The organism is Endozoicomonas sp. ALB091 (genome assembly GCF_049310265.1).
Taxonomy (GTDB): domain Bacteria; phylum Pseudomonadota; class Gammaproteobacteria; order Pseudomonadales; family Endozoicomonadaceae; genus Endozoicomonas.
Genome location: NZ_JBLYNQ010000003.1, coordinates 691,865 through 749,535, shown reverse-complemented (window position 1 = coordinate 749,535; position 57,671 = coordinate 691,865). Strand labels below are relative to the sequence as shown.

Genomic DNA, 57,671 nt, shown 5'->3' with positions numbered 1-57,671 from the left:
CTCCTCAAACACATTGAGTGCTTTTTGCAGGTCATCCTGCTGGAGTGGATACTTCTCCGTGCTGATAAAGACCAGAGAGGTGTTATCAGGGGCCTTTTCCAGAAAGAGCTGCCAGGCACAGAGGAAGTTCAGACCAGTGCCAAAGCCGGTTTCGCCAATGGTGAACGTGGTACCGGGTACCAGTTGACGAAACCGCCCGGGGAGATGATTATGTTCCAGGAACACATGGCGTGTTTCGGCAATACCCGAGGCCCGGGAAAAGTAGACATCATTAAACCGGGTGGAGATTGGCAGGCCATTTTCCCACTGGATATCAGCAGTGATGGTGTGATTCGGATGGTTTGGTGGATGATTGGACACGGCTTTCTGTTTCAATATTCAATATCAGGCGAAAAGCTGCAAGCATAGTCAGTGCCGACTATCGGGTAAAGAACCATGAGCAAGGAGACTGCCCGAGAACAGTCTCCTGGTAGTGGCAGTGGTGCTCAAGGTTCTTTCTGACCATGTACCAGATCCGGGATAATATAATGGCGTCACGTTTTATTAAAAAAACTTTCTAGCCTTTGTTTTACCCTCGTATTATTAGTACAGCAGAGTTCCAGGAATCTTCTGAGCTCGTCTTTCATGGTCCTACTGCCCTGACCGATGCCAGCGGATGATTCCTGAAGGGCTTGATGAACAACATTATATTTTTCACCCATTTCTGGGGCTTCACGGGTTGGCCCATTGCGGTGCTTCCAGGCAAACCGGTTTCGAAAGTATTCTATTAATTCCAGCAGAGTTCGTGCATTCCGATCTCTGAAGGGCTCCAGCCTGTTCTTGAAGAAATTTATCGGTTCAAGTTTTGGTTTGTATGTTTCGTAGGCAACTCTGTGTATGGCACAATGCAGAGGGTCATGGGTAACAGGGGGCCAGCTTCGGCTCTGCGTTTGACCTAATGCTTCTATTAAACCGTACAGATCGATAGAGAAATTACGTGAATGGTCACTAAGTTCAGAATGATATAATTTCGCAACAGTAGCGCCGGGAATATCGTCGTAACGCAGTCCGGAAAACTTCAGATGGCCAGTGGCAGGCTGCTGAAGGCGCATATCCTTCTTTAAACCTGGCTGGTTATCTTTTATAAATTTTTTAACTCTTATCCCAGCGTCTGCCCTGCCGGATTTATCAATACCAGATAATAACTTTTCGAAAAAGGTCTTTATGACCCGGGCAGGCAGTAAATGTTGACAGTCTGTTGAAGCTTCATCCGACCTGGTGACATCGACAGAGCTTTGCTGGATTGGCTCCGGATGTTCGAGGATGAACTTTTGCTCGAGGAAGTGCAAGCACAGCACGATGGTGAGTTCACTGATTCTGGAATATGCATTTTTAGTAGCGAGAACATCGTGTTCATCAATGTATAGCTGGTGTATTTTTTGGCCTGTTTCCCGGATTTTTTGACTACTGTTGCTTTCCAGTGACGGCAGGTCGATAACTTCATGGAATATGTTCCAGAATGGGGCCTTTGCTGACGACATTGGTACGCAATAGCTTAATGTATCAGCCAGTTCTGAAAAGTTGGTATCGTAGGCCTCATTCAGCCTGAGTAAGCAACGCTTAAAGGTTGCAGGGAGGTTATCGCCTGAAACCAAATCTGTCCCCGGGTTATTGGCAATTGAAGTACAAGCGGAAGGAAGGCATGAGTAATCGGGGCCTGGTAGGTCGAGCAACGAATGAGTAGGCGGCAGTGAGGGTATATTTGAGGAACCGGCACCGATGTAGACAGTCCACCCTGAAAATTCTGTGGCGACAGGAGGTTCCTGAGGCCCTGACTGTTGTGGGCGTTGCGCAACGGCTGGTAGATTTCTGATAGACGTATCCATAACTAACTCTGATTTGTATTTATTTAATGCTGCTGGCATAGGGTAAGCAGCAGCGCTTGTGCGAATCATTGCGACTTATGTGACCACAGCAAAATATATTGGTTCCCACCGTGCCTGACTCCGGCATACACCATAAATATTCGATTCCTTATGGTTAGCCATATAGGTGAAGTCAGCGTTATCTGTGAGTGCTCCTTATTTTATTATCAGGCCTGCTGACGGTAGAATTGGCGCTTTTTCACTCAAGAGGCATGCCATGCGGTTGATACTGGCGCCGATGGAAGGCGTTATGGATCACGATATGCGGGATCTGCTCACCGGCATCAATACCTTCGATCTCTGTGTTACCGAGTTTGTCCGGGTAACAGATACGCTGTTGCCGAACCGGGTCTTTTATCGTACCTGTCCGGAGTTGTTGCAGGGGGCAAAAACTTCGAATGGTACACCTGTTCGTTTACAGCTGCTGGGCAGTCACCCGGAATATATGGCACTGAATGCCCAGCGTGCAGTGAAACTTGGCTCGCCCGGAGTGGACATTAACTTCGGCTGTCCGTCAAAAACGGTCAATAAAAACCGGGGCGGGGCAATTTTGCTGCGGGAGCCGGATCAGCTGTTCAGTATTGTCCGGGCGGTTCGGGAGGCTGTTCCGGCAGAGCTGCCGGTGACGGCTAAAATTCGCCTGGGTTATGAAGACAAGTCGTTATTCCTGGAAAACGCCCGTGCTATTGAACAGGCAGGCGCCTCGGAACTGGCGGTGCATGCCCGGACAAAGGCGGAGGGCTATCGGCCTCCGGCTCACTGGGAATACATTGGCAAAATTCGGGAAAACCTGGGGATTCCGGTGATCGCCAACGGCGAGATCTGGAATCATGAAGATGCCAGGCGCTGTATGGACGCTTCCGGCTGCACTGACCTGATGGTCGGGCGGCCTTCGCTGGTAACGCCGAATATCACTACCATGATTCGGGAATCCGTCAAGCCCATGAGCTGGTCTTCAGTGTTGCAGCTGATTCTGCAATTAAGCGACAGAGATCGTCAAAATGGCAAATGGCAATACCATCCTTCCCGTCTGAAGCAGTGGCTCAATTATCTGCGTAAAGCGTATCCGCAAGCCCAGAATCTGTTTGAGCGCATCCGCTCCCTCCGTGACGCTGATGGCATTGTGGAAATCCTCTGCTCTGACCTGGCAAGAGCGGCCTAGGACAGTCTTAAGTCCGACAGGCCCTAATAACGGATGGCCAATTTTATCGGTTGGCCAACTTTTATTGATTTACGTCGGTGAATTTTTTTCCGGACTGAGGCAACCTTCCTTTTGCGAGATGCTGTCGAAGGTAGTCCTGGGCTTCTTTTATAGACAACATAGTCCGGATGACTGATTGCTTATTACACAATGTTCAGTAGTATACTGACGCAGCCAGGAGGCGTAAGACAGCCAAGAGCCATGAACCTGTTCATGGAAATAATAATCAGCAATGGTTCCGGCAGGGCAGAACTGCCTGAGGGGATTGACCGGACCTGCAAGCCTGAAAAAAACAAAGGACTTACTTGATGAATCCATCGGACCTTATTTCAGAAGGTTCCAGCCTGATGCTCTTTGGAATGGGTTTTGTGTTCCTGTTTCTGACGCTATTGGTGCTGGCAACCAGCCTGATGTCAACAATCATCGATCGGTATTTTCAGGAACCGTTACCATCTGTAGCCAATCCCATTCCAGTGAATAGCCAGCCATCGTCATCCGATGATCAGGGTGAACTGATTGCTGTTATCAGTGCAGCCATTCAAATGCACAGAACAAAAAAAGCTCAAGCAGAAAAACGCCAATAACCGGGGGATAAAGAAGGGTTATGTCTGACGTACAAAAGCCATTAGCCAATAAAAAGCCGCTGGGTATTACCGATGTGGTGTTGAGGGATGCCCATCAGTCACTGTTTGCTACCCGTCTTCGCATTGAAGATATGTTGCCGATCGCAGAACAGCTGGATCAGATCGGCTACTGGTCTCTCGAAACCTGGGGTGGTGCCACCTTTGATGCCTGTATCCGCTTCCTGGGAGAAGACCCCTGGGAGCGGTTGCGCGAGCTGAAAAAAGCCATGCCCAGGACCCCTCAGCAGATGCTGTTAAGGGGACAGAATCTGCTGGGATACCGTCACTATGCTGACGATGTCGTGGATAAATTTGTTGAGCGTGCCGTTGCCAATGGTATGGATGTGTTCCGGGTATTTGATGCCATGAACGATCCCCGTAACCTGATGCAGGCAATGAAAGCGGTGAAGAAGCAGGGTGCTCATGCCCAGGGGACGATCTCTTACACCACCAGTCCGGTTCATACCATGGATAGCTGGGTCTCTCTGGCCAAAGAGATCGAGGATCTGGGTGCGGATTCTCTGTGCATTAAGGACATGTCCGGCATTATTACGCCGACTGACGTGTATGAGCTGGTTTCCCGATTAAAGCGAGAAACGGACCTGGAAATTCAGCTGCACTGCCATGCCACCTCCGGCCTTTCTTCCATGTCACTGCTCAAGGCCGTTGAAGCCGGTGTTGATCGTGTTGATACGGCCATCTCTTCCATGTCGATGACCTATGGACATTCGCCAACTGAGGCTATCGTTGCTGCATTGCAGGGGACTGAGCGTGATACCGGGCTTGATCTGCACAAGCTGGAAGAAGTGGCTGCTTACTTCCGGGTGGTCCGAAAAAAATACGCGAAGTTTGAAGGTCAACTCCGTGGCGTTGACTCCAGAATCCTTATTGCTCAGGTACCCGGTGGCATGCTGACCAATATGGAAAGTCAGCTGAAAGAGCAGGGGGCCAGTGATAAGTTTGATGAAGTGCTGCAGGAGATTCCAAGAGTTCGTGAAGACCTGGGGATGATTCCACTGGTCACGCCCACTTCCCAGATTGTTGGCACCCAGGCGGTTCTCAATGTACTGACCGGTGAGCGCTATAAAACCATCTCCAAAGAGACCCGGGGGATTTTAACAGGTGAGTACGGTGCTACACCGGCACCGTTTAACCAAAGTCTTCAGGACAGAGTGCTGGAGGGTAAGATAGCGATTACCTGTCGTCCGGCAGATCTGCTTGAAGCTGAATTTGAAGAACTGACTGCTGAACTCCATGGCCTGGCCAAAGAGAAGGGCATCAATCTGGCGGATCAGACCGTGGATGATGTTCTGACCTACGCCCTGTTCCCGCAGGTTGGTCTGAAGTTCCTGCAGAATCGCGGTAACCCTGATGCTTTCGAACCTGCTCCCGGGACCGAACCGGAAGTGAAGCCTGCTGCCCAGGCAACTTCCGTGGCTCCTCCAACGGAGGATTCTGTTTATACCGTTCGCGTTAATGGCAATGCCTATACCGTTCAGGTTTCAGAAGGTGGTGATGTTTCTTCCATGCTGGCTCCGGTTTCAGCGCCGACAGCCCAACCTGAAGCGACAACCACATCAGCCTCTGAAGGTGAGCCAATGCCCGCACCACTGGCCGGTAATATCTGGAAGGTGAATGTCATACCGGGGCAGCATATTCAAGAAGGTGATGTGTTGCTTATTCTTGAAGCCATGAAAATGGAAACGGAAGTTCGTGCCCCGCGTTCCGGACAGGTGACGTCGGTTGATGTGCGTGAAGGTGACAGTGTAGCGGTGGGTGATACCCTGCTTGCCCTGGCTTAATAAAAAGCGTTAGGGAGACCTCTTACAGAGGTCTCTCAAAGAGAAAAGTCTGGTCGAGAAATATGCCATGGAAAAGCTATTAACGCTCTGGGAGGGCTCCGGGTTATACAACCTTACCGCCGGAGAGTTCGTTATGATTCTGGTGGGCTTTGGGTTGCTGTATCTGGCCATCCGCAAGCAATTTGAGCCTCTACTGCTGGTACCTATTGGTTTTGGTGGAATTCTGGCCAATATTCCCCAGGCCGGTCTGGCGTTTTCCGCCATTGAGCAGGCGCTTCATATAGCTAACCCTGCACTGATGCAGGCGGTTGCCGAAGCGCTGGGCAGTGCTTCGGCTGCCCCGGATCAACTTTATGCTTTATACCATGAAGCGAATGCGGCAACCCGGACTGTAGTGAGTCACATTATTGCTGATGCAGGGTACACGAACGGTGTCCTTTATCAGTTTTACAGTGTGGCTATTGGCAGCGGTGTTGCTCCTTTGGTGATCTTTATGGGGGTGGGTGCCATGACGGATTTTGGTCCGTTGCTCGCTAACCCGAAAACCCTGTTTCTGGGGGCTGCCGCTCAGTTTGGTATTTTTGCCACAGTGTTTGGCGCTATTGTATTGAGCTCTATGGGGCTGATGAATTTCAGCCTGGCGGATGCCGCTGCTATCGGTATTATTGGTGGTGCGGATGGTCCTACTGCGATCTATGTATCCAGCGTGCTTGCTCCCCACCTGCTGGGTGCCATTGCGGTGGCTGCTTACTCTTATATGGCTCTGGTTCCGCTGATTCAGCCGCCGATTATGAAAGCGCTGACCACGGCAGAGGAACGCAGGATTGTCATGACACAGCTGCGATCAGTGAGCAAGACGGAAAAAATCGTTTTCCCGATCTTACTGCTGGTGCTGGTGGCCCTGTTATTACCCGATGCGGCTCCGCTGCTGGGGATGTTCTGTTTTGGTAACCTGATGAAAGAGTGTGGTGTGGTTGAGCGCCTGTCGGATACAGCGCAAAATGCGCTGATCAACATCACCACCATTTTCCTCGGGCTGTCGGTTGGTTCAAAACTGAGTGCTGACAAGTTTCTGCAAATGGAAACTCTGGGGATTCTGGCGTTGGGGATTGTGGCATTCTGTATCGGTACCGCCAGTGGTGTCCTGATGGCAAAACTGATGAATCGGGTGTCGTCTACCAAAGTGAATCCGTTGATTGGTTCAGCCGGGGTGTCAGCGGTACCCATGGCGGCCAGGGTCTCTAACAAAATGGGGCTTGAGGCCAATCCGCAGAACTTCCTGCTGATGCATGCCATGGGTCCCAATGTAGCGGGTGTTATTGGCTCAGCGGTAGCAGCGGGGGTGATGATTAAGTACCTGTCATGAATTTTTTCTGAAGATTATTACATGGTTTCAATGAGTTTGACGGGTTGTCGTGCCTCCGTACTACGTTCGTCCTAAGCCTGTCGAAGGACCCATAGGGCCTAAAGGCGGAAACTCCGGACTCTGATAGATCGTGCCAAGCACCCTTCGACTCCGCTCAGGGTGAACGGAGATTGTACACGTCAAACTCATTGAAACCATGTACTAGAACAATGCGATGATTTCGAGAGAAGTCATCGCATTTTTTTTTATTCAGTGAGAATATAGCGCTTTCCATTTTTATATTTTTTCGCAGAAAAAATAGAGAAGTACTTTATGATTTATAAAGAATACAGTGTCTCATCCAAGAAGCGCATTGCCCTGGTCGCTCATGATAATAAGAAAGGGGAATTGGTGCAGTGGAGTCTGCGCCATAAGGAAAAGCTGCAGGGTCATGATCTTTTTGCCACGGGTACCACAGGAAGTCTGCTGGAAAAAGAGCTGTCGATGCCGGTCACAAAGTTTATCAGTGGTCCGCTGGGTGGAGACCAGCAGATTGGTGCATTGATTTCTGAATGCAAACTGGATCTGCTGGTATTTTTCTGGGACCCGTTTGAGCCAATGCCTCATGATCCGGATGTTAAGGCATTGTTACGGATCGCAGCGGTGTGGAATATCCCGGTTGCCTGTAACCAGAGCTCGGCGGATTACATATTCTCGTCAGACTTGCTTGGACAATCTCATAACCGGCATATTCCGGATTATGACAGCTATCTACAGCAAAGAACGCTTTGATTTTATGGGTTCAAAAAGAGCACAAAGGCCTTGAAATAAGGGCCTTTGGCGAAAATAATCCGGGAAAGTAATGAATGGGTTCCGCTAGACAAGCTCCGCTGAATAAGCCTGGCTGGTAGTGTCAGTATTCAAAAACAATCAATATAAAACGGGTATTCAATAATCAGAGTTGTCGTTGCCGTCTCTGCTCATTGAGCCAATACCGAAGCCTGAAGGCCCGTACTGGCGGCGCTTTTTGTAGGTTACCTTGGGCTCGGCGCTGCTATGGCGGTCTTCAGGCGCAGCAGGCCTGCAGTTCATAGTGCCGCTGATGGCGCTGTTGTTACCAACGCTGTTACCACTGCGATAGCTTTGACCACCGGATGAAAACCTGCGGACAGGCTGCTTGGTAACCGATGGCTGAAAAACGGAAACAGGCGTCTGTTCATACAGGTCTCTTTCTGAGTCCCGGTCAGACAGCAGTTCACTGTTCTGGACAGAACCTTCCTGCATATTCAGGCGCATACGATAAGGGTGACCGTAGCCTCTACGGCGACGTGGCTTGTGGTCTTTTGGCTCAGGTGGCTTCAGGCCGGTGAACTGCTCATAAATGGTTGTGTAAATATATTTGCTCATAACTACCTCCTGTTCATCCTCTCCCAGAAACGGATAAAATGTCTTTATTTGGTTGACGATGTTAGACAAACCCATTTTCGGTATGAATAGGTAACACTACTTAAAACTCTCTGAATAAACGGCAACAAACGTTAACAGTATAATGTTAGTGTCGTTAATTGTTTTGAAAAACGAAACGAAATAGAATTAACAGAAACAAAGACTAGCATTCATAAAAATAGATCGTTGCTTGATTTCATAATTTTTTTGAATTTTGGACTATTGGTAATAACTAATTTTTGCTAATCAAGGGATAGTTAATAAAATATAAGAGGATATCTTTTTTTGTTAATTCCTGTGGAAATGTGTTTATGTTTTTTTATAGCCGGTAGGTATTAACACTGATGGCAGAATTGTCGTATATACGTTAATTTGACTGAAATTATTTCTTATTCACCGGGTTGGCCAGTTTTACACCTGCGGTATGACCACATAGATGTGATGATTTTTGTGATGATGTGTTATCGCAATGTCTGCGTCCCCGCAAGATAGGCAAACGATAAGCCGACAATGATTTACTTTCATTGATGCAGATCAAGTTGGTGTCGCCGCCAATCAATGCAGTCTGACTGACCCGGAGCAGCATCCCCAAAGAATTCTCCAACCTATCAGGAGCCTCTTAGTATGACTGTAACCACCAGCGAACTGCCAGCAGCATGGGAAGGATTCACTTCCGGCGACTGGTCTGAAAGCATCAACGTTCGTGACTTTATCCAGAAAAACTACACCCCTTACGAGGGTGACAGTTCCTTCCTGGCCGGTTCCACTGAAGCGACAGACAAACTGTGGGCTGATGTTATGGAAGGCATCAGAGAAGAGAACCGCACTCACGCCCCCCTGGATTTCGATACCGATCTGCCATCCACTATTACTTCTCACGACGCTGGCTACATCAATAAAGATCTGGAAACCATTGTTGGTCTGCAGACCGATAAGCCGCTGAAGCGTGGCATCATCGCCAACGGTGGCATTCGTATGGTTGAAACTTCCTGTGAAGTTTATGGCCGTAAACTGGATGACATGGTTAGCAAAATCTTCACTGAATATCGCAAGACGCACAACTCCGGTGTTTTCGATGTTTACACTGCGGACATTCGCAACTGTCGTAAGTCTGGCATAATTACCGGTTTGCCAGATGCTTATGGCCGTGGACGTATTATTGGTGACTACCGCCGAATCGCTCTGTACGGTATTGATCGTCTGATTGTTGACAAGAAAGCCCAGCACAAGTCTCTGGATGCGGCGCTGACTTCCGGCGAGGATCTTGAGCGTACCATCCAGCTGCGTGAAGAGGTCATGGAGCAGATCAAGGCGCTGATGCAGATCAAGGAGATGGGGGCCAAATACGGTTGCGATCTCGGTAACCCTGCTGCCTCTGCCCGTGAAGCTGTTCAGTGGACGTACTTTGGTTACCTGGCTGCGGTTAAGTCCCAGAATGGTGCGGCCATGTCTCTGGGACGTACGGCTACCTTCCTGGATATCTATATCCAGCGTGACCTGGAAGCAGGCAGAATCACTGAAACGGATGCCCAGGAACTGATCGATCACTACGTAATGAAGTTGCGTATGGTTCGCTTCCTGCGTACTCCTGAATACGATCAGCTGTTCTCTGGCGACCCGATCTGGGCTACTGAGGCTATCGGTGGTATGGGCCTTGATGGTCGTACACTGGTTACCAAAAACTCTTTCCGCCTCCTGAACACCATGTACACCATGGGACCATCACCAGAGCCAAATATCACGGTGTTGTGGTCTGAGCAGCTGCCGGTGTCTTTCAAAGAGTATTGCGCCAAAGTATCCATCGATACCAGCTCTATCCAGTACGAAAATGATGATCTGATGCGTACTGATATGAGCAGCGATGATTACGCCATCGCCTGCTGTGTGTCGCCAATGGTTGTTGGCAAGCAGATGCAGTTCTTCGGTGCCCGCGCCAACCTGGGTAAAACGCTGCTGTACGCCATCAATGGCGGTGTTGACGAGAAGCTGAAAATTCAGATTGGTCCAAAAACCGACAAGATCACGTCTGAATACCTGGATTACGACGATGTCTATGCACGTTTTGATACGCTCATGGATTGGCTGGCCAGCCAGTATGTGGCTGCCCTGAACTGTATTCATTACATGCACGACAAGTACTCTTACGAGGCCTCTCTGATGGCCCTGCATGACCGTGATGTTATTCGCACCATGGCCTGTGGTATTGCCGGATTATCCGTTGCTGCTGACTCTCTGTCGGCCATTAAATACGCCAAAGTCAAGCCGGTGCGTGATGAAGACGGCATTGCTATCGACTTCGAAATTGAAGGTGATTTTCCGAAGTTTGGTAACAACGAAGAGCGTGTAGATACGATTGCCTGTGAACTGGTTGAAACGTTCATGAAGAAAGTCGCTTCTCACACGATGTATCGCGATGCGATTCCAACCCAGTCCGTTCTGACCATTACCTCTAACGTGGTATACGGCAAGAAGACCGGTACTACGCCAGACGGACGCCGTGCAGGCCAGCCATTTGGCCCGGGTGCCAACCCAATGCATGGTCGTGACACCAGCGGTGCGGTTGCTTCCCTGAGTTCTGTTGCCAAGCTGCCATTTGCCTATGCGAAGGATGGTATTTCTTACACCTTCTCTATCGTACCAAAGGCGCTGGGCAAGGACGAAGAAAGCCAAAGCAGGAATCTGGTGGGTCTGATGGATGGCTACTTCCATCACGAGGAACATCGCGAGGGCGGTCAGCACCTGAACGTCAACGTTATGAACCGTGAAATGCTGGAAGATGCCATGGAGAACCCTGAGAAGTATCCTTCTCTGACCATTCGTGTCTCCGGTTATGCGGTGCGTTTCAACTCGCTGACACCAGAACAGCAGCGTGACGTTATCACCCGTACCTTTACTAGCTCGCTGTAATAGTAAATGTCAGGAGGCTGCCCGAGAATAGCGCCCGTAGCGAGGATGGCAGAAAATTGAGGATAAAAATTCCGTTTTGTGAGGTGAATAGCGGGGCTATTTGCCGAACAAAACGGAATTTTTAGACCAATTTGCTGCCACCGCACGACTGCATGGATGCAGGAGCTAGAGCAACGCAGGAGCAGTTGCCGCGTAGGGCAGTCTATTCTCGGACAGCCTCCTGGAATTTAACTTTAAAAAAGGTCAGCTCTGCTGGCCTTTTTTGCTTATGGTATTCAGGGTTTTTGTAAAAGACAGTGGTCTGATTTTTACAGAGACTCGTTGGGTAAATAGGAGAGTCGCCATGTCCCTTGGTCGTGTCCATTCCATGGACTCATTTGGCACGGTAGACGGACCGGGTATCCGTTTCATTGTGTTTATGCAGGGCTGTCACATGCGCTGCCGCTACTGTCACAACCGGGATACCTGGGATCTGCGTGATGGCGGTGAGGTGCTCAGTCATGAAGAAGTTCTGGACAAAATCCTCAAGGTGAAGAGCTTTCTGACCGGTGGTGTTACGGTCACTGGTGGCGAGCCGCTGCTGCAGGCTGAATTTGTTGCCGATCTGTTCAAGGGGCTTAAAGCGCACGGTATTCATACTTGCCTGGATACCAATGGATTTGCCAAACAAATCACGCCGGATATTGAACGTCTGCTGTCCTACACCGACCTTGTGCTTCTGGATATCAAGCACATGGACGAAGAGATGCATCAAAAGCTGACCTATGTCACCGGCCGGTACACCCGTAATTTTGCCATGTATTTACAGGAGCTGAGAAAGCCAACCTGGATCCGCTACGTGGTGGTGGAAGGGTTTACCGTTGATCCACTGTATGCCGCCATGCTGGCAGATATGGTGGAGAAAATGGATTGTGTTGAGAAGGTGGAAATCCTGCCTTATCACAGCCTCGGCGTGCATAAGTGGGATGCCTTCAGTGAAAGCTACGAGCTGGAAACGGTGCGCCCGCCATCCACTGAGCAGCTGGATGCGATCAAGGCTGAATTTGATCAGCGGGGAATTTCTGCGGCTTATTGATGAACTTTTTGTTGGTTTGGTTGGTCTAACGATCGTACATTTTGATTTTCGTATTTTGCCGATGAAGGTGTGTTGATATGTTGCAGCCGTTAGATGCCAGCCCTTCCATGTTAGTCTCATCTTCTGTTGGTGGGTCACCTAATGCTGAGTCTTTAGCTGAAGAGCCTCCTTTGACCCCGGTTTTGAGCAACTGGGGTAGGAAGGTTGAAAATCAAAGTGACAAATCTCTGCCTAATTTTCTTTCTCCAGCCTATGATGAGGCTATCAAGAAGCCAGCTTTGCCTTTATCGAGGAGGCTGCATAACTTCCCTGATTCTAGCTGTAGTGGCAGTCATTCACATACCTATGGGGGAGAGGTTTGTGACCAGGCCGTTAATTTTAATATGCAGCGGCGGGAGCAGAATCCCGAAATAACTGTTGATAATAAATCCTTGGATGATAGTTCCACCTGTCATTGTTGTCACTGGGGAGGGTTTAATTGTTTGCCTGCACCAATGACCATGAATCGAGAGCCAGAAGCGCAATTGCCAGGTAATTCCTCTGATGACTGTTGCGGAGATTGTGGAGATTGCGGAGATTGCGGAGATTGCGGTGGTTGCGTGATTATGTGATTGTTTCAACCACGAAGAGCACGGAGTTCACAAAGTACGAGGAAATCCTCTGTGCTCTCCGTGGTTGATTGGGGGTTAGTTAAAAATACGGTTTTCCTGTTCCTGAACCCGGATAAACGTGGTTCGCTTGGACAGTTCTTTCAGTTGCGCGGCTCCCACGTAGGTGCAGGTTGAGCGTACGCCACCGAGGATGTCCTGAACGGTTTCCAGGATCGGACCACGGTAAGGTACTTTTACGGTTTTGCCTTCCGAGGCGCGGTAGTTGGCAACGCCGCCAGCGTGCTGGTCCATGGCGGTGGTGGAACTCATGCCGTAGAACAGGCGGAATTGCCGACCATCTTCTTCTACCATTTCGCCGCCGGACTCATCGTGACCGGCAAACATACCGCCGATCATGACAAAATCAGCGCCGCTGCCAAATGCCTTGGACACGTCACCGGCACAGGTGCAGCCACCGTCGGAAATCACCTGACCACCAACGCCATGAGCCGCATCGGCACATTCAATAACAGCGGACAGCTGTGGATAGCCGACACCGGTTTTAACGCGTGTGGTACAGACGGAGCCCGGTCCGATACCCACTTTAACGATGTCGGCACCTTTCAGGATCAGTTCTTCTACCATTTCTCCGGTAACCACGTTACCGGCAATAATCACCTTGTTGGGGTGACGCTGGCGAACACGGGCAACGAACTGGACAAAATGCTCTGAGTAACCGTTGGCTACATCGATACAGATAAAGCGGAGTTTGTCGTTCAGGGACAGGATTTCAGACATTTTGTCGAAATCGTTTTCGGATGTGCCGCTGCTGACCATGATATGGTTTTCAATGCCTTCAGGGGCGTTGTCGAGGAAGGTCTGCCACTCTTCGACGGTGTAATGCTTGTGAACCGCCGTCAGCATTTTGTGTTCAGCCAGGGCGAGAGCCATGGCGAAAGTGCCGACGGTGTCCATGTTGGCAGCAATGACGGGTACGCCGGTCCATTCCTGGTCAGTGTGAACAAATCGGAAGGTGCGCTCCAGGCTTACCTGTGAACGGCTTTTCAGGGTGGAACGCTTTGGGCGGAACAAAACGTCTTTGAAACCCAGCTTGATATCAGCTTCTACACGCATAGTAACTTTTTAATCGCCATCTTGCAGTGCCCTGGCATGGTGATCCGGGAATCATACAGCAGCACTGGCAACTACGTTGGTTTGGGGAAGTTGGATGTACAAGCGGCCGGACAGCCTGGATGATCAGGGGAGACCCATCTTCGGATAAGCGAAGATTGCGCCGGACCCAAAATCTTTTTTAAGGACGAAAAAAATGGGCGTGTTTGACGCTTATACGGCTGAAGTATACCTGGGCGGTTATTGAAATGGAAGCAAGGTGGTGTTTTTGACATGCTTCCCGCTACCCGAACAAGCACAAACCGTTTCGGCTTCTTCGGGCAGCGGATACCGGGACAGCGTCGCTTTTAATCAATCAGGTTACGGATCTGGGTTTTGATCAGATCGATGGCAATCCTGTTTTTTCCGCCATGGGGAATGATCAGGTCAGCATGCTGGCGTGCAGGTTCAATAAACTGCATATACATGGGACGAACCGTTTCCAGGTATTGCTTGATAACGGAATCAACATCCCGGCCCCGACTGAGAATATCCCGCTTCATACGACGGATCAGGCACATATCCAGTGGCGTATCCATAAAGAAGCGCAGGTCAAAGGCTTCCCGGATTTCCGGGTTGGTGAAGAGGAGGATGCCTTCATAGATAACCACGCGGGCGGGGTTTACCTTGCGGGTATCTGTCCGGCGATTGTGCTGACTATAGTCGTAGAGTGGGACCTCGATTTCCTGACCATTTTTCAGCTTGATCATCTGCTCCAGCATCAGGTCATGATCCATGGACTCCGGGTGGTCATAGTTGGTACGAACCCGCTCCTCCATGCTCAAATGTGTCTGGTCTTTATAGTAGGAATCTTCTGAAATAACACACAGATGCTCTGACTGGAGCTCTTCCACCAGGGTTTCTGCCAGCAGGCTTTTGCCGGATGCGGAGGCGCCGGCAATGCCGACGAGAATGGTTTTCTGTTTCATGGGGGGAGTCCGGTTGTTAGCGTCTGTCTACGGGGATAGTATGTCCGTTGTCGTCTATGGCGACATAGGTGAAAAAACCTTCAGTCACCTTGTGACGAGCTTCTGATTTATACGGGTGGGACATTACCCACACTTCAAGCTTAATACGCATGGAGGTGTTACCGACGCGAATGATATCAGCATAACAGCAAACCACGTCACCAACCTTCACCGGATGGATAAAGCTCATGGATTCAACGGCAACGGTAGAAATCCGGCTGTTGCAACGGTTTTTCGATGCCAGGCCACCGGCAATGTCCATCTGGGACATGATCCAGCCCCCGAAAATATCGCCATTCGGGTTGGTGTCGGCAGGCATTGCCAGTGTGCGCAGAACCAGATCACCCTGTGGTTCACTCATCAGAAAACTCCATACGGGTCGTAACTGGCGGCGAATGCTATGCCGGTGGAACAGCCTTGTAAATCCGTATTTCCATGAACGTTTGATGGAAAGTATTGGCATGGAAAACTGTGGACTATTCCTGTATAAGTAGTTAACCAAATGAAATCATATATTTCTGACTAAGTTGTCAGTCACTCCCGGCAACTGCTCCTGCGTTGCTCTAGCTCCTGCATCCATGCAGTCGTGCGGCGTTGCAACTCCGGTCACATAGCTACGGCTATGCTCCCTGCGTTGCGCCTTGCATAGCAACTGCCCACTTAGCCAGAAATATACGATTCCATTTGGCCAACTACTTAAGTTCCGGCTTTGTGAACTGTGCAACCGGCGTTGATACCTATGACATCCCCACTATCCTCACATTTAACCAATCAGGGCCAGTTAATTGTTCGTAACCAGGCGCTTTTCGAGCTTGAGCATCTGGTGATGATTGGCTTGCCAGCTGATGATCTGGCAACTCATTTGTTGAATGATGGGGTTGGCTATATCACGGCACTCACTCGTGATTTCAGTACTTATCGACGTCTGCTGCCTTGGCAGACCCTGCTGGAAGACCGCTTCTCCCTGAGTTTTGCGCCGATCCTGTCGATGGATTTTGCCCGGCCTGTTGATGGTGTTTTGCTGTTTCTCCAGAAAAGCAAACCATTAATGGACTTCTGGCTGGTGATGGTATTGAGCTTTTTGCCGGAAGGTGTGCCCATTTGGCTGGTGGGAGAGAACGATGAAGGGATCAAGTCCTGGAAAAAGCGGCTCAAGAACAGTTTTGACTATGTTAAAAGTGTCGATAATGCCCGTCATTGCGTATTGCTGGAAGCTTCAGAGCCGTTGCAAAAGCCGGAGAATTTTGCCCTTGAACCGTGGTTTGAGACGTTTTCTGTCACGGCTGGCCCGGTCAATATGGACATTACCTCATTACCCGGCGTGTTCAGCCATGGTCGTCTGGATAAGGGAACCCAGGTTCTGTTGGCAACGCTGGATAAAGTACCTTCAGGCAAGGTGCTGGATTTTGGTTGTGGCGCTGGGGTGATCTCTGCTTATATTAATACTCTGCCCGGTGAGCATGATATTACCCTGGTGGATTGTGATGCCCTGGCATTGGCCAGCAGTACCAAAACCATGAGCGACACGGGGCGTGACTCTTTTACGGTACTGCCCAGCGATGGCCTGTCAGAAGTGACAGGGCAGTTTGATCTGATTATCTCCAACCCACCGTTTCACCAGGGCGTAAAAACCCACTATGAGGTGACAAAGCAGTTTCTTTCCCAGTCACGTCAGATGCTTCGCCCGGGTGGGGAGCTTCGTATTGTTGCCAATAGTTTTCTGCGTTATCCGCCCATTATTCAGAAGGCTTTTGGCCACTGTGAGACATTACTCACCCGGGATGGATTCTCGGTTTATCGGGCGGTGAACAGATACTGAAATTGCCTTCTTTCAGTTACCTGAAAGGTTATTTACGACATTATTCTACTATAAGGTATTCATGGTTCGCCTGACCGTATTAAGATAGGCCAAGGGCTTACTTTAAGAGTGAGGCGCGACCATGCATAATAAAATTAGGCTCTTGACGAATATAAGAGTATTTTTTTCAACCAGATTAACATCCCTGACTATATTAATCTCCCAGCGTTTAATAGACATTTACCATTCACTATTTAGAGCTGTTCAAAATCACAACAATATGCCTTTGCTGGAAGCTGAATTATTACAAAAAATAATAGCATCTGATTTATCCGTTAGTCTGCCTGTAAAAATCATAAGACACTGGCCAATACATTGTTCCACATCAACTGACTAATACAAAGGTAACAGGTAATGAATAACCAGATAGCACCAACGTCAGCTGCTTATCCGAATGCCTACACTGCTGATGCCACTCAAAAAGATTTATCCGAACAACCAATCAAAAGTAAATTTCTGTCTTATCGAACAAAGGCCGAGTCAGATGTCCAGAAACTGATGAATAAAAACCAGGCAGAAACCAAGGTTCTGGAAGGCAAGATAGAAAATATGCAAAAGAAATTAACTGAATACCTACAGTATCGTGCTCATGATAAACTTTTCATTAAGCCTGACCCTGAAAAAAATCACAGCAATAGCACTGAGACAAATTCCATTGCTAACAAACCACTCACACCATTATCTGAAAACTCCACAACCACCGATGTCAACCCGGAAACCACAGGACTACCGTCTGGCTCAACCACTGACAGCACGGTCTCATCACCCATCTTATCAACTGCTGACCATACCAGTACTTTCACCCCCTCAATACCAACAAATACAACGGTTAACGACAGTTCAGCAACGGCTACAGCCCAGTCGGTAAACACAACTCAGGCGACCAACACAACAAGTCCACTTACACCGACGACTGCCCTGCAGCCACTGGGGGAGTTGCTTTCCAAGAGTGTGAAAATCACGTTAATGGCGTCGCTGAGAGACGAGCTGGTGGACTACCAACAAAACAGGCCCATAGCAACCGCCGAAAATTCCTGGGGGAATATCACCGAGATAGCTCAGCAGCCCGAAACAATCATCGGTAAACGCCCGGATGGTCCATTGCCGCACATCCGTGACAATCAGCGGCCACACCCAATGATTGCTTTGTCCGAGTTAATATCAGCTATTGAAGCAAGGGTGACAATGTATGAATTATTCAATCTGGTACTAATTGTTTCTTCCTTCACCAGGGCTATTAAAAAATCCTTTCCCGCCGTCGCCAGGGTTTATGACAATAAACTGAAACAGCTCGCTGACCAAATAAAGAGTTATCTCCCGAGCCATGAACAGGATGACACGAAAAGAAAAAGAACCAGAAGAGAACTTACAGAAGAGGAAATTAAGGGCATTAAATTTAAGTTCGAAAGACTGCTTGATGAATTTGAGGAAGAACCAATGCAGAAAGAGATGAAAAAATTCTTCGAAGGCTTCTGGCAAATGCGTGATACCTTCAACAAAGCTATGTATGAAGGTAAAAACATCACTAAGGAGCCTGAATTAAAAGAATTCGAATTCGAAGAGATGTTCGAATGGATGAAAAATAAAGAAACGATTAAGTCAGGGCTGGAAAAGTACAGCCAAGACATTGACAAGGCTATCAAAGACAAAGATTTCTACCAAGCTGGCCAAATTACCTTCAAGGTTAATATACTGTACGACAAAATACAGAATATCCTGGAAGGCTACGAATCAAAAAACCCTTATCATGAATTTTTAATAGAATTCAAAGCGTTAGATGCCAGTCTGGATAAAGTGCAATCACTGGCCAAGAAGGTAGCTGCCTTGGTCGATTTGAATAAGATCTTTTGTCAAGCGATTGCTCATGATGCCCTGGCCCTGGCTTACGATAAGCAACTGGGATATTGTTTCGCGGATGTACTGTCCACAGCCATAGCAGGCCTAAATGGGAAGTTCTCAACTTCATTGACTAGTCTGGCAGAGTCAATATTGTTTGGTACCGGTTATACTCGGCTCCCAATCCAGATCAGAATGACCTTGCAGGATGTATTATATCTCAAGACTCCATCTTCACTAAAGAATCATCCAGCTTCATTGGGGCTGAATGCTGACAGCTTATATATTGCCCAAGCCTACAAAAATGCACAAATAGTGAGGGTTGCAGTAGATAAAGAGCTTGAAATCACATCGCGCGGATTCAATTCAATAAGTGATCTGATCAAGAAACTGCTTCACCAGGTTGATGTTGACAGCCTTGGTACTGAATTGGTCCAGTTTGGGGTTGCACCTAATTCTGATCATATCTGTTACTTCGCTTTTAGCAAAAGCGGCGATCGCTTAAGGCTCACAGTTCAGGATATTCAAGTCGGTGTGATAACGGTTACTGGTTATGATCTGAATCAGCTACAAAAGAACATACTAATGTTTCTAGGACGTTTTTCTGATCAACATAAGATACCACTGGCCCCCCCCAATGCAGATGCTGTCCCCATTCCAGGCACAGGGTTCTGTCCTCTTACCAAGGATATCCTGGGCCAGTTTGAAAACCTTGAACTGGTCCAGGATTCAGCACTAACTCTTAAAGATATAATGACCCACCGCCCCTACGAACTCGAAGCACTTGACAAGGAAAGAATCAACGCCCTGACGAAAAAATACCTTGAAACCGTCAAAAATGCTGCCACCGGGAAACGTCTGCACATCAACCTGAAATCCCTGTCATCATCAGAGTCAGAAACACTGGCAGAAATTAAGCAAATGCCCATGGTTTATCTGATGCGGGAAGTCCTTACCGCCCTGGAAATGTATCCGAATCCAGCTGAATACTCAACCAACATCAGGCTGATGAATGCCCACGTTGTCACCACACTGAATGACATCGCCAAACACTTGCCCTCCGCCCCGAAAAAAACCGCTGATGCCGATGCTCAATCAGTACCACAAGGTGCGGCACAGGCAACCACTAACCTGGACACCATCACTGACGGAGAGCGGTTCAAGCTGGCTGGTGAAAGAGACTTCCGCATGCTTGACCCAGAGCCGGGCGCTAGTGCCGTTGGAGCGCAGGCCGGTGCAGCCCAACCCGGCGGTGCCCATGGAGCATCCGAAAGCCAGGACAGCAGCGGTGTATCCGGTAGTACTATTGGTGGGATAATCGGTGGCGGGATCGGCGGCACTGTTGGACTAGCAGTGGTATCATTCTTAGCCAACTGCTCCGGATGCCTGTCACTACTGTCAGAAATGGCAAGGGCCACTGAGGTCGGCGAGGATGCTGCAGAAAGAATCTTTAACCGGCTATCTCAAAACGCAGGTGAGAACGCAGGTGAGGAATTCGGGGAGGAATTTGGAGAGAAAGTTGGAGAGAAAGTTGGAGAAAAAGGCGGAGAAAAAACTGGAGAAGAAGTCGGGGAAAAAACCCTTAAAGAGGTTGGAAAGAAAGCTGTCAAAGGAAAGCAGGCCGCCAGATGCACACGCTCGGTTGGCAGCTGTAAACAGGAAGACGGCGAAAATGATCCTGTTGAAACTGATGGTGAAACTGGTGGCGGTGGAGCCGGTGGTGAAGCTGGAGCAGGAGGCGCTGCAGCTGGTGGTGAAGCAGGTGGTGAAGCCGGTGGTGAAGTTGGAGGAGGCATTATAACAGGTGGTGTCGTGGTACATAAAGCAGCCAAAACACTTAAAAAGTTGTACGAGACCATAAAAAAAGCGATCGAAAAAAATCATAAAAAACACTCTGAAAAGCAAGCCTCCCAAGGCTCAGCAGCAAAACCAAACCAACCACCAATAAAAAAGGCAATCGATGCAGAGCACACCACGATACAGCCAACAACCAAACCAGCGAGGTCATCAAGCACCGCAAACAGCAACAATATAAATGCAGGTATTGCCACTGTTCCAGACGATGCAACCAGTGTTGACCAACCAACAGAGACATTAACAACTGTAATAATTAGAGAGCCATCAACCAGCAGAGAGCCATCAACCAGTCAGACAGAAACTGCTGGCACTATCCCACAAACAGGAGACGGTGACAGTTCCCACAGCGCCGCTGATTTTGCAAGTTCAGCACCAGCGACAACACAGACTGCTGAATCAACCAACCAGCCAATAGCCACTTCAACACCTGAGGCTATCACGCAGGAAGCGAAGAAAAGTACCTCTGATATTTCAAATGGCGCAACTGCTGCGTCACCACTAACAACAACTTCAACGGCCAAAACAGAAGATCAGGCAATAGCAGGTACTACAAGTCAGACGACAATTGATAAAAAAGCGATACATCAATCGACAACCGGGCAAGCAGCACTATCATCTGAAACCACCACAACAGAAGGCAAACTTGGTATATCTGACCGCACAACAACGCCTCCATCCTCAAAAGCAATCTCAACCGCTGCACAAACCCGACAATCAAGCCAGGCGGCAACAACAACCCACGACACCACCTCTCAGGCAGTTACTTCTGGCTCCACGGATCGCTCAGCTACTTCTTCATCAATGACACCTGCAACAACAAGAATGACAACCGAACAGACAACAACGCAGCAATCAATAACCAAGGAGAAAGCACGATCAACGTCTGATACCACTAGTCAAAAAATAACTTCTGGCATTTCGGATAGCACAACGGCTGTTGCACCGCTGACAGAAACTTCAACAGCCACAGGAACAGCTCCATCTACAAAATCACCGACAGCCACTACAACTCAGGCAACAGTTGATAAAACAGCGATACACCAATCAACAACCGGGAAAACAGCATTTTCATCTGAAATCACTACAACAGAAGGCAACCCTGGTATATCTGACAGCACAACAGCGCCTCCTGCCTCAAAAGCCATCTCAACCGCTGCACAAACCCGACAATCAAGCCAGACTGCAACAACAATCCACGACACCACCTCTCAGGCAGTCACTTCTGGTTCCACAGATGGCTCAGCTGCTTCTTCATCAATGACACCTGCATCAACAAGCACGACAACCGAACAGACAACAACGCAGCAATCAATAACTCAGGAGAAAGCACGATCAACGTCTGATACCACCAGTCAAACAATGACTTCTGGCATTTCGGATAGCACAACGGCTGCGTCACCGCTGACAGAAACTTCAACGGCTACAGCTCCATCAACAAAATCACCAACAACCACTACAACTCAGGCGACAATTGATAAAACAGCAACACATCAATCAACAACCGGGCAAACAGCATTACCATCTGAAACCACCACAACAGAAGGCAACCCTGGTATATCTGACAGCACAACAGCGCCTCCAACCTCAAAAGCCATCTCAACCGCTGCACAAACCCGACAATCAAGCCAGACTGCAACAACAATCCACGACACCACCTCTCAGGCAGTCACTTCTGGTTTCACGGATGGCTCAGTTGCTTCTCCATCAATGGCACCTGCATCAACAGGCACGACAACCGAACAGACAACAACGCAACAATCAATAACCCAAGAAAAAGCACGATCAACGACTGATACCGCCAGTCAACAAATAACTTCTGGCATTTCGGATAGCACAACGGCTGCTGCACCGATGACAGAAACTTCAACGGCCACAGGAACAGCTCCATCAACAAAATCACGGACAGCCACTACAACTCAGGCAACAGTTGATAAAACAGTGATACACCAATCAACAACCGGGCAAACAGCATTACCACCTGAAACCACCATAACAGAAGGCAACCCTGGTATATTTGACAGCACAACAGCGCCTCCAACCTCAAAAGCCATCTCAACCGCTGCACAAACCAGGCAATCAAGCCAGACTGCAACAACAATCCACGACACCACCTCTCAGGCAGTCACTTCTGGTTTCACGGATGGCTCAGTCGCTTCTTCATCAATGGCTCCTGCATCAAGAGGCAGGACAACCGAGCAGACAACAACGCAACAACCAATAACTCAGGAAAAAGCACGACCAAAGTCTGATACCACCAGTCAAACAATGACTTCTGGCATTTCGGATAGCACAACGGCTGCTGCACCGCTGACAGAAACTTCAACAACCACAGGAACAACTCCATCAACAAAATCACCAACAGACACTACAACTCAGGCGACCATTGATAAAACAGCAACACATCAATCAACAACCGGGCAAGCAGCACTATCATCTGAAACTACTGCAACAGAAGGCAACCCTGGTATATCTGACAGCACAACAGCGCCTCCAACCTCAAAAGCAATCTCAACCGCTGCACAAACCCGACAATCAAGCCAGACTGCAACAACAATCCACGACACCACCTCTCAGGCAGTCACTTCTGGTTTCACGGATGGCTCAGTTGCTTCTCCATCAATGGCACCTGCATCAACAGGCACGACAACCGAACAGACAACAACGCAACAATCAATAACCCAAGAAAAAGCACGATCAACGACTGATACCGCCAGTCAACAAATAACTTCTGGCATTTCGGATAGCACAACGGCTGCTGCACCGATGACAGAAACTTCAACGGCCACAGGAACAGCTCCATCAACAAAATCACGGACAGCCACTACAACTCAGGCAACAGTTGATAAAACAGTGATACACCAATCAACAACCGGGCAAACAGCATTACCACCTGAAACCACCATAACAGAAGGCAACCCTGGTATATTTGACAGCACAACAGCGCCTCCAACCTCAAAAGCCATCTCAACCGCTGCACAAACCAGGCAATCAAGCCAGACTGCAACAACAATCCACGACACCACCTCTCAGGCAGTCACTTCTGGTTTCACGGATGGCTCAGTCGCTTCTTCATCAATGGCTCCTGCATCAAGAGGCAGGACAACCGAGCAGACAACAACGCAACAACCAATAACTCAGGAAAAAGTACGACCAAAGTCTGATATCACCAGTCAAAAAATAACTTCTTCCATTTCGGATAGCACAACGGCTGCTGCACCGATGACAGAAACTTTAACAGCCCAAGGAACAGCTCCATCTATAAAATCACCAACAGCCACTATAACTCAGGCGACAATTGATAAAACAGCGATACACCAATCAACAACCGGGCAAACAGCATTACCACCTGAAACCACCGTAACAGAAGGCAACCCTGGTATATCTGACAGCACAACAGCGCCTCCAACCTCAAAAGCAATCTCAACCGCTGCACAAACCAGGCAATCAAGCCAGACTGCAACAACAATCCACGACACCACCTCTCAGGCAGTTACTTCTGGTTCTACAGATGGCTCAGCTGCTTCTTCATCAATAACACCTGCATCAACAAGCACGACAACCGAACAGACAACAACGCAAGAATCAATCACCCAGGGAAAAGCACGATCAACGTCTGATACCACCAGTCAAACAAGGACTTCTGGCATTTCGGGTAGCACAACGGCTGCTTCATCGCTGACAGAAACTTCAACGGCCACAGGAACAGCTCCATCAACAAAATCACCAACAGCCACCACAACTCAGGCGACCATTGATAAAACAGCCATACATCAATCGACAACAGGGCAAACAGCCTTATCATCTGAAACCACCGCAACAGAAAGCGACCCTGGTATATCTGACAGCACAACAGCGCCTCCATCTTCAAAAGCAATCTCAACCACTGCACGAACCAGACAATCACGCCAGACGGCAACAACAATCCACGACACCACCTCTCAGGCAGTTACTTCTGGTTCCACGGATCGCTCAGCTACTTCTTCATCAATGACACCTGCATCAACAAGGACGACAACCGAACAGGCAACAACGCAACAATCAATAACCGAGAAAAAAGCACGATCAACGTCTTATACTACCAGTCAAAAAATAACTGCTGGCATTTCAGATAGCACAACGGCTGCGTCACCGCTGACAGAAACTTCAACGGCCACAGCTCCATCAACAAAATCACCAACAACCACTACAACTCAGGCAACAACTGATAAAACAGCAATACATCAATCAACAACCGGGCAAACGGTATTATCATCTGAAACCACGGCAACAGAAGGCGACCCTGGTATATCTGAAACCACAGCAGCGCCTCCATCTTCAAAAGTAAAATCAACCGCTGCACAAACCAGGCAATCAAGCCAGACGACAACCACAATCCACGAAACCACCACTCAGACAGTTACTTCTGGTTCCACGGATAGCTCAGCTGCTTATTCATCAATGACACCTGCATCAACAGGTAAGAGAGCCGAACAGACAACAACGCAACAATCAATAACCCAGGAAAAAGCACGATCAACGTCTGATACCATCAGTCAAACAAGGACTTCTGGCATTTCGGATAGCACAACGGCTGCTTCACCGCCGACAGAAACTTCAACGGCCACAGGAACAGCTCCATCAACAAAATCACCAACAGCCACTAACACTCAGGCGACAATTGATAAGACAGCAATACGTCAATCAACAACCGGGCAAACAGCATTACCATCTGAAACCGCCACAACAGAAGGCGACCCTGGTATATCTAAAACCACAGCAGCGCCTCCATCTTCAAAAGCAAAATCAACCGCTGCACAAACCAGGCAATCAAGCCAGACGACAACCACAATCCACGACATCACCACTCAGACAGTGACTTCTGGTTCCAGAGATAGCTCAGCTACTTCTTCCTCATCAATGACGCCTGCATCAACAGGCACGGCAGTCGAAAAGACAACAACCACAACCACAGCACCTGACAGCACACCGCAAGAGAAGACCGCCAGTATTTCCAATCGTACAAACCCGACCGAAAACACAACGGCCACGGCAACAACAAATGCTACGTCTTTGCCAAAGACGGAATCTGATAACAACCAACGACTGCGGCAATTCATCAAATCATTCACAGACAAATGCAAAACGATCCATTCACGATTCAATAAAAACATGGCCAAAATCTATGCCGATACACGCAACAAGGTCCGCCAGGCACCAGCAACCGAGGGGCAACCATTAGACTGTTTGGAAAAAGGGATTCTTCCGAGGGGGTCATTGCACCAACTGAATCAACAATTCAGCAACAAGTTCCTGAATATTTATAAAAATGCTCACCAGTTTATGAAGCATCTGACCCCGGCTGCAATCAGTGAAAAAAATCACCGTACTGCCCAGTCCATCATCAGCGCCAAGGTCATTTCCGAGTTCCAGACAATGTATGCCACGTTCAGCAATGTACGCCTGCAGATGCTGTCAGACCTGGGCTGTAGCAACCAACAACCTCTGGACCGTGCCGCCATCATACGACTTTCGTCTGGTGTTTATACCCCTCCTGCAACGGCCTCCGTGAACACAGATCATCTGCTCAAAGCCATAGAGGAGCAACCACAGTCAGCCAATTCTGACGGCTTTGATCGTTTTTTGAACGACCTGAGCCAAATTCTGCATGGAAAAACTGGCCAGAAACAGCAGACGACGCCGGAAACCGGGAACTCCCGACCACAGGAAAAACCTGAGTCAACGGAAAAAGTGAACATTGATATCATTGACCGGCAACACAGGCACCACAACCAACAGTTATTAATCCGTATCTTGCAACAGGAGCAAGACCTGTTTCTTGAGAATATCCAGCAACCCGACATAAATCCTGTCAGGAAACTGAAGGGTAATACCGCTCCAACTCCCCCATCCCATGGCATGACCAGTGTCCAGCCTGATCCGGGCAAGACCGGCACACCATTGGCCATAGCCAGTACACCCAGCAACAATGGCCAAACTGCCACGAGTGCCATAGCACCGACGAACTATTCAATCACCGACAACCTGACACTGGCTAACATGCTGGCTGCAAAAATCAGCGATCGTCCCATACACCTGAACCACACCATGGCACCAGGAACCCCAGGAAAGAACGCCTCCCCACTTGACCAGTCACCGGGTATGCAGCTGCTGACTAACAGCCTGGCTCTGGCCAGACAACTGCGGACAGAACTCATGGCCCTGGCCAACGATCTGGCCACCCAGGATAAAGATGTCAGTACACAGTGGGACCAGGACGATCTGATTAACCTGGCCATTATCCAGACCCTGCCTGAAGCATCCGCTGGCAAGGCAACGGAAAACTTTCTATCAAGCGTTCTCACCTCAACGACATTGGGCATACAACACCAGAAACCTGACAATATATTCCGGGCTGACGGCTCCCTGCGCGGCACTAGCCAGGCACCTGGCACACCACTTTTCTATGATCCATCAACGGGCCAAACCATCGACCACGGTGCAACCAGGCAACTGGCGAGTGTCATGTTAAAGGCTATGGCTGCAAGCCGACTGGCTGAACAGACAACAAATGACGATATACCACAACATCTGTCCAAAAAGATTATTGACCAGGCAGCACAACTGAAGAATCACCGGCCGAAGAGGTGGGCCAATCGATTAAGCCAATTGCTTGGGCTGGAGCAAGGTTCACAGGCCAGCACCAGGGCCTCACTGGCCACACGTTTCAAACAGCGACTGTCGTTTAGTAAAAGTATCAAGATCACACCACCTACCGACATGCCACTGGTCAAAGGTCTGGCCTCCGGTCGTTACAATCAAACCCAGTCCCGCTTTATGAAACTGGCATCGGCCAGGCAACTGGAGCTGCTGAAATCGCTAGCCAGTCAACCCGACTATCTGGGCCTTGACCATTTTTCTGCCCCCCTGGCCCGGTTGGAGGCCGATGTTGCCGTCGCTACACAGACACCATCGCCTATCCCGGTAGGCTCGGATCAATCGTCGGACAGGCAGCCCCCCGATTGGCAAACCTTCCAACTTGATCAGAGAGCCTGGCAACTGTTTACCCATCTGTATAACGCCCGGTTTGAGGCACCGGCAGAAGCCATAGAACGGATAAAAACAGCAGAACTGATCCAGCGCCAGGGCATTGAGCCTCATCCGGATGAGGCCCAGCGTCTCAATCAGCTGGTGATAACACTATTGCCAGTGCGCACCAGTGCCAGTGACCGGGCCCAACTGATCAACACCAGGGGCAAAGCACTGCCAGGGCCAGTGAAACTGCACCAGTTCAACCGGCAACGCATCGGGGAAATTCTCAGCAGCTACGCAACCATCAAGTCACAGGTCAGCAAACAATTCCCGCAGGTATTTGGCGATCGGGTCAGTGATGCCCGATTAAAGGATGAACTGGTCTCCCAGATAGCAAGGGCGAGTTTGCAGGAGCTTAAGGGCAAAACGACAACCGGTCAGTGGCAACAGGCAGTGACAAGGCAAATGGAGAGAGAGTTTGATGATTTCGGTAGCGGCCAGGCTGAAGCCAGCTGAAAAAACAGTCAGGCTCTTTTCGTATTGCAGACTGCTGATGTCATAAATCAGGCTGGAATCCTCCTGTGGCGGGGCTTGGCAATATTTAGCCAGCAGTTTCCTGAAGGCATTGTATATCAAGGCCTTTGGCCAATTTTCATTGCAGAGCAGTCTGTAACCCGAAAAGAGCCAAAAAAAACATAACCCGGGAACTTTTACGTCACTGCATAAACGAACAAGGGAGTGCGTCGTCATTTTTTGTGCACTTTCTAATGTACTGTTATGCACTACTACATCATTTCAAGGAGATTGACGTGTACCAACTCCGTTCATCCTGAGCGGAGTCGAAGGGTGTTGGCACGATCTATCATGGCCCGGAGTTTGCGCCCTCCGATGCTTCAACAAGCTCAGTACTCAGGACGAACGAAGTGCAGAGGCTTGTGATAACGACAACCCGTCAAACTCATTGAAACCATGTACTACAACATCAGGAGTCCTGTTTATGATTCAGCAATCCAATCAGCAACCCATTCAGCAATCAATTCAGCAACCAATTTGCGACAGCGCTTCCCAATGTTCAGGGAATGGTGCCGAATATTCCTGGCTCGGCCATGGCGTTGCTATTTCTAAAGCATTTGTGAAATCATTGATTCCAATGGAAGACCCTTGCCTCAGTTTCAATTCCCGCAAAGCAGTGAAAGATCTTTTGCGACTGGCCACAACAACTATCGTGCCGTCGAGTTCCATCCTTTTCATGGCGAAAGATATGGCCAATGCCTGGTCCGGGAGCGGTTTGCCCGGGCCGGATGCAAAACCGGAATTACCACAGACATCAAAAGAAACCCGGGGAGAGGCTCAGGAAAAAGAAACCGGCTCGAAAGACGTACCCCTTCAACAGCCATCCACGGCCCGCTATCAAGGGAGTCAGGGAACCAAAGGGCTACTTGCCCTTGGCACGCTGGCCAGCTCTTTTCAGTATGCGAATTCGAAACAGATTAAAAATGCAGAAGACCTGGGCAAGATTGGTCGAGATCCCGAATTTCCACCAAACGGCAAATATCAACAGACAGCGGATATTGTTGTCAATAAAGACCATAAACCCATTGGCACATTCACCGGCGATTACGATGGGCAGTGCAATACCATCAGCGGCCTGTCTGCCTGTTTTGTTGACACTCTGGAAGGCAGCATCAGGAACCTTCGCTTTACTGGTGCCAATATAACTTCCCAGAAGACGACCGGGTTAGCAGCCTGTGTTGTTGATGATACTGGCACAGTCAGTAATATCCGGGCGAAAGATGTTCATATTCTCACCAATGGTCATAAAAGTTACGCTGGCATCGGGGGGGGGGAGGTTAAAGGAACGGTTGGCAACACCACGGCGGTGAACAGCCATGTCAAAACCACGGGTCAAGAGGCAAACGCCGGCATCGGGGGGGGGCTGGTTAAAGGAACGGTTGGCAACACCACGGCGGTGAACAGCACGGTCGAAACCAATGGTTATTTTGCATACGCCGGCATCGGGGGGGGCATGGTTAGCGAAGGAACGGTTGCCAACACCACGGCGGTGAACAGCACGGTCGAAACCAATGGTTATTTTGCATACGCCGGCATCGGGGGGGGGCTGGTTTACTTTAAAGGAACGGTTGGCAACACCACGGCGGTGAACAGCACGGTCGAAACCAATGGTTATTATGCACACGCCGGCATCGGGGGGGGCATGGTTAGCGAAGGAACGGTTGCCGACACCACGGCGGTGAACAGCAGGGTCCATACCCGGTTTACCGCTGCAGGCGCTGGCATCGGGGGGGGGATGGTTAGCGGAGGAACGGTTGACAACACCATGGCGGTGAACAGCCGTGTCGATGCCGCCACTTTGGAAAGAGCCGGTATCGGGGGGGGGTGGGTTCCCAATTCAGATTGGGTTACCAATACCAAGGCGGTGAACAGTTTTGTCAATGGCAAAAAAAAGAATTTTGGATCTATCCCCAATGATCAGCTTTTTTGCCAAAAAGCAGACCTACGAGTGTTAGCAGCCAATTGCTCTATCAGAACTGAATTTCAGGATTCGGGTTTTTCGTATAATGATGCTTGCCCGGGAAATGGCACTACAGCGTCAACAGACGCTACAGTATCAACAACCGCTTCGGCGTCAACAACCGCTAAAGAGTCAACACCCACTACAGCATCAACACCCATAAAGATTAATGATACAGAAACCCTGGGCAAGATTGGCCGACATCCCGACTATCCACTGGACGGTACCTATCAACAGACAGCGGATATTGTTGTCACTAAAGACTATCAATCCATTGGCAATGATACTCATCCATTCACCGGGGAGTACGATGGGCAACGTCGTACCATCAGCGGCCTGTCTGACTGTTTAGTTGATACTCTGAAACAAGGCAACATCAGTCGCCTTGGCTTTACTGATACCCATATAAATTCAACGAAGACGACCGGGGTGGCAGCCTGTACTGCGAATGGCACAGTCAGTGATATCCGGGCCGAAAATGTGCATATTTCCACCTCGGGTGACAATGCATACGCCGGCATTGGGGCGGGCTTGGTTGGTGGTGGAGGAATGGTTACCAACACCACGGCGGTGAACAGCACGGTCGAAACCTCGGGTGAAAATGCACTCGCCGGCATCGGGGGAGGGGGCGTTTTTGGAACGGTTGCCAACACCTCGGCAGTGAACAGCAGGGTTGAAACCTCGGGTGAAAATGCACACGCCGGCATCGGGGGGGGGAGCGTTTTTGGAACGGTTGCCAACACCACGGCCGTGAACAGCACGGTCGAAACCTCGGGTACAAATGCACTCGCCGGGATCGGGGGGGGGATTGTTTGGGACGAAGGAACGGTTGCCAACACCACGGCGGTGAACAGCAGGGTCGAAACCTCGGGTGAAAATGCACTCGCCGGCATCGGGGGGGGGATTGTTTGGGTCGAAGGAACGGTTGCCAACACCACGGCGGTGAACAGCATGGTCGAAACCTCGGGTACAAATGCAGACGCCGGCATCGGGGGTGGAGACGTTAGAGGAATGGTTGCCCACACCAAGGCGGTGAACAGCACGGTCAAAACCTCGGGTACAGCTGCAGACGCCGGCATCGGGGGGGGACGTTTCAGGAACGGTTGCCAACACCACGGCGGTGATGAACAGCACGGTCGAAACCTCGGGTACCCTGGCACACGCCGGCATCGGGGGGGGGATTGTTTGGGTCGAAGGAACGGTTGCCAACACCATGGCGGTGAACAGCACGGTCGAAACCTCGGGTGAAAATGCACACGCCGGCATCGGGGGGGGGAGCGTTTTTGGAACGGTTGCCAACACCACGGCAGTGAACAGCAAGGTCGAAACCTCGGGTGAAAATGTACACGCCGGCATCGGGGGGGGGGGCGTTTTTGGAACGGTTGCCAACACCACGGCAGTGAACAGCAGGGTCGAAACCTCGGGTGAAAATGCACTCGCCGGCATCGGGGGGGGATTGTTTGGGTCGAAGGAACGGTTGCCAACACCACGGCGGTGAACAGCAGGGTCGAAACCTCGGGTAAAAATGCACTTGCCGGCATCGGTGGGGGGGGTGTTTGGGTCGAAGGAACGGTTGCCAACACCACGGCGGTGAACAGCACGGTCGCAACCTCGGGTACAGATGCAGACGCCGGCATCGGGGGGGGGATTGTTTGGGTCGAAGGAACGGTTGCCAACACCACTGCGGTGAACAGCACGGTCGAAACCTCGGGTACAGATGCAGACGCCGGCATCGGGGGTGGAGACGTTAGAGGAACGGTTGCCAACACCACGGCGGTGAACAGCTTTGTCAATGGCATTAAAGAGAATTCTGGATCTATCTCCAAGGATCAGCTTTTTTGCCAAACAGCAGACCCACGGGTGTTAACAGCCGATTGCTGTTTGAGAACTGATTTCCTGGTTGCATTGGATTCGTCGTACAGTGATGCTTGCAAGATAAAGATTAAAGATACAGAAACCCTGGGCAAGATTGGCCGACATCCCGACTATCCACTGGACGGTACCTATCAACAGACAGCGGATATTGTTGTCACTAAAGACTATCAATCCATTGGCAATGATACCCACCCATTCACCGGCGAGTACGATGGCGATTATCACAGGATCGACAACCTAACTAACTGTTTTGTTAAAAAGCTGAACCAAGGCACCGTTAGCAAGCTTCACTTTACCGGTGCCCAAATAAACTCCGAGGGGTCCACAGGTCTGGTGGCCTGTAAAGTTAATGGCACAGTCAGGGATATCCTGGCCGAAAATGCACATATTTCAACCTCGGGCAGGAATGCACCCGCCGGCATCGGGGGAGGGGAGGTTTTCGATGACGGCACGGTTGCCAACACCACCGCAGTGAACAGCACGATTAAAACCTCTGATTGGTATTCAAACGCCGGCATCGGGGCGGGAAGGGTTGGTGTCGGAGGAACGGTTGCCGACACCACCGCAGTGAACAGCAGTGTCGAAACCTCGCAATACAGTGCCGAGGCGGGCATCGGGGCGGGACTGGTTAAAGGGACGGTTACCGACACCCTGGCGGTGAACAGCACGGTCAAGACCTTGAGTTGGGGGTCAGATGCCGGCATCGGGGCAGGGCAGGTTGATATTGGAGGAAAGGTTGCCGGTACCACTTCGGTCGACAGCAGGGTCGAAACCGAGGGTTTTTATGCATACGCCGGCATTGGGGGAGGCCAGGTTGAAGGGATGGTTACCAACACCACGGCGGTGAACAGCAGGGTCAAAACCTCAAACTCGAGTGTCAATGCATGCGCCGGCATCGGGGGCGGGCAGGTTAAAGGAACGGTTGCCAATACCGCGGCGGTGAACAGCACGGTCGAAACCTCGGGTGTCCTTTCAGGTGCCGCCATCGGGGGAGGGCTGGTTAAAGCGGGAGGAAGGGTTGCCAACACCACGGCGGAGAACAGCAATGTCACAACCTCGGGTAACGCTGCACACGCCGGCATCGGCGGAGGGGAGGTTGATATTGGCGGCACGGTTGCCAACACCAAGGCGGTAGATAGCCATGTCAGAACCTCGGGTATGAGTGCATGCGCCGGCATCGGCGGGGGGGAGGTTGATATTGGCGGCACGGTTGCCAACTCCACGGCGAGGAACAGCACGGTCGAAACCTCGGGTGAGGGTGCATACGCCGGCATCGGGGGCGGGCTGGTTAAAGCTAAAGCGACGGTTGCCAACACCTCGGCGAGGAACAGCACGGTCGAAACCTCGGGTGAGGGTGCATACGTCGGCATCGGGGGCGGGCTGGTTGAAGCTAAAGCAACGGTTGCCAACACCACGGCGGTAGATAGCCATGTCAGAACCTCGGGTGACAAAGTTTACGCCGGCATTGGGGGTGGGGAAGTTAGAGGAACGGTTGCCAATACCAAAGCGGTGAACAGCACGGTCAAAACCCTGGGTGAATATGCATACGCCGGCATCGGGGGTGGTAACGTTGTCGCTGGAGGAATGGTTGGCAACACCACGGCGGAGAACAGCACGGTCAATACCTCGGGTGAGAATGCATACGCCGGCATCGGAGGGGGGCAGGTTTCCGATCTGGGAACGGTTGTCAACACCACGGCGGTGGATAGCACGGTGGAAACCTCGGGTGAGAGTGCATACGCCGGTATCGGGGGGGGGAATGTTTACTTTGGAGGAAAGGTTGGCAACACCAGGGCGGTGGGCAGCACGGTCAAAACCACAGAAGACCAGGCATACGCCGGCATCGGGGGGGGGTATGTTACAGGAAAGGTTGGCAACACCGCAGCGCAGGGTTGCACGGTCAAAACCTCGGGTGACAATGCATACGCTGGCATCGGAGGGGGCAATGTTGTCGCCAGAGGATCGGTTGCCAACACCATGGCGGAGAACAGCATGGTCAACACCACGGGTAAAAATGCCTACGCCGGCATCGGGGGGGGAGTGGTTTTCAATGGAGGAAAGGTTGCCGACACCGAGGCGGTGGGCTGCACGGTCAATACCACGGAAACGGAAGCATACGCCGCCATCGGGGTGGGATTGGTTGACTATAGAGGAGAGGTTGCCAACACCAAGGCGGTAGATAGCCATGTCAGCACCTCGGGTGAGTACGCACACGCTGGCATCGGGGGTGGGGAGGTTAACAATAGAGGAACGGTTGTCAACACCACGGCGGAGTACTGCACGGTCAAAACCTCGGGTAAAAATGCACGCGCCGACTTCGGGGCTGGGCAGGTTAACTATGGAGGAATAGTTGACAACCCCACGGTAGTGAACAGCACGGTCGACAGTGCCGTCACCGGGGCACACCACCGCGGGCGGAGGAGTGTTGGCGATGGAGGAATGGTTGCCGACACCGGGGTACACCACGGCATCGGGCACAAGAGTGTTGGCGATGAAGGAATGATTGCCGACATGGACGGCAGTAATGCCGCTACAGCGTCAACAGCCGCGGCGATGGGAATTACCACAGGTTCCCTTCTGGCTGCGGGCGGATTGGGGATTGCCGGCTATTCAACCTATCAATGGGTTACTGGTTACCAGGATGGGTTGCGTGGTAAGGAACTGGCGATGAAACCACTTACCCGTGGTAAAGAACTGGCAAGCGCTGCGGTCAACTCGGTATCCCAGGGTATTAAGGGAATCCGGGAACGAATGAACAGGCAGAGTGTTCCTGTGCAGGAACCAGCCCGTGAAATAAATGAACTCGGTACAGAGTGGGACGGCTTGATAAAGTAGCTGAGATGGACAAACGTTTTAATCAGTGATCACAACTGGAATAATCCTGACTGATACCCGTCACCAAAAAAAACGAGGCTCCTACTACCAAAGGAGCTTTTTTTTAGAAATCAGTGCCATATATGGTCTTGAAATTTGAATGTGTTCAAAAAAATTAAACCAGCGTGGGTATTTTGCGGCGTGTTTCTGGTCACGTTGCTATGGGCAGTGGAGTTTGATAACCGGCCACGAGTCCGACTGGCCATTCCCTACTCATCCGATCATCTTAATTCATCAATCAGTGAGCAGGTCATGCAAAGTGACCGGAACATTGGCCTGAGGTCTGACGAACTTGCATCGAATATCATGGCTGATTACTAGTGTGCGGCTGCAATGCAATTGATGGTTAATGATTCCCAAACTCCGTTCGTCCTGAGCGGAGTCGAAGGGCGTAAACACCATACCTTGAAAAAGACTGTGCCAATCACCCTTCGACTTCGCTCAGGGTGAGCGGAGATTGTACACATCAAACTCATCGCAATGATGTGCTAGAGAGCCAGATAATAAGGTGACATCAACTGCCTGGTTTCTTCCGTGTAGTGAGGAGGCTGGGTATATATAGTGACCGTCTCCTCGTGCGTTTCCAGAGGTTTATCCCGGTTTAACACCAGGATATAGCGGTGGTTCCCATGACGGCTGGAAGAACGCAGCCCAATCTGCTTTATCAGACCCAGTCCTTCCGTGGCAGCCGCTTTCAAAAAATGCTGTGTGGAATCCACGGGCAGTAAAATCCAGGCTTCGCCAGTGGTCGCCAAATGCCGGGAAATCACCCTGGCAAGATCCGTAAAACTCAGGCTGTCGGTATGACGGGCCATGTTGCGTCGCTGGTCGTCCCCCTTGAAGGATTGTTGAAAAAAAGGCGGGTTCGAAATGATACAGTCAAAGCGTTGCTGACTGGTGGCAGAGAATATCTGGATAGCGCTATTGACCAGTTGCAGCTGATCGGCCCAGGGACTGGCGGCAAAGTTAAGGACCGCTTGTTGTGACGCTTCTTCATCCAGCTCCACGGCCGTGATTTTCCCATTGCAGTTCTGAGCAGCCATCAGGCTGAGCAGCCCGGTGCCTGCACCAATATCCAGAATGGACTGGCTATGTCGTAAGCCGGATGACTCAGCAATAAGCGCACCAAAGATGCAGGCATCCGTGGTGACTTTCATGGCGCATTCACCCTGGTCAATTCTGAACTGCTTAAAAGCAAAGTAGCTGTTTCTGGCCATGGCGTTTATTTTCTACTCAAGTGCTGCTGAGCCAGAACGGCAACAATAATCATAATCAAGCCAGCATAGGTGGCCGGATAGATAGACTCACCAAGAATATTGGCGATGAAAATCAGTGATAGAAACGGACTGAGGTAGCTGATATTGCTGACCATGGCAGTATTGTCCGCCAGTTTAAGGGCTTTCAGCCACAGGATATAAGCAAAGCCCATTTCAATCAGACCAACATAGGCCGCTGCTTCCAGACCTTCAGAGGCAATGGGCCAGAAATCGGAGAAGAGGGCGGTGGCACCAATAATCCAGGGCAGTCCACAGAGGAAGCAGATCAGCAGGCCAACCACAGGATCCCCTTCGCGCCGGGTATTCAATAGCCAGTAAAGCGCCCAGATAATGGTGCTTGACAGTGCCAGAATAACACCGATGGGACTGGCGAAATTAAGACTTTCAAACTCCCCACGGGTACAGATAAGCAATACACCCCCGTAGGCCAGCAGGCAGCAGAGCAGGCTGGTAAGCGACAGTTTTTTACCCAGCAAAGGAACGGCAAGCAGGGTCAGTGCCATTGGCCAGCTGTAGTTTAATGCCTGCGCCTGTTGCGCCGGAAGCAGGTCGTAAGCGCCGAACAGGGCAACGTGATAGAGAAAAGGGTTTAACAGCCCCAGGGCCAGGAATAATCCCGATGATTGTTTGAATTGGGAGACAACTAAACCAGCCTTTCCCTGAATCATGACAATGATGGTAAGCAGGGTGGTGGAGGTTGCCACGGACCAGAATACCAGCTGCCATGGGTCGAGATATTTAAGGGCTATTTTAAAGGCGGTGGCAATGGTCGACCACAATAAGGCCGTGGCCAGGGCGTAAAAACAGGCTTTGCTATTGTCTGTCATGGATACTGCTTGGAGACTTTGGGTGAGTAGGTTTGAGTATTGACCAATACTATCTCACAGGCTCCAAAAGAAACAGGTAAGGAATTGTCGCGGAATAAGTTCCGCCGTTGGCTGAGACTTGCTCGCTACCCGCTTCCCAAAAAAGCACAAGTGGCCTGTCTTTTTCGGGCAGCGGGTAGCGCTTATTGAAATGTCGAAGTTATTAAACAACAGTTCCTGAATAGTTAATGAAGGTTACCCTTCAATGGTGATGGTCACGTGACGGTTGTTTCTCCGGCCTTCTCTGGTTTGATCTCCGCTCTCCAGTACACCACCGGCCACGGCTTTGATGCGATTGCCACTGACGCCACGCTCTTCCAGGTATTGTTTGACACTTTCAGCCCTGCGCAGTGCCAGTTTTCGGTTGTGTTCCAGCGGGCCGGTTGAGTCGGTGTAACCAACAGCTGTCAGATGAATGTCAGACTGTTGTTTGGCAACATCAGCGATTTTGTCCAGCGCCTGACGGCCCGGCGGGTCAATGTCTGCTTTATCAAAGCCAAAGTAAACCATTCCCAGTTCTCTCTGTAGTGGGCAGCCATCCGCATCGACGGGAATGCCTTCGGGGGTATCCGGGCACTTATCAATGTCATCGGGAACACCATCCCCATCACTGTCGATCGGGCAGCCATATTGGTTAACCGCCATATCGACAGGGGTATTGGGGCAGCGATCCATATTGTCTGGTACGCCATCACCGTCGGAATCGGGGCAACCGTGAGCATCCACTGTGACACCGTAAGGGGTGTTGGCGCACTTATCCAGGTAGTCAGGAACCCCGTCATTATCGGAGTCTACCGGGCAGCCACTGTGATCGACGGTTACGCCTTTGGGGGTGTCTGCACAGCGGTCTTTGTTATCAGGAACACCATCGTGATCACTGTCACTGCCAGTCAGCGCACAGATAGCGGTACCGACCAGGGCACCACCTATAGCACCATAAGCGGCCGATTTACCTCTGTCGGATGAACTCGTACTGTTGGCTGCAGCGCCAACAAGACCGCCGGTACCCGCCCCGATCAGGGCACATTGGCTCCACCGGTTCAGATGGCCATCACTGGCGCAGCCAGCAAGAAAAAGGGTGATGATGAACAGTGTTAGTGTTTTAAGGGGAGTGATGAAGGGCATGAATCAAACTCCGGGTGTGTCAAGTTAGGGAAGGGTTGACGTCTAATCGGGTAGGGATTTCTCGTGCAGATAAAACAGACAGGTTATTGGATGACTGGCAGCTTCGAGTATAGGCCAAAATATTCACTGCCAGAGTCTCTTTCCATATGAAATGAGCCTGTTGTTTTCCATGATCAGATTATGAAGCCCATTACAGGTGCTTATCTTTATTGGCAGACGACCGATAACCATGACCATGAAAACCAGGATCGTTGTTTATCCTGACTGCGGGTCTTTATCAAGGCGGAAATATTAAGATGACAAATGTCCAGGCCGTTGCCATTCATGACCTTGAGCAGAGTATTGGTGAAACTGAAGTTTTGCGAATTCCGGAGTTGGTTATTGATGCTGGTGAAACGGTGTGCCTTCAAGGCAGGAATGGCTCTGGTAAAACCACCCTGTTAAGAGCCCTGATGGGGCTTGTTCGCTATAACAGTGGTGACCTGATGGTTCTGGGCAATGATATGAGAAAAATTGGCACCTCCTCTCTGGAAAGACTCCGTGCCGACTCTATCGGATTTATTTTCCAGCATTATCGGCTGGTGCCATATCTAAGTGCATTCGATAACATTTTGTTGCCCTGCTATTTCTCGGCGAAAAGGCGGTCTGAAGCAGAAAGGAAATCTGAAACGGCCGCCAAGGATGCCATTCGTCTGATTCGCAAGCTCAGCTTAACAGACCCGTCACGGCTATCAAAAAATGCTGCGCAATACAGCGCCGGTCAACAGCAACGCTTTGCCATTGCCCGTGCGCTGATCGGCAAGCCTGAAATGGTGTTGGCGGATGAACCGGCTTCGGCTATGGATTGCAAGGGGAAGAAAGCCGTTTACCAGCTGTTACAGGATGAGTGTCGTGCAAGTGGAGCCACACTGATCTGTACCACCCATGATGAAAACGGCATTGATGGTTTTGACCGGTATGTGAACATGGATACCTTGAACCAGGCAAGGGAGCGTGAAAACCGATGGTCATTATGAAGATTATGCGCAGAAGCCTTGGTCAGAGAGCCGGACGCACAACCATTTCGATTCTGGCTCTTGCTTTCAGCATTGCGCTTCTTCTGGTGATCAGCCATATTCATGAAGCTGTACGATCCTATGCCCGACAGGTGTCTTCAGGTGCAGACCTGATTGTCGGAGCGCCTTCACAGCCAGCACATCTTGTCCTTTACAGCCTTTTTCGCATTGGCCCTCCTCCTCCGGTAATATCCTGGGATCTCTATGAAACCATTGCTGAACTGAAGGATGTGGAGTGGGCTGCGCCGGTGTCTACCAACGAAAGCCATCTTGGATATACAGTGACTGGCAGTACTGCACGTTATATGGAAACGCTGCAGCTGAAAGCCCTTAATTTTATTGGCAATGGATCAGGCACGGAGTTCAGAAATCATCGTTCGGCATTTATTGGTGCCAGACTGGCGGGAGACTATCAGCCCGGAGAAACCCTGAAGATAGCCAATGGCTTTTCACCCTCATCAAAAGATGAGTATCAAACGCCATTTATTATTCAGGGGGTTTTAATGGAAACCGGAACCTCACTGGACAGTAATATTTTAATTCCTATTGAAGGGCTGCGAAAAATCCGAAAAGCCCATGGCATAAAAACTGATCATCTTAATTTCATTTTGATAAAATTGCGCCATCACCACACCCTCTTTAAGGTGCAGAAAGAACTGAAGTCAACCTTCAATACACCACTTGAAGTAGTGATTCCTGCGTTAGAACTGGAAAAGCTTGGGCACTATCAGCGAATGCTCAATAATGTGTTTATGGCCATGAGTTTTATCATCGGATTGCTCTCTTTGATGATGATGTATTTTAATCTTTCTGCCGGTTTTGCCGAGCGAAAACAGGAAGTCGAACTGCTACGAATGGTAGGGGTAAGCCCGTGGCAGCTGGCAGTCCTGACATTGGCAGAACCGATGCTGCAAATCCTGTTTGCTCTTTGTTCTGGTGTTGTTCTCTATAAAGTATCGACTCTGTTCCTGGGGGGCTGGATTCCTGTTGTGAGCAGCATCGCACTGCCTTTTGAACAACTGCTTTGGTTGTTGTCGCTGTTTTTACTGGGTTTTCTGGTGGCCTGCCTGCCGGCATGGCGAATCTATGGTTTTTCCCGAAGAACTTAGATTGAATGGTTTAAGGCGGCATCCATGGATGGGGCTGCCACCATAAGTAGCTAACCATATGAAATCATATATTTCTGACTCCTTGTGCTGGCACTCTGCTTCGTTACAACTCCGGTCACATAGCTACGGCTATGCTCCCTCCGTTGTGCCTCGCATAGTACCAGCCCAAGTAGCCAGAAATATTCGATTCCATATGGCCAGCTACTTAAACGTTGAGAATCCTGTTATCTGTCACTGCGTATACCTTCATCTTTTATACAACAACCTGCCAATAAATTTCATCACGTTCGCAGAATTCAAACGTCAATCGATCTATATCTATTGATGATGGCTTGCAAGCTACATTCCCTGTTAAAAATCATAGCAATAATGTCTGACAAATTATGAGAAAAATACTCTAAAAAACATTGAAACCAATTAGAGGTAGTCAAAGTCTATGGTAGGTGTCTACTAAAGAAAAAAGAGGTTTTTATTTATGGACAGCTTGTCATCTTTACCAGCCACCACCCAGCCATTGACAACCTCTGCAAATTCGCCGGGTTCAAATGGTGCGGCAATAACCGTTTCTTCCAATATAGCTGGAACGGATACTGTAACAGTGGCCTCAGGGGATACGAAGAATGAAATGCCAGACAAAGCACCAGGAAAAGAAGGAGGGGCTGTAGGTGATTCAATAAGTGATAAAACCGTTAAGGAAACCAAAGCCGACGCTCAAATGAGTGACAAGGGGGCAGGTGATGCAGAAGAAACGGGCTCTGAAGAGAGTGCAGCAGAGGCAGGAGTAACTCCGAAAGAGTCTGATGAAAAGGAACAGCTTAAATCAATGACAGACAAGCTCCAGTCTGCTCAGATAGATGATGGCTCAGAGGCTCCGGAAGCTGCTGCAGAGCAACCCGAACCGGAGAAAAATGATTCTCCGGAAACTGAAGGTGAGACTCAGGGCGCGGATGAAGGTGCGGAACCTGACGAAGTCATCGAAAACACGCAAGAAGAAGGAAAAAAGGAGGAAAATTGATGGTGTCTGGCTCTTGCGATGCGCTGAAAGCGATGGCTTGTTAATCGGCTGTTTAAGCAAGAGACGCTTTAAAACTGAGTTTCAGAAGAGCCTTGTTGTCAAGCAAGGTATCTTCTGCTGAAAATGGTCGTGTAGATTATTGTCAGACTTTTGCTTTGCTCTCTCATTGATCAATTCGCTATTACTGCACAATAGCAGTGCAGTCTATCCTCCAACAGGCTCATAGTATTCCATTGGTGATTACCTGCGTTCCCATTGATAACCTCGCTATCAGTTCACTGTTGTGTTTAACGAGGTATCCGGAGTCATTACACACCTCAATTGGTATGAAACTTGTATACTAAAATAATAGGCATCATGGGTAGACAGCCTGAACTGGAGGTGACAGTATGTCCGACTTGCCAGTGAAAAAAATTTCTCAACGTTCAAGGAGTGAACATGGATAAAGAGCATCGAGAGTCAAGTACGAATTTGGAAGGCTCCGAGAAGAAACTAAGTTTTGTTATCAATGCTACAGAAGATCGTGTCAGCCGCCTGCGCCAGGCATACCTTGATGGGACGTTGATGGTTGACAGCGAGCGTCTCGCCGAAAAAATGCTTGCCTTTGAACAACAGCTTGAAATCGTGTTTCCCGAGAAAGACAGCCCCTGAGTCAATTTACGTCAGTTAGAAATCCTTTATCCTGCCAAGGCTTGATCATCCACTGTGAATGAAGTACGCTTCAAACGCGTTTGTGAAGGTGTATGCCTTGGTATCAGTCCGATAACGCATGCTCCCATGGCACAGCTGGATAGCGCAGCCCCCTCCTAAGGGGCAGGTCGGAGGTTCGAATCCTCCTGGGAGCGCCACTAAAATCAAGGGCTTGTGGGAATAACAGATAAAGATTTATTTTTACAAGCTCAAATGAGAACAAAAATTGAGAACAAAACAACTGTTTAAATAATAATCGTCGCTTACCGTGACCCCTTCACTTTCGGCGTTTTATTGATGTAGATTTTCTTCCCTTTTTTCGTCTTGTGGCCTGAGTGGTTGTCTTCGTGATCGGAGGCACCTTTGGCTTTCAACTGGTGAAAGGTGAACCGTTCCTCTGCCGTGATTTTTCCGGAAGCAACACAGCGGCTCATGCAGTCCTTAAACCTGGCTGAGAATTGTTTGTTGCTAATCGTTGAACCGTCCGGATCGTGGAACAGGTGCTTTGAATGAACAGAAATACCCGAGCTATCAGCCAACGGCTTCCATGGGTTTACCCGGTGGCATACAAACCAAAACACCGCAGCAAATAGTGACGATGCAGCAACCCCTAAAGTCAGGGTAATTTATTGGCAATATTTATCAAACTGTCTTGATTGATGGTAAGAGTGAAGATTGTTGGTCCATTGCCTAATAAGTGGCGTTTTTCAAAATCTCTGAAGGATCAGACATGTCTGCAACCACATCACTTCAGGTAAATCTCCTCTTCACTGCATTTCAAGGGCGTTGCTCTCAATGCTTGACTCCAGCTCACCATAGCAGGTTCCGGTTTGCTTCTTCCCAAGCTTTCTTTTGGTCGACCCAATCATATCGGTGATTGAGCGAAACCTGCTCTTATTTATAAAATATTCGGGCTATATTCCACAGCGGACCTTGACAGATTAGGCAGCCTCATCTAGACAACTGTAGTATCGGTTTTCTTTTCTCCTTCATTAAGTTGTACGTTTGTTTCTTGTTTGCTCTTCAGGTTCATTATGAATGCGTGTATTCCCCTGACCCTTACCTTACTTTTGTGTTTCACTCTTCCCTCTGCATTTGCCGAAGAATGCTCGGGTATTGCAGCCATGAGTTTTGCAAAAAAGGAACAAACCTTCATGGAGTTGAAAAAGAGCTTTATCGAAACCCTGAAGCCGTCGGAGCATCTGGATCAGATTCGCAAACTGGCCACTAATCCCTCGCAGTTAGATGAAGTGGGTGATCTTACCCTGCGGAGCCTGCCTGGAACCTTTCAAGCACATTATCCAGAAATACCTGAAACCGTTCTGGATGACTTTACCGAGCAAATTGAAGAGCTGGAGAGAGTCGCGGACTGTTTTCACTTTGGTGAGCGGAGCAAAGGCTCTCTGATGAAGCTTCGTTATCGCAAAGTCAAAGAAACCGATAGCCCCTACATTGGCTTCCTGTTACCAAAGGAGCAGGATCAGCCCCGCAAAGTGAAAATAGCCAGTTCTTCATCCTGCCAGGGTAAACACTGCGATTTCACTGTGAAGAACGTCGATGATCTGGACAAAGATATCATCCTGCTGGTTCATCGCCCTGCCCGACTCAGTACTCCAGTTATTCATACAAAATCCATCGTCGACCCCAATACCGATACTACGAAACGCCTGCCTGAGCGTGCCTTTCTCTTGGAGCTGGACCTGAAAAAAGTCGTCAAGCATTTTTTCAGCACGCCTGAAATTTATATGCATCTCACCTACTACAATAGCGACCAGCCGATTCGTGAAGATACGATTGAAATTCCCTGGGCGAAAAAAAAAGGTGTCAATGAGGGCAATACTGAGCTGATTATCTGGTTGGATGCAGACTCTGTACAACTGACTCTGATGGAAAATGACTCAGAAATACCCTTTAGACTTATTGGCAAAATCCTCAGCAGGGTTGTAGAAATTGGATTGCAACTCGCCGGTGCATTCCATCCTGAAATAGGTCATATCCAGAATGCACTTGGTATTCTCAGTAACCGCTCTTCAACCGAAAGTGCCGATTTTTATCATGCCCTGGACAGGATGAATGCAGACGACATTCTGGATACCGTTCGCCTCCAGAGAAATAATTTAAATACTTTTGTACCCATGAAATCAGGGGTCGCCAAAATGGTACTGAAGCCTGTCTACACCTCCAAAACAGGTATGAGTGATGAACTATAACTGACTGGTTATTACGTAATCCCTGCATGTTATTTTTCATCATTGACTTATTGGGACATAACTTCAGCCGCAGTCAGCAAGATAGCTTATCTTATCCACCAATTCCCCTGTCCGGGGCAACAGCTTCCTGAATACCCTGGAACTTCATAACCCATTTAATTGATGAGGTTCCTTGTCTGTCTAAAGCCATGAGGCAATTCTGATCACCGCAGTTTCTTAACAATGGCATCACTGTTTATATCCGATTGAGCTATCTTTAATTGCCTGACAATAAAAATGCCATAAAGGAGTTCATTGATGTCCCTGCCAGTTGTTGAGAATGCTTCTGCGCTGCAATTTCATGCGATCGTGCCGGATAAAAGTGGTGAAGTTGGCAGTGCATTCAAATATCGTAGTGTCCATCCTGTCGAACATTTAGAGATCAAACTGCTTGAACAGAGACCTGAGTGGGAAACCTACGAGGTTTTCAGGAAAGCGAGCAGGAATGATATGGATTCCGACGAGCGCTGGCAGGTTACGCTGCTGAACTCCCTGAATATCAGCAGCTTTGGCAGAGCCATCACCATTGAACCACAACGATATTCCTGGTTTGCCCGGGCGGGGCAGGTATCGGTCAGGGGGGCGGATGGCGAAGGCCAGCCAGTGGGGACGTTAATGTTGCTCAATGACGAGAACGTTAAACTGCTTAATGAAGCTGGCAAGCCCCATCAGCGGAGCCCTTCTTTTCCGTTTGTCCCGGCAATACCGGATGCAGAAAGGCTGGATGAGTCAATCGATCAATTGCTGGAGATGGTCTCCACCACCGCCCGGCAGCATCATATTTATCAATGGGGAATAAAGGGGTTGCCCAGGCTGGCTGACGCCGGGATTGCTTCCTCGGTAACCGGGCAGTGGCCGCTGTTGGAAAGTCTGGCAGAGCCTTACATTGAGCAATGTTTGTCGAAAGGCGCTGTTCTCGGTGATGTTATCCATGGTCTGAGCCAGGTAGTGGATACCCTGGCAAACCTGCACGAACGGGGAGTGGCCCACGGAGATATCCGTCTGGAAGGGCTTCGGGAGTTTTCAGGCTGGCTGGGTCCGGGCCTGCCGGAGCGTTTCAGTCGGGTGGATGTGGCACCGGGGCCAGATACACTGGGCAGCAAACGGTTTATTTTTTACAACAATGCCTGGCAACCGCCAGAGCTGCGCTTTCCCGGCGTTTTTGATAATCCTGAACAACCGTTTGCCCCCTGGCAATATACTTCCGCTACCCGGGAGGGCGATATCTGGTCTTTTGGTGTAATGCTGGCGGTTATCGTTTGTGCCACTTTCGGCGAGGGGGAGCGGTTTAAAGCGGATGAAGGTTTGCAGTTATCACTATTTGACTATATGGAAACCAGTGAGTTGTACGATTGTGCAAAATTGGAGCATGCTGTGGACCGGACTACGGGCTTCCTGGCCAATAACAAGAGCCTGTTGGCGCTGAATATGCCGTCCGGTCCGATAAGTATTTCGTTGGCTGAAGACGATCAAAATATGCTGGCACCACTGATTCGTCTGATAGATCAGTGCACCCGGGCAGACCCGCAAAAGCGCCCGACAGCAGAGAATGTCAAAGATCAGCTGAGTCAGCTGGTTTAAGCCATGGGGCTTGAGCAGGACTTGTTGTTTTTCAGAGGTATTTTATTGACGGGAGATTACAGGAACAGCGAACTATCAATATCTGCCGCGAAATAGCAGAGACAGGAGCTCTGCTGGTGGTATCACCACAATGTTTCTTATGCCCCAGACGACTTTTGGTTTTTCTTCCAGCTTGGTTTTTCCGTGACAGTCCTTGACGGGTTGCAGCTCAAAGATAGTTTTCGGGACTAGAATCTGTCTCATTTCCATGCTCCGGTGTCTGTTTCGGTAGGCAACAGGATAGATGCGATTGACATAATTGATGCAAAAAATTAAATCTGAAGTTTATCCTCTGTACTGTGATACTATTTTCACGTAATTCCCGCAGGCCGGTAATACTCTTATGCGCGGGAATTTCGTGAGGCAGATGTTATAAATTGTTGACTGATAAAAACTTGAACGTAGTACAGCGGGTAAATCATGAGTCAAGCGCAATCATTATATGACCGAATGGCTAACACCAGCCTGGTTCTCAGGATTATTATCGGTATTGCCCTGGGTGCTGGTCTGGCGGTTGTTTCGCCGGAAACTGCGGTGGCCATCTCTTTTCTGGGCTCCCTGTTTGTCGGGGCCTTGAAAGCGGTAGCCCCTGTGCTGGTATTTGTACTGGTGGCATCTTCCATTGCCAACCAGAAACAGGGGCAGCACACAAACATGCGGCCGATTGTTTTCCTCTATATTCTTGGCACACTGGCGGCTTCTTTTGTCGCGGTATCCATGAGTTTTCTTTTCCCGGTGACCTTGACGCTGGTGACCAATAGCGGTGCAGCCCTGCCTCCGGAAGGTATTATGGAGGTTCTCCATACACTGCTGTTCCAGGTCGTGCAGAACCCTGTTGAGGCTCTGCTGACAGGCAACTTTATTGGTATTCTTGCCTGGGCCATCGGTTTGGGCCTGGCATTGCGTCATGGCAGTGAGTCTACGCGGGTTATGGTGCATGACCTGTCCATGGCGGTTTCTGCCATTGTACGCTTTGTCATCCAGTTGGCTCCCATCGGTATTTTCGGGTTGGTTGCCAATACCATTGCCCAGACCGGTTTTGGGGTGCTGGCCGGTTACAGCAAGTTACTGGCGGTTCTGATCAGCAGCATGTTGATGATCGGGTTTATTGTTAACCCGTTGATCGTTTACCTGAAGATTCGTCAGAATCCTTTCCCCCTGGTGCTGCGCTGTATCCGGGAAAGTGGTGTGACGGCCTTCTTTACCCGCAGCTCGGCAGCCAATATTCCGGTGAATATGCAGCTGTGTAAAAGCCTGGATCTCCACGAAGATACCTACTCAGTGTCCATCCCCCTCGGGGCTACCATCAATATGGCAGGTGCTGCCATTACCATCACCGTAATGACGCTGGCAGCGGTTCATACACTGGGTATTTCCATTGACCTGCCAACCGCTTTGATGCTCAGCATCGTGGCTGCTGTTTCTGCCTGTGGCGCTTCCGGTGTGGCCGGTGGTTCCTTATTGCTGATCCCGCTGGCCTGTAGCCTGTTTGGTATCTCTAATGATATTGCCATGCAGGTTGTTGCTGTCGGTTTTATTATTGGCGTGATTCAGGATTCTCTGGAAACGGCGTTGAACAGTTCTACCGATGTCGTCTTTACGGCGGCAGCATGCATAGCGGCTGAACGCAAGGCGGCTGGGCGGGCAGAGCCTCCGTCTGTGAGCGTTTAAGGAGTTGTCTGGAAATACCTCCCTATTTTCATTGCCTGACTCCGTTCGGACTGAGTGCTGAGCTTGTCGAAGTATCGAAGGGTGGTGCCACCGAACTTCGATACTTCGACAAGCTCAGCACTCAGGGTGAACGGAAATCGGTAACTTGTTAAAAGACAATTCCTGACCATCGCAATCAATGCGTCATAGTCAACTATTAAAGGGTTTCAATGAGTTTGATGGGTTGTCGTGCCTCCGCACTCGGTTCGTCCTGAGCCTGTCGAAGGACCCATAGGGCCTAAAGGCGGAAACTCCGGACTCTGATAGATCGTGCCAAGCACCCTTCGACTCCGCTCAGGGTGAACGGAGATTGTAAACATCAAACTCATTGAAACCATGTACTGGATTGCCGGATACCGCTCAGGGTGAACGGAGATTGTACACGTCAAACTCATTGAAACCATGTACTGGATTGCCCGATACAAAGAGCGGCCTGTTTGAATCAGTGGGTATCGGGCAACTTATGAGGTCAGGAGGTCTTTGCCTGCTTCCAGGGCTTTATAAGTGCATCCTGCAGGCGGTGAGTCGCTGGTTCGAGTCGATGGCAGTGTATAGTCAATTGACCAGGGCAGGCTGGCTTTTTCAAGTTCTCTGATTTGCAGCTCAAGGTGAGTTTTGAATAGTGGGTCTTGGCTCAAGTCGGGTATGCTGCTGGCTGAATAGTTTGTTTCACCTTTAAGGCAGTCATGTAACGCCCGCCGGGTGACCATTTTCATTCTTGCTTCCCGGATCTGTTCCTCCTTTTTCAGTTGCTGTTGTTCACACTTTTGCCGGGACTTTGCCATTATGACTGTTGCTGTCAGATGATCTGGCAAGTGCGCCATGGTTGTTTCGCTGCAGTGATGCGGCTTCTGATGAAATGGTTGATCGTCTGCCTTGTCTGCCCCCAGTGATAAAGACTGAAGTTGTCGCATATGCAGCAGTTTAAACAGGTACTCTCCTTTGTGAAGATCAATATGATAGTTTTCAACGGTATCCATAATCGCCTTGATATTTTCTCCGGGGCAGTCAGTCCCGCAGGAATGGTCTAAAAATGCATTGATTTCCTGTTCAAGGTTTATTAGCTGGTAGGGAAACAGTGCTGCATCCAGTGGTGGGAAATAGAGACGGGCTAACTGTTGGTTGAAATCAGCAAGGTGGTCCGGATTGGCTGATATATCATCCGGGTCCCTGAGAGCATTTTCCACCAGTGCTTTTGCCCGGACAAAATGGAGGATGTGTTGTGCGTCTCTTTCAACATCGGACTGACACTTTTCCCGAACCGTAGACTTGATACGTTGCAGCATCTCTTCTTTATAATGCAGCTGATGCCAATACTTGCTTAACTCTCTTAGTAGCTGGTTTTGTTGCCAGTCCTGCCATCCACTCGGTGCCTGTTCTCTGACTTCTGACATTTTGGTCAGGGTATCTTTACTGATCTGGTGGGCTTGCTGTCTTGCCTCAATGGCCCTTGGACTGTCTTTGGCAAAGGTTCGTTTCATCTGTTCTGAAATGGTTTCAGACAGTGATGTCCAGACTTCATCCAACCCGTTATAGCGTCGGGCGACAAAGCAGCTGCTGCCAAAAAAGGTAATGATCCCGATACAGGCTGTTGTTAGCCACGGGCTACTCAACAGAAGAACAATGTTAAAGACATTAACCAACAAAATGGCAGCAGTGGTAACCACTGACGACACGCCGAGAATGCCTGCCACCTTTTTCCGCTCTGCTGCTAACTCACTGCGTGCTGCAATACTGGCTGGGTTGGCTTTGGCGTTGTTGATTTTCTCCTGGTATTTATCAAAGCGCATAACCAGCGGATCCAGAACAAAACCCAAAACATTACCAACGACACTGGTGCGTCGGCCAATATGATGGGCAAGTCTGACGGTTGTCTCCGGAGCCATGGCGGCAAGGCAGTCAGAGGTCAGCCCCAGGGTCAGGCTGGGCATTAAATCCCGGGCACAGCGCAGGTTGTTCAGCAAGCGGAAAATCGCCGGCTTCATCTGGCTGAGACAGTGTCTGGCAAGATAGGTGGAGAATACATTTTGTGCGACTTTTTTAGCTTTATTGATCAGGGTATCCAGACTGTTGCTTAAAAATATTTCGATCACTGGCAGTCCGGTATGAAACGCGGTAATCATGTCCCGGAGCAGCTGGAACCGTTTGATCACCGTAGCCATTTGCGGATTTTCCAGCGGGTTAACATCCAGTGGCTGTGGTTTATCGCCGGAAAACAGTGAAGCCAGGGCATGACCGCGCATACAGATCTCAATGCTTTCAAGCAGGCCTGTTACCGATGTGTCCTGCCCAAGCAGGCTTTTCAGCTGAGGCATCAGAAGTGCAAAATCACCCCACATTACCCGAAAAAACTTTGGGTTTTGTTGGGCTACTTTCAGTATTGTACCCAGAGTGTCGGTTATTAAGGCGTGGATTGGATTGTCGGCAGAGAACAGTGACGATATCAGCCCTTTGCCTTCTTTATAAAGAAAGCCCAGTGCATTGGGCAAGCCTGATGCGTTTAGTCCCTCCATCAGTTCGCCGGCTTTCTGGCAGATGGTCCTGCTGGCTTGCGACCCCCAGTTAAACACATCGCCAAAGAGCGTTTTAAATTCTTGATAAGGGTCATAATTCAGTAATTTTAAATACCGCTTGCGATACAGCTCGGCAATGCTGTCTTCAATGCTTTCTTCTTCCTTGCGGATAAAATTCAGGTAGCTGAGATAGTATGCATAGGAGTCAGGGTTCAGGGGCCGCAGGCCCACGCTTTTTCTGGATTTTGCCAATTGCCAGAGCACATCAATATTCTGCTCGAAATGTTCACAGGGCAGTATGCCGTCAGGCGCATCCTGGTCGATCAGGTGAATCAGAAGCTGCTGTTGAGCATAGGTCATATCGTAGTAGCACTGCATCCAGTGCAGGCAACTGTCGTAGTTGTCATCCTGTTCACATCGGTTCATTGCATCAATGAATTGTAATGTGGCCAGGTAAAAAGACTGCTCGGGGGTATTGCTTTTTTGTGCCAGTACGGAGCGTATACGATCCGCAGCGGGGGGCTTGAGGAAAAACCAGTGTGGAAACAGGCCCGGTTGGTTTGGCCGTGATTGGTTGCTCAGAAAATGGTGAATTAACTGGGCAGAAACCTGTTGTTCTATATTGGCAAGGCGGCCTGGTTTTTTTTCGGGGGGTGACTGGTTTTTTGCCGGGTTCAGTAATCGAAGAATAAGGATATGTTGTCGTTGATCCATCAAGCTGGGCAGACTGGCTTCAGCTGGAGGTGATTTAAGCTCATGCTCAAGGCGTTTGGCGTGGAGCCAGCCGATCTCGTTGTCCAGTTGCGTCGCTATTTCTGGCATAAGATCCTGCCTGGTCAGGCGGCTGAATAAAGCCTGAACACTCTCTGCTGTACACCCTTGCTGATCAGTCGCCAGGGCAAGTTTAGCCGCCTTTATATGCCTTATGCCGCGATACCGTTTTACGTTCAGGCAAACCAGATAAGTCAACACTTTTAGTATGGTTTCAGGTTGTTCCCTGATGTAGTGATTAACTGTTCTCCTTTTGCAGGTGTCTGTTCCGGAAACGGGTACTTTGACTGGTGGGAGCTGTATAAGCTCGTTAAGAACGATTTGAGCGGATTTTTGCAGATGATAGTTTGCCAGACTCCACATAGCCCCCCTTAAGATGATTTCACGCTCTTTGCACTGGTAGCCCAGCGGTCTCAGCCAGGTAGTGGGCTTAAGGGGTTTTGGGTCTTTAAGTTGATTACCCTCGACGTTGTCAATGGCGGTGGCTAACTGCTTTGACGATAGCCTTCCTTTTTGTACCAGGAAGTCGGCGTCCATTTTTGCTTCCAGGCAGTACACATGGTATTCACGCTCAAATTTTCTCAGATTCTTCAATATCGCGAGCTGGCACCTGACATTGTGCTGATCACATTCAAGGTCGTTGAGGTTTTCTCTCAGGATTGCCAGATTTTTCGCCAGGGCGTCCCTGAACCCGGTACGGTTTTGCCTCCGGGATTTCCGGAGTTGTTCGAAGGTCTCTATTGAGGTGCTGCCCAGCTTCGCAAGCCGACTTTTGAGAATCTCAAGGGCGGTTTCAGGGAATAAAATAAGCAGGGCCTGTAAGATGCCGTGTGGATAGAGAGCAATCATCAGTTCAGGCTGGTCATCTTCCCCATCAATGGCAATGTTGCTGGGATTGCCATAGGTGTGTGGTGAGAGTTTTACGACGGGCAGTGACTGTTGGTAGATTTCCTGCAGTTCTGCTGATCTGTGATGTGTCCTATAGACGACGCTATCTTTTTTGTGGGAAGCGTCTGCCGTTTTACTGTCGCTTTCTTCCGACTCATAGGGTGTGCTGGAACACTCTTTTTCGGATTGAACACTTTTGGCTTGCGCTTTGCTAACGGGTTGCCCCCTGCTATTCAGATCACTGTCGATGGCATCGACATCTATGGGCAACTCAATGTCTTGATCCTCTTCATATTCTTCACTGAAGCATGGCATATCAAGATTGATATGATCCAGGGCCTCTGAAGGTGTTGGCAGGACGGCATTGGCGAGTTTTTTTATGCCTGACAGAATATACTGCGCCGTAGAATGCCAGTAAGAGCTTTCTGCTTCTATTGGTGCTTTGACGTTGTCTTGTTCACCGATAGCCGGGTCAGCTTGTGCAGTTGGAGCCTCCGTCGTGTGTTCTTTGACTGGCCTGTTCTGGGGGCTGATGTCTTCAGCCTCACAATGGCAACTATCCAGTGTACAGGTGCTGTCGCCAGAGCGGGTGTCAGTATCTGTTGTGGCCGGTTTTTCTGCCCCCTTCCTTTTTAACGACGGTGTTTCTCTGTTTGAAGACTCCAGGCCGTTCCGGGATGAGTCGGAGCAATAGCTGATCTTATCGAGCTGAACCGGTCGTGTTTGACGGTGGTGAATAGGGGTGTTGTTGAAGTCCGGACATTCACGGATATCTGCTGTGTTAAGAAGCTGCCGGGGTGAGTCTGTATTAACGGGAGTGTTTAGGGGGAAATACGACGATGCAAGTACCGACTGCATTATTTAGCCTGAACGTTGAATAACTTTAACCAACTGTTCAGACCCGATGGGGAGATGATGGTTTCATCTGCTTATTGTAAATGTTTTGGCCGTTTTTCCTTCCGTAGTCTGAATCGTTCAAAACACCCACTCAAACAGGGTATGCACTCCTTTGCTACGCAGTTGTATGCGATTGAGCAGCAAAAAAAGCGATTAAAGTATTCAGGGAGGTGCTTAGTGATAGTCCCTCTTACGGTAGATATTAAGAGGCTGTTTTAAAAATTATTGATCATTAACTCAGAATAACTCTGTTGTCATTCTGTACAGGGGTTATGTACAGGATACATCTCACATAGATGTGAACGCGCTGGCCGTTGGCTATCTCTACAAGATGGATTCCGTACATTAATCCCTGTACGGAATGACAACGGAGTAAAGTAACCAGTTTTCTGACATTTTCAAAAACCAAAAAAATCCGTATAACTTATTGAAATTAAATGTTTTCCCTGGACACTCTGTAGCTGTAGGAAATATTTTCAATCCCGATAATCTCTTCCAGCTGCGACCACTTCTGTTTAACGGTTGAAGAAGGAATTCGATTCACCTCTGCCTGCCCGAACAGTTTGTTCTTGATCAAGTCACCGTCGGTCAGGGGGGTTCCCCGGTTATTCAATACATTGAAGAGTCGGTAAGACGAGGCAAAATCCTCCGTACGAACAAATACAATAAACACATGACGCAATAGGTAGCGGGTAAATTTGATCAACGTTGCTTCATCATGGTCGGCCAGATACTCACCAATGACCCTGAAATTGTTGATGAACAGGTTCTCAGTATGAGTCGGTTTTACGGGAAGATTAGCATGCTTGCCCATGACAACATGATTGGTAAACAGCTCGTACTCTTTCATGCGAACCTGCAAGCGGGGTTCTTCCGTGGTGTCTGCATACGGGTCTTCATGGAGGATGCGCTCCTGGAGGTCGGCTTTCACTTTGACATTGCTGATGAGCTGACACAGTTTTGCACAAATCAGCGTCAGCGTGGTCAGGCGTTGCTGGCCATCTACCACCTCAAACCGGTAGTCATTTTTCGGATCCTGAATACAGATCAGACTACCAATAAAATATTAGTGATGCTACGCAAAGCACTGGCTTTTACCTCTGCCAGAATATCAGAAATTTTCAGTGTTTTCGGAAGTAAGCGTATGGGACTCAGGGTAATTTTATTGGGCACTAACCCTTTAATTTCGCAGCCTGTGGTCAGCGCTGAGAAGCTCGACAACGCATGGCAGATTGCCATCTCTGTATGGCTGTAAAATCTGGGGGTATAAGTGAATTTTGGCCTTAGCCAAAGAGAATGACGGTGGGTGTTATTACCTCTATTTTGCTTCAAAATCGTTCAAATTTAAGGAGAGCGGTTCCAAATGATTTTGCTCTTGCTGCTATAAAGGATCCATAGAGACAAAAGGGATTAGAGATCGTATAATCCTCCGAATTTTGTCTGGCGCATACTGATCGATAACTCCTATGTATAAATTGACACGAAGTGCCCTGTTTTGCCTTTCTGCCGAAACTGCCCATGATTTTGCCATGGAAATGATCAGTGCGGGGGGGCGTCTTGGTCTTACCCGGTTGATGGCTCCTGCTGTCCCTGCCAAACCAAGGGAAGTGATGGGACTGACCTTTAACAATCCGGTTGGGTTGGCAGCGGGGCTGGATAAAAATGGTGAGTGTATCGATGGTCTGGGCAGTCTGGGCTTTGGCTTTCTTGAGCTGGGAACCGTGACGCCGGTGGGGCAGCCCGGCAACCCCAAACCAAGAATGTTCCGTATCCCTGAGAGAGAAGCGTTGATCAACCGTATGGGGTTTAATAATCTGGGTGTGGATCAACTGGTCGCGAATGTTCAAAAGAGCCGGTACCAAGGCATTATCGGTATTAATATTGGCAAGAACCTGACCACGGCTGTTGAAGATGCCAACCAGGATTATCTCACCTGTCTGCGTAAGGTATATCCCTACGCTGGTTATGTTGCCGTTAACCTCTCTTCCCCGAATACACCGGGGTTAAGAAAACTGCAATATGGTGATGCCTTGAAAAGCCTGCTGTCAGTGCTGAAGGAAGAACAGGCGTCACTGGCTAAAGCCCATGGTCGCCAGGTTCCTCTGGCCATCAAAATTGCCCCGGATATGACCGACGATGAAATAGCCGCAGTTGCTGCCGAGTTGGTGTCGTATGAGCTGGATGGCGTAATTGCCACCAATACGACACTGGATCGAGATAAGGTCAGCGGCTTTGCGACAGCCGAGGAAGCGGGAGGACTCAGTGGTGCGCCGTTGAGTGATAAGTCCACGGCAGTGATTCGACTGCTTGCCAGTGAGCTTTCCGGTAAGCTGCCGATTATCGGCGTCGGTGGTGTTATGGATGCTCAGACGGCCGCTGATAAGATCCGGGCGGGGGCCAGCCTGGTGCAGATATATTCGGGCTTTATTTATAAGGGGCCGGAGTTGATCCGAGAGGCTGCGGAAGCCGTCTATTCTGTTGATGCATGAGAAAGCGCGTTGATCAAGCGGGTGATGTCAAAAAGCCCCGGACGGGGCTTGTTGACAGCGCAATCAGAGCTGGTTGGCTGAATAGGAGTGAGAGAAGTTATACATTCGGTGTAACCCCGAGATTCCTGTCATTCCTTCCCAGTTATCAACTCGACCTTCACGCCAGCCACTTAACCACGACTGGCGCAAATCTGCCTCCTGATGGGGGCAGATATCCCTGGAACGGCCAGACAGGCCCACTTGGTATCCTTTATTAAAGGCTCTATCTGATTTATCCCTTTTGAGTCTTTTCAACATGGTAATGCCTCTTGCTGATATGGTTTTTGACGGCCTCCCTGGCGCCTCGGGCTTGGTTCAGAATGACCGGACAGCTGACTTCACCCCGTGGTGGAGGTAACTAGTCGCAAGTGCTAACTGTCCCCCAAAAGACAGTGCGGGTAAAGTGTCGACTGAAGAAGGTATTCACCCAAGGAAAGTCAACATTCTAAGTTTTATCCAAATCTGAAGCTTTTGTTGAGAAAACATTGAGAATTTTTAGTTAAGAAGAGCTGTTTTTTAGCTTTTTTCAGGAATATGACGTTATGAGTACAACGATGTTGACTCTGTTTGCCAGTTGTCCCAAGGGGGTAGAATCCCTGCTGGCAGAAGAGCTGAAGGAACTGGGAGCCAGTGAAGTGGCGGAGACGGTTGCCGGAGTCAGCTTTGCCGGTCACCTTGAGTTGGCCTACAGGGCTTGCCTGTGGTCTCGTCTGGCCAGTCGGATTCTGCTGCGCATCGGCGAAGTGGATGCTTCTGACAAGCATTCGCTGTATCGGGGTGTGCAGTCGTTTGACTGGGATGATCATCTGGATCAGGGCTCCAGTTTTCGGATTGATTTCAATGGTTCGACACCGGATATCACCCATACCCGCTTTGGCTCCCAGTTGGTAAAGGATGCCATTGTTGATCAGCTGCGTGATCGTTATGGCTGGCGGCCATCTGTGGATAACAGCAAGCCGGATCTGCGGGTCAATGTGCACGCCAGAAGCGGCAGGGCATTTGTTGCCATTGACCTGTCAGGCCAGAGCCTGCATGAGCGCGGTTACCGCCTGGAAGCCGGTGAAGCACCCCTGAAAGAAAACCTGGCGGCAGCGATTTTGTACCGTGCCCGCTGGCCTGAACTGGCGAAACAGGGCAGCACACTGCTGGACCCTATGTGTGGTTCAGGCACCTTTCTGATTGAAGGTGCCATGATGGCGGCGGATATCGCGCCGGGATTGCTCAGGGCCCGTTTTGGCTTTGATAAGTGGATGGGGCATATTCCCAAAATCTGGTTGGCAGTACTGGAGGAAGCCCGTGCCCGTCGCACGGCTGGCCTGGCTGCGATTAAGACGACCATCGTCGGATATGAAGGTCTGCCAAAAATTGTCGGGAGAGCCAGGGCCAATATCCAGCGTGCCGGGCTGGGTAAGCTGATTACTGTCAAACAACAGGAGCTGGCCAGTCTGAAGGTTGACCCGGAGATTCCAGCCGGACTGGTGATTGCTAACCCACCCTATGGTGAGCGTATGGGTGATGAGGCCAGTCTCGTTTATCTCTACAAACACCTTGGCGAAAAAATCAAACAGCAGACGCCGGGTTGGCAGGCGGCGATCTTTACCTCTTCACAGGCGCTGGTCAGAAGTCTGGGCATGGGGCCGAAGAAAAGCTATACCCTGTTTAATGGTGCGCTCTCCTGCAAGCTGTTTCTCTATGATGTTCGTGAGCGACAGGCTGACCAGCCTGCTTCCGGGCAGAGCCGTGTGGACAGTGCGGCTAATACCTTATTCAAGGCCAGCACCGCCGGTGGTGAAATGTTTGCCAACCGCTTGAAGAAGAATCTGAAGCAGTTGGGTAAGTGGGCCAGGAAAGAGAGTGTCGACTGCTATCGCCTGTATGATGCGGATATGCCGGAGTATGCCGTTGCCGTCGATCTCTACAGGGATTGGGTTCATGTGCAGGAATACGCGGCACCGAAAAGCATTGATGAGACTAAGGCCCATCAGCGTCTGCTGGAAGCGCTGGAAGTGATTCCCGGTGTATTGGGTATTCCGGATAGTCATGTGGTCTTCAAGCGTCGTGAACGTCAGTCTGGCAAGCGGCAGTACGAAAAGCTTGAGCAGTCCGGTGATATGCTTGAGGTAAAAGAAGGGGATTGTCGTTTACTGGTGAACCTGAGGGACTATCTGGATACCGGACTGTTTCTGGATCACAGGAAAATGCGCCTGCGCATTGCCCGGGAGGCCGCAGGTAAAGATTTCCTGAACCTGTTCTGCTACACCGGAACGGCAACCGTTCATGCCGCCGTGGCCGGTGCGGCCAGTACCACCAGTGTCGATCTATCGAATACCTACCTTGGCTGGGCCAGAAAGAATCTGGCGCTCAATGGCCTGGTGGACCGCAAACACCGGTTGGAGCAGGCGGACTGCCTGCAGTGGCTGAAACAGGAGACACGGAACTATGATCTGATCTTTATGGATCCCCCTACCTTCTCAAACTCCAAGCGG

The 57,671-nt window shown here is 49.8% G+C and carries 36 protein-coding genes and 1 tRNA gene (2 of these 37 running past the window's edge); 24 read left to right on the top strand and 13 right to left on the bottom strand.

Annotated elements, in window-relative coordinates:
* Both mnmC and ACO6UX_RS06205 read right to left on the bottom strand, forming a co-directional pair.
* On the bottom strand, positions 1-375 hold the beginning of the coding sequence (gene mnmC, locus ACO6UX_RS06210; protein WP_422445854.1) for a bifunctional tRNA (5-methylaminomethyl-2-thiouridine)(34)-methyltransferase MnmD/FAD-dependent 5-carboxymethylaminomethyl-2-thiouridine(34) oxidoreductase MnmC. It extends 1,638 nt beyond the left edge of the window; only the first 375 of its 2,013 coding nucleotides appear in the window; its start codon is at positions 373-375; its stop codon lies beyond the left edge, outside the window.
* Positions 376-533: 158 nt separating this feature from the next.
* On the bottom strand, positions 534-1,634 hold the full coding sequence (locus ACO6UX_RS06205) for a hypothetical protein (protein WP_422445852.1): 1,101 nt from the start codon (positions 1,632-1,634) through the stop codon (positions 534-536).
* 487 nt (positions 1,635-2,121) lie between these two features.
* Here ACO6UX_RS06205 and ACO6UX_RS06200 point away from each other — a divergent pair, with 487 nt between their 5' ends.
* From ACO6UX_RS06200 to ACO6UX_RS06180, 5 genes are all read left to right on the top strand, one after another.
* Positions 2,122-3,066: a tRNA-dihydrouridine synthase gene (locus ACO6UX_RS06200; protein ID WP_422445850.1), complete on the top strand. Its 945-nt coding sequence runs from the start codon at positions 2,122-2,124 to the stop codon at positions 3,064-3,066.
* A 347-nt stretch (positions 3,067-3,413) separates the two neighbouring features.
* On the top strand, positions 3,414-3,689 hold the full coding sequence (locus ACO6UX_RS06195) for an OadG family protein (protein WP_422445848.1): 276 nt from the start codon (positions 3,414-3,416) through the stop codon (positions 3,687-3,689).
* A 20-nt stretch (positions 3,690-3,709) separates the two neighbouring features.
* Positions 3,710-5,530 carry a sodium-extruding oxaloacetate decarboxylase subunit alpha gene (oadA, locus tag ACO6UX_RS06190; protein ID WP_422445846.1) on the top strand — a complete coding sequence of 607 codons (1,821 nt, stop codon included), beginning with the start codon at positions 3,710-3,712 and terminating at the stop codon, positions 5,528-5,530.
* 67 nt (positions 5,531-5,597) lie between these two features.
* Positions 5,598-6,896, top strand: coding sequence for a sodium ion-translocating decarboxylase subunit beta (locus tag ACO6UX_RS06185; RefSeq protein WP_422445844.1), 1,299 nt, complete (start codon positions 5,598-5,600; stop codon positions 6,894-6,896).
* Positions 6,897-7,208: 312 nt separating this feature from the next.
* Positions 7,209-7,667 carry a methylglyoxal synthase gene (locus ACO6UX_RS06180; RefSeq protein WP_269674774.1) on the top strand — a complete coding sequence of 153 codons (459 nt, stop codon included), beginning with the start codon at positions 7,209-7,211 and terminating at the stop codon, positions 7,665-7,667.
* Positions 7,668-7,823: 156 nt separating this feature from the next.
* Here the strand turns inward: ACO6UX_RS06180 and ACO6UX_RS06175 are convergent, their stop codons facing one another.
* Entirely contained in the window at positions 7,824-8,282 is a 459-nt protein-coding gene (locus ACO6UX_RS06175) for a hypothetical protein (RefSeq protein ID WP_422445842.1), read from the bottom strand.
* A gap of 663 nt (positions 8,283-8,945) precedes the next feature.
* Between ACO6UX_RS06175 and pflB the strand changes: the two genes are divergently transcribed.
* The 3 genes from pflB to ACO6UX_RS06160 all read left to right on the top strand — a co-directional run bounded on the left by pflB (position 8,946) and on the right by ACO6UX_RS06160 (position 12,914).
* On the top strand, positions 8,946-11,228 hold the full coding sequence (gene pflB, locus ACO6UX_RS06170) for a formate C-acetyltransferase (RefSeq protein ID WP_422445840.1): 2,283 nt from the start codon (positions 8,946-8,948) through the stop codon (positions 11,226-11,228).
* Positions 11,229-11,571: 343 nt separating this feature from the next.
* On the top strand, positions 11,572-12,303 hold the full coding sequence (pflA, locus tag ACO6UX_RS06165) for a pyruvate formate-lyase-activating protein (protein WP_422445838.1): 732 nt from the start codon (positions 11,572-11,574) through the stop codon (positions 12,301-12,303).
* A gap of 77 nt (positions 12,304-12,380) precedes the next feature.
* The gene (locus tag ACO6UX_RS06160) at positions 12,381-12,914 is read left to right on the top strand and encodes a hypothetical protein (RefSeq protein ID WP_422445836.1); all 534 of its coding nucleotides are present in this window, start codon (positions 12,381-12,383) and stop codon (positions 12,912-12,914) included.
* A gap of 75 nt (positions 12,915-12,989) precedes the next feature.
* Here ACO6UX_RS06160 and ACO6UX_RS06155 read toward each other — a convergent pair whose 3' ends face one another.
* The 3 genes from ACO6UX_RS06155 to yciA all read right to left on the bottom strand — a co-directional run bounded on the left by ACO6UX_RS06155 (position 12,990) and on the right by yciA (position 15,392).
* The gene (locus ACO6UX_RS06155) at positions 12,990-14,027 is read right to left on the bottom strand and encodes a GMP reductase (protein WP_422445834.1); all 1,038 of its coding nucleotides are present in this window, start codon (positions 14,025-14,027) and stop codon (positions 12,990-12,992) included.
* A 344-nt stretch (positions 14,028-14,371) separates the two neighbouring features.
* Positions 14,372-14,992 carry a uridine kinase gene (gene udk, locus ACO6UX_RS06150; RefSeq protein ID WP_269674769.1) on the bottom strand — a complete coding sequence of 207 codons (621 nt, stop codon included), beginning with the start codon at positions 14,990-14,992 and terminating at the stop codon, positions 14,372-14,374.
* 16 nt (positions 14,993-15,008) lie between these two features.
* Positions 15,009-15,392 (bottom strand): acyl-CoA thioester hydrolase YciA, encoded by a 384-nt coding sequence (gene yciA / locus ACO6UX_RS06145; RefSeq protein WP_422445832.1) that lies wholly within the window; start codon positions 15,390-15,392, stop codon positions 15,009-15,011.
* A gap of 378 nt (positions 15,393-15,770) precedes the next feature.
* On the opposite strand from yciA, the gene ACO6UX_RS06140 reads away from it, so the two are divergent.
* The 6 genes from ACO6UX_RS06140 (at position 15,771) to ACO6UX_RS06115 (ending at position 35,193) form a co-directional block, all read left to right on the top strand.
* On the top strand, positions 15,771-16,850 hold the full coding sequence (locus ACO6UX_RS06140) for a methyltransferase (protein WP_422445830.1): 1,080 nt from the start codon (positions 15,771-15,773) through the stop codon (positions 16,848-16,850).
* Positions 16,851-17,243: 393 nt separating this feature from the next.
* Positions 17,244-28,106 carry a hypothetical protein gene (locus tag ACO6UX_RS06135; RefSeq protein WP_422445828.1) on the top strand — a complete coding sequence of 3,621 codons (10,863 nt, stop codon included), beginning with the start codon at positions 17,244-17,246 and terminating at the stop codon, positions 28,104-28,106.
* Positions 28,107-28,587: 481 nt separating this feature from the next.
* A complete protein-coding gene (locus ACO6UX_RS06130; protein ID WP_422445826.1) occupies positions 28,588-31,371 on the top strand; it encodes a hypothetical protein in 2,784 nt (927 codons plus the stop codon).
* Positions 31,337-31,621 carry a hypothetical protein gene (locus tag ACO6UX_RS06125; protein WP_422445824.1) on the top strand — a complete coding sequence of 95 codons (285 nt, stop codon included), beginning with the start codon at positions 31,337-31,339 and terminating at the stop codon, positions 31,619-31,621. Before ACO6UX_RS06130 ends, ACO6UX_RS06125 begins: the two co-directional genes overlap by 35 nt.
* A complete protein-coding gene (locus ACO6UX_RS06120; protein WP_422445822.1) occupies positions 31,618-34,833 on the top strand; it encodes a beta strand repeat-containing protein in 3,216 nt (1,071 codons plus the stop codon). The genes ACO6UX_RS06125 and ACO6UX_RS06120 overlap by 4 nt, the downstream gene beginning before the upstream one ends.
* A 141-nt stretch (positions 34,834-34,974) precedes the next feature.
* Complete coding sequence (locus ACO6UX_RS06115; protein ID WP_422445820.1) at positions 34,975-35,193, top strand: hypothetical protein; 219 nt, start codon at positions 34,975-34,977, stop codon at positions 35,191-35,193.
* A 167-nt stretch (positions 35,194-35,360) separates the two neighbouring features.
* Here ACO6UX_RS06115 and ACO6UX_RS06110 read toward each other — a convergent pair whose 3' ends face one another.
* From ACO6UX_RS06110 to ACO6UX_RS06100, 3 genes are all read right to left on the bottom strand, one after another.
* Positions 35,361-36,089 (bottom strand): tRNA1(Val) (adenine(37)-N6)-methyltransferase, encoded by a 729-nt coding sequence (locus ACO6UX_RS06110; RefSeq protein ID WP_422445818.1) that lies wholly within the window; start codon positions 36,087-36,089, stop codon positions 35,361-35,363.
* Positions 36,090-36,094: 5 nt separating this feature from the next.
* On the bottom strand, positions 36,095-36,976 hold the full coding sequence (locus ACO6UX_RS06105; RefSeq protein ID WP_422445816.1) for a DMT family transporter: 882 nt from the start codon (positions 36,974-36,976) through the stop codon (positions 36,095-36,097).
* 234 nt (positions 36,977-37,210) lie between these two features.
* Positions 37,211-38,140: an OmpA family protein gene (locus ACO6UX_RS06100; protein ID WP_422445814.1), complete on the bottom strand. Its 930-nt coding sequence runs from the start codon at positions 38,138-38,140 to the stop codon at positions 37,211-37,213.
* A gap of 296 nt (positions 38,141-38,436) precedes the next feature.
* Here ACO6UX_RS06100 and ACO6UX_RS06095 point away from each other — a divergent pair, with 296 nt between their 5' ends.
* The 5 genes from ACO6UX_RS06095 to ACO6UX_RS06075 all read left to right on the top strand — a co-directional run bounded on the left by ACO6UX_RS06095 (position 38,437) and on the right by ACO6UX_RS06075 (position 42,167).
* On the top strand, positions 38,437-39,156 hold the full coding sequence (locus ACO6UX_RS06095) for an ATP-binding cassette domain-containing protein (protein ID WP_422445812.1): 720 nt from the start codon (positions 38,437-38,439) through the stop codon (positions 39,154-39,156).
* A gap of 5 nt (positions 39,157-39,161) precedes the next feature.
* On the top strand, positions 39,162-40,304 hold the full coding sequence (locus ACO6UX_RS06090) for an ABC transporter permease (RefSeq protein ID WP_422445810.1): 1,143 nt from the start codon (positions 39,162-39,164) through the stop codon (positions 40,302-40,304).
* Between the two features lie 475 nt (positions 40,305-40,779).
* The gene (locus ACO6UX_RS06085; protein ID WP_422445808.1) at positions 40,780-41,319 is read left to right on the top strand and encodes a hypothetical protein; all 540 of its coding nucleotides are present in this window, start codon (positions 40,780-40,782) and stop codon (positions 41,317-41,319) included.
* A gap of 438 nt (positions 41,320-41,757) precedes the next feature.
* On the top strand, positions 41,758-41,970 hold the full coding sequence (locus ACO6UX_RS06080; protein ID WP_422445806.1) for a flagellar biosynthesis anti-sigma factor FlgM: 213 nt from the start codon (positions 41,758-41,760) through the stop codon (positions 41,968-41,970).
* 120 nt (positions 41,971-42,090) lie between these two features.
* Positions 42,091-42,167: transfer RNA gene (locus ACO6UX_RS06075), tRNA-Arg, on the top strand.
* Between the two features lie 105 nt (positions 42,168-42,272).
* Here the strand turns inward: ACO6UX_RS06075 and ACO6UX_RS06070 are convergent.
* A complete protein-coding gene (locus tag ACO6UX_RS06070; protein ID WP_422445804.1) occupies positions 42,273-42,548 on the bottom strand; it encodes a hypothetical protein in 276 nt (91 codons plus the stop codon).
* Between the two features lie 585 nt (positions 42,549-43,133).
* Here ACO6UX_RS06070 and ACO6UX_RS06065 point away from each other — a divergent pair.
* The 3 genes from ACO6UX_RS06065 (at position 43,134) to sstT (ending at position 47,549) form a co-directional block, all read left to right on the top strand.
* Entirely contained in the window at positions 43,134-44,219 is a 1,086-nt protein-coding gene (locus ACO6UX_RS06065; protein ID WP_422445802.1) for a hypothetical protein, read from the top strand.
* Positions 44,220-44,516: 297 nt separating this feature from the next.
* The gene (locus tag ACO6UX_RS06060) at positions 44,517-45,839 is read left to right on the top strand and encodes a hypothetical protein (protein ID WP_422445800.1); all 1,323 of its coding nucleotides are present in this window, start codon (positions 44,517-44,519) and stop codon (positions 45,837-45,839) included.
* 459 nt (positions 45,840-46,298) lie between these two features.
* Positions 46,299-47,549: a serine/threonine transporter SstT gene (gene sstT / locus ACO6UX_RS06055; protein ID WP_422445798.1), complete on the top strand. Its 1,251-nt coding sequence runs from the start codon at positions 46,299-46,301 to the stop codon at positions 47,547-47,549.
* A gap of 500 nt (positions 47,550-48,049) precedes the next feature.
* Here the strand turns inward: sstT and ACO6UX_RS06050 are convergent, their stop codons facing one another.
* Positions 48,050-52,618, bottom strand: coding sequence for a hypothetical protein (locus ACO6UX_RS06050; RefSeq protein WP_422445796.1), 4,569 nt, complete (start codon positions 52,616-52,618; stop codon positions 48,050-48,052).
* A 472-nt stretch (positions 52,619-53,090) separates the two neighbouring features.
* Positions 53,091-53,666, bottom strand: coding sequence for a DUF262 domain-containing protein (locus ACO6UX_RS06045; RefSeq protein WP_422445794.1), 576 nt, complete (start codon positions 53,664-53,666; stop codon positions 53,091-53,093).
* Between the two features lie 457 nt (positions 53,667-54,123).
* Here ACO6UX_RS06045 and ACO6UX_RS06040 point away from each other — a divergent pair, with 457 nt between their 5' ends.
* Positions 54,124-55,146: a quinone-dependent dihydroorotate dehydrogenase gene (locus ACO6UX_RS06040; protein ID WP_422445792.1), complete on the top strand. Its 1,023-nt coding sequence runs from the start codon at positions 54,124-54,126 to the stop codon at positions 55,144-55,146.
* 63 nt (positions 55,147-55,209) lie between these two features.
* Here ACO6UX_RS06040 and rmf read toward each other — a convergent pair whose 3' ends face one another.
* A complete protein-coding gene (gene rmf / locus ACO6UX_RS06035) occupies positions 55,210-55,443 on the bottom strand; it encodes a ribosome modulation factor (RefSeq protein ID WP_422445790.1) in 234 nt (77 codons plus the stop codon).
* Between the two features lie 284 nt (positions 55,444-55,727).
* Here rmf and rlmKL point away from each other — a divergent pair, with 284 nt between their 5' ends.
* Positions 55,728-57,671 carry the 5' portion of a bifunctional 23S rRNA (guanine(2069)-N(7))-methyltransferase RlmK/23S rRNA (guanine(2445)-N(2))-methyltransferase RlmL gene (gene rlmKL, locus ACO6UX_RS06030; protein ID WP_422445788.1) on the top strand. The gene runs 228 nt beyond the window's last position, so only the first 1,944 of its 2,172 coding nucleotides appear in the window; its start codon is at positions 55,728-55,730; its stop codon lies beyond the right edge, outside the window.

Coding starts and splice junctions, on each gene's coding strand:
- ACO6UX_RS06200 (WP_422445850.1), top strand. CDS start 2,122: ATGCGGTTGATACTGGCGCCGATGGAAGGCGTTATGGATCACGATATG.
- ACO6UX_RS06195 (WP_422445848.1), top strand. CDS start 3,414: ATGAATCCATCGGACCTTATTTCAGAAGGTTCCAGCCTGATGCTCTTT.
- oadA (WP_422445846.1), top strand. CDS start 3,710: ATGTCTGACGTACAAAAGCCATTAGCCAATAAAAAGCCGCTGGGTATT.
- ACO6UX_RS06185 (WP_422445844.1), top strand. CDS start 5,598: ATGGAAAAGCTATTAACGCTCTGGGAGGGCTCCGGGTTATACAACCTT.
- ACO6UX_RS06180 (WP_269674774.1), top strand. CDS start 7,209: ATGATTTATAAAGAATACAGTGTCTCATCCAAGAAGCGCATTGCCCTG.
- ACO6UX_RS06175 (WP_422445842.1), bottom strand. CDS start 8,282: ATGAGCAAATATATTTACACAACCATTTATGAGCAGTTCACCGGCCTG.
- pflB (WP_422445840.1), top strand. CDS start 8,946: ATGACTGTAACCACCAGCGAACTGCCAGCAGCATGGGAAGGATTCACT.
- pflA (WP_422445838.1), top strand. CDS start 11,572: ATGTCCCTTGGTCGTGTCCATTCCATGGACTCATTTGGCACGGTAGAC.
- ACO6UX_RS06160 (WP_422445836.1), top strand. CDS start 12,381: ATGTTGCAGCCGTTAGATGCCAGCCCTTCCATGTTAGTCTCATCTTCT.
- ACO6UX_RS06155 (WP_422445834.1), bottom strand. CDS start 14,027: ATGCGTGTAGAAGCTGATATCAAGCTGGGTTTCAAAGACGTTTTGTTC.
- udk (WP_269674769.1), bottom strand. CDS start 14,992: ATGAAACAGAAAACCATTCTCGTCGGCATTGCCGGCGCCTCCGCATCC.
- yciA (WP_422445832.1), bottom strand. CDS start 15,392: ATGAGTGAACCACAGGGTGATCTGGTTCTGCGCACACTGGCAATGCCT.
- ACO6UX_RS06140 (WP_422445830.1), top strand. CDS start 15,771: ATGACATCCCCACTATCCTCACATTTAACCAATCAGGGCCAGTTAATT.
- ACO6UX_RS06135 (WP_422445828.1), top strand. CDS start 17,244: ATGAATAACCAGATAGCACCAACGTCAGCTGCTTATCCGAATGCCTAC.
- ACO6UX_RS06130 (WP_422445826.1), top strand. CDS start 28,588: ATGATTCAGCAATCCAATCAGCAACCCATTCAGCAATCAATTCAGCAA.
- ACO6UX_RS06125 (WP_422445824.1), top strand. CDS start 31,337: ATGGCGGTGAACAGCACGGTCGAAACCTCGGGTGAAAATGCACACGCC.
- ACO6UX_RS06110 (WP_422445818.1), bottom strand. CDS start 36,089: ATGGCCAGAAACAGCTACTTTGCTTTTAAGCAGTTCAGAATTGACCAG.
- ACO6UX_RS06105 (WP_422445816.1), bottom strand. CDS start 36,976: ATGACAGACAATAGCAAAGCCTGTTTTTACGCCCTGGCCACGGCCTTA.
- ACO6UX_RS06100 (WP_422445814.1), bottom strand. CDS start 38,140: ATGCCCTTCATCACTCCCCTTAAAACACTAACACTGTTCATCATCACC.
- ACO6UX_RS06095 (WP_422445812.1), top strand. CDS start 38,437: ATGACAAATGTCCAGGCCGTTGCCATTCATGACCTTGAGCAGAGTATT.
- ACO6UX_RS06090 (WP_422445810.1), top strand. CDS start 39,162: ATGCGCAGAAGCCTTGGTCAGAGAGCCGGACGCACAACCATTTCGATT.
- ACO6UX_RS06085 (WP_422445808.1), top strand. CDS start 40,780: ATGGACAGCTTGTCATCTTTACCAGCCACCACCCAGCCATTGACAACC.
- ACO6UX_RS06080 (WP_422445806.1), top strand. CDS start 41,758: ATGGATAAAGAGCATCGAGAGTCAAGTACGAATTTGGAAGGCTCCGAG.
- ACO6UX_RS06065 (WP_422445802.1), top strand. CDS start 43,134: ATGAGTTTTGCAAAAAAGGAACAAACCTTCATGGAGTTGAAAAAGAGC.
- ACO6UX_RS06060 (WP_422445800.1), top strand. CDS start 44,517: ATGTCCCTGCCAGTTGTTGAGAATGCTTCTGCGCTGCAATTTCATGCG.
- sstT (WP_422445798.1), top strand. CDS start 46,299: ATGAGTCAAGCGCAATCATTATATGACCGAATGGCTAACACCAGCCTG.
- ACO6UX_RS06050 (WP_422445796.1), bottom strand. CDS start 52,618: ATGCAGTCGGTACTTGCATCGTCGTATTTCCCCCTAAACACTCCCGTT.
- ACO6UX_RS06040 (WP_422445792.1), top strand. CDS start 54,124: ATGTATAAATTGACACGAAGTGCCCTGTTTTGCCTTTCTGCCGAAACT.
- rmf (WP_422445790.1), bottom strand. CDS start 55,443: ATGTTGAAAAGACTCAAAAGGGATAAATCAGATAGAGCCTTTAATAAA.